Source organism: Clostridium sp. MSTE9 (genome assembly GCF_000277625.1).
GTDB lineage: Bacteria > Bacillota > Clostridia > Oscillospirales > Acutalibacteraceae > Faecalispora > Faecalispora jeddahensis.
The window spans coordinates 1-57671 of record NZ_AKFU01000026.1; the positions used below are offsets into that span (position 1 = coordinate 1).

Here is a 57671-nt window from a genome sequence, read left to right on the forward strand (position 1 = left end):
ATTCTCCATCACCCGCTTCTATTTTACCACCCCGCAGCCTACATAAAAAGACAAAGTACCTCTTTCCTGATACTTTGTCTTCACGCTGAGGCTTCTGCCAAATGCAGAAGCCTTTTGATCTTTGTACAAAGTTTTATAGAAGTCCTGCCAACAGCAGCTGCTGAGTGAGCAGTGCCGCGGCGGCCGCGCCGAGTGCGACCACCAGAAGTCCCTTGCCGCGAAACGCGAGCACCATCGCCACCAGAAGCCCGGCTGCCGAAGCCGCCGTGCCGCCCGCGGAATACAGAATCTGCGGGAAGGTCATGGCCGAAAGCACCGCGTACGGCACATATGCGAGAAAGGAGCGCACAAACCGACTTTCAAGCCGCCGCTGAAACACCGCCATCGGCAGCATGCGGATCACATACGTGACCCCGGCCATCAGCAGAACGCAGGACACCACATAAGCAGTATTCATCCGGCTTCCTCCGTTTCCGCACAGTTTACCGGGTAGCGACGCGCCGCGAACGTGCAGGCGATCAGCGTGCACAAAATCGTCGCCCAGCCGGAGGAAATGCCTTGAAACAGCGGCACATAGCGGAACACACAGCTCAGCGCGGCAGAAAGCACCACCACCGTGGCCACCGGCCGCGACTGACGCGCCGGCGGAATAATAATGGCGATAAACATGCCGTAAATCATAATTCCCAGCGCGGTGCGCAGGCTCTCGGGCAAAAAGCCCGTAGCCGCCGCGCCCAGAAAGGTACCAAACGACCAGCCGACCAGCGGCGTGGTGATCAGCCCGGCCAAGTAGCGCGCGCCGACCATTCCCGGCTGCTGAATCGCAACGGCAAAGATTTCGTCGGTAATGCCGAACGAAAGCACAAGCCGCTGCAGCGTCGTCATTCCCCTGTCCACCTTCTGGGACAGGGAAAGCGACATCAGAAAATACCGCAGATTGATCACAAGGGTAGTAATGGCGATTTCCAGATACTTCGCGCCGTGCAGAATCAAATCAAACCCCGCAAACTGCCCGGCGGAGGTGACATTGGTGACGGAAATAAAAAGCGCCACCCAAATGGGCATCCCGCTTTGGGCCACCGTCATCCCGAACGCGAACGACACCGAAAGATACCCCAAACAGATCGGCAGACCGTCCTTCAGCCCCCGCTGAAAGCTGAGATCCGGCAAATCCGGATTCTCCTCCCCAAGGCCCGCCGGATTCTCACAGCAGTCCGCAGACAAGCGTTCCCATCTCCTCGCAGCCGACGGTTTTCAGGCCCTCTTCTTTCAAATCGGGCGTGCGCGCCTTCCGCAGGGCGGCGTCCACCGCCGCTTCAATGGCAGAGGCGGCCTGCGGCTGATTCAGGGAGTACCTCAGCATTATCGCCACCGAAAGAATCGTCGCCAGAGGATTCGCGATTCCCTGCCCGGCAATATCCGGCGCGGAACCGTGGATCGGCTCGTACATGCCCGGATTTTCCGCTCCCAGGCTGGCGGAGGCCAGCATCCCGATGGAGCCGCTGATCATGGAAGCTTCGTCCGACAGAATGTCGCCGAACAGGTTGGAGGTGACGATCACGTCGAACTGGCCGGGATTGCGCACCAGCTGCATCGCGCAGTTATCCACGTACATATGGCTGAGCGCGACATCGGGGTATTCCGTTTCCCCGATGCGGGTCACCGTTTTGCGCCACAGGCGGGAGGAATCGAGCACGTTGGCCTTGTCGACACTGCACAGGCGGCCGTTTCTCTTGCGGGCCATGTCGAAGCCCACGCGGGCAATGCGCTCGATTTCGGGCACGCTGTACATTTCCGTGTCGTAGGCGGCCTCGGCCCCGTCCACCTGCCTGGTGCCGCGCTCGCCGAAATAGATGCCGCCGGTCAGCTCGCGCACGACCATCAGATCGAGCGAGGAGCCGATGATGTCGGGGCGGATGGGCGAAGCGCCGCGCAGCGGCTCAAAAATGACGGCGGGGCGCAGGTTCGCGAACAGCCCGAGCGCCTTGCGGATGCCCAAAAGCCCTGTTTCGGGCCGCTGGTTGCCGGGCAGCACATCCCACTTGGGGCCGCCCACCGCGCCCAACAGAACCGCATCCGATGCCTTGCAGATGTCTATAGTCTCCTGCGGCAGGGCGGTGCCCGCCGCATCGATCGCGCAGCCGCCCAGCAGCGCGGGAGTGTATTCCACGGCAAAGCCGAATTTTTCCGCGGCGCGGCTGAGCACCCGCTGTGCCTGCTCTACGATTTCCGGCCCGATCCCGTCCCCTTTGAGTACGGCAATCCGATAATTCTGCATCTGTGTTCCTCCTTAAAGCTTCCATTGTTTTTATGACCTTGAGAAAGAAAAGCGATTGTTTCCCCGCTTTCGGCAGGGAAACAATGAAACATCGCTCTCAGAAATTATTGCCCGCGGTGGAAAGCTGTGCGCGGTTGATGGCGCACACGATTCCCTTGATGGACGCGAGGCTGATGTTATTGTCAAGCCCTACGCCGAACACGGTTTTGTAATCCGGGGTGGTCAGCTGAATATACGACAGAGCCTTCGAGTCCGCACCCTTCGATACCGCATGCTCGTGGTACGATACAAAGCGGTAATCCTTGATTCCTACGCCGCCCAGCGCCTTGAAGAACGCATCGATCGGGCCGTTTCCGACTCCGCTGATCTGGTGATCCTCATGGTGGAAGCGCAGAACGCCTTCAAAGTGAACAGTGGTTTCGCCGTCGTCCTCGTTCTCCTCATACAGCTTGTAGCTTTTGAGGTTGTAGGGATAGCGGATCTGGAGATATTCCTTCTGGAACAGGTCGAAAATCTCCTGCGGCTGCAGCTCGCGGCCCAGATTGTCGCAGGCAGTCTGCACCACCATACCGAACTCGGGGTACATTTCCTTCGGCAGGTTGTAGCCGAACATCTGCTGCATGATGAACGCAGCGCCGCCCTTGCCGGACTGGCTGTTGATGCGGATGATCGGCTCGTACTCGCGGCCGACGTCCGCGGGGTCGATGGGCAGATACGGAACCTGCCATACCGGCGAGCGGCTCTTCTGCATGTAGTCCACGCCCTTTTTGATCGCATCCTGATGCGAACCGGAGAACGCGGTGAACACCAGCTCGCCCGCGTAGGGGTGCCGCTCGTGAACCTTCATCTTGGTACAGGATTCATATATCTTGCGGATTTTGTTCATCTCGGTGAAATCGAGCCCGGGGTCAACCCCTTGCGTGTACATGTTCATCGCGACGACCATCACGTCGGCGTTGCCGGTACGCTCGCCGTTGCCGAAGATGGTGCCCTCCACGCGCTCCGCGCCGGCCATCATGCCCAGCTCGGTGGCCGCCACGGCGCAGCCGCGGTCGTTATGGGGATGAATGCTGATGATCGCGCGGTCACGGCCCTTTAAATTCCGGCAGAAATACTCGATCTGATCTGCGTAGCAGTTGGGTGTGCTGCCCTCCACCGTACTGGGCAAATTCAGGATCACCGGTTTCTCCGGCGTGGCGCCCAGCTCGTCGAGCACATGCTCGCAGATGCGAACGGCGTTATCCATCTCGGTGCCGGTAAAGCTTTCGGGCGAATATTCGTAGCGGATGTTCGCGCCGCTCTTTTTGACCTCTTCCTCGGTCAGCTCGCGGATCAGCTTCGCGCCCTTGACGGCGATGTCGATGATGCCGTTCATGTCGGTGTTGAACACGACCTTGCGCTGCAGCGTGGAGGTGGAATTATAGAAATGAACGATGACATTCTTCGCGCCGGAAATTGCCTCGAACGTTTTGTGGATCAGATGCGGGCGGGCCTGCACCAGCACCTGAACAGTCACGTCGTCGGGAATCAGATTCTGATCGATTAGGGTGCGCAGCATCTCATATTCCGTTTCGGAGGCGGACGGGAAGCCCACCTCAATCTCTTTGAAGCCGATGTCTACCAGAGTCTGGAAGAACAAAAGCTTTTCATCCAGATTCATCGGGTTGACGAGTGCCTGATTGCCGTCGCGCAGGTCTACGCTGCACCAGACGGGCGCTTTGTCAATGGCCCGCTCGGGCCACTGGCGATCGGGCAGCCGAACCGGCTGAAATGGAATGTACTTTTGATAGCCTGTTACCATAATCGATCTCTCCTTTATAACATGAATCGTGCCACTTGGAAGAAACTGCCGTTTTCACAGGAAGTCACTTTTTCAGTGAACGGATGGAAAAACAAAAAAAGCCCCTGACTCAGCGATAAGCTGAGTCAGGGGCGAATTTGTGTAAGACAAACCCGCGGTACCACCCTGATTCGGAAATCCGCTCGCGCGGAAAACCCTTCAAAAGCCTCTAACAAGGCTCCGGCTGATAACGCTGCCTGCTGCGTTCGGTCTTACTGCAGTTCTTCAGACCGACGACTCCGGGATGAGCTATTCACAAAAGGCTACGCACCGGCTCGCACCAACCGCCGGCTCTCTGACTGCTTTGCCAAATGTCTTTTTCCCTTCGATGTCTTTGGGGGACCAAATGGTCTATGAAATTGCTTTTATTATATGAGGCAGTTTTCGTTTTGTCAACCCCTATTTTTCGGAGGAGTTCTCTTTTCCATAGGCGCGGTTTGCCGCCTCGCGCGCCAGATCGACCACCGTATGCTCGCGCAAAGTGCCCTGATCGCCGTGCGGAATGGTCGCGATCACCTCCGCTACCATCGAGCGCATCCACAGCCCCGGAGTGACGCGCAGCGTATATCCGCAGCCCGGTTCCGTCATCCATTCATAGGCCGAAGCACGCGGCAGACCGTAGGAAGCAAGCAGGGCCATCATGACTCCGCCGTGCGTCACCACGGCCGCGCTGGTCGTGCCGGAGCGCAGCAGCTCTTCCACCAGCTGTTCGAACGCGGAGCACACCCGGTACAAAAACGCGCGGCTGTCTTCCCCGTTCGGCGGCGCGGCCTGCTGTCCGCTCTCCATCCAGCGCAGGAACGCGGGGTCGCTCTCCAGCTCTTTGGCGGTTTTGCCCTCCCAGTCGCCGAAATCACACTCGCGCAGGCCGTCCAGCAGCACCGGCTTTGCGTCCGGATACAGAATCTGCATCGTCTGCACGCAGCGGGTCAGGGGGCTACTGTAATACACCTGTGCCGACGGGTATTCCTGCTTCTGTTTGATTTGCAGTAATTGCTCGATTCCCTGCTCGCAAAGGGGGGAATCGGTGCTGCCGATATACTGACCGAGCACGTTTCCCTCGGCCACTCCGTGGCGGATCAAATGGATGAGATAAGATTTCATAAGATATTGCTCCTTTTTTACTTCTTCCTACGATATCTAGCGGTTTACAATCCGTTGTATTTGTTATATACTTTACAATACGTTAAAGTGCTACAAATTTCGACGGGGGTTTTCCGGCATGAACAGTAATTTTTCCAGAATTATGACATTACTGCGGAAAGAACAGGGATATAGTCAAAAAAAGGTGGCGGAAGAGCTGGGCGTGTCTCAGGCTTTGCTGTCGCACTACGAAAAGGGAATCCGCGAATGCGGGCTGGATTTTGTCGTGCGCGCCGCGGATTTTTACAATGTTTCCTGCGATTATCTGCTGGGGCGTACCCCCGACCGCAGCGGAGCGACCCTGACTGTGGAAGACATTCCCGAGCCGGACACCGTTGGAAAAGAAAATGTGATGAAGGGCAGCCTGCTGCCCGTGCTGAATAAAAAGCTGCTCGCAAACTCGCTGAACATCATTTTCAGCCTGCTGCAAAAATGCGGCAACAAGGCGCTCACCACCGAGATTTCCGCCTGTCTGACGCTCGCGGTTTACAAAGCGTTCCGGATTTTGTATTCGGCGAACCCGAAAAATCCGCAGGGCATGTTCGCCGCGCCGCCCGGCCTTGACAAGGGTCTTTCCGACGCCGCGCTCTCGATTGCCCAGGCCAATGCAGAATACGTGGCCAGCGGCGAGGACCTGGAGCAGGAAAAGGGACTGAAAAAGGACCAGGCGCCCGCGCTTTCCCCAGAACTGATTCAGGAGCAGTACCCGCTGTTCGCCGGCTCGCTGTTCCACCTGGTGCAAAGCGCGGAGTCGCGCATGGGCCTGAAAAAGCAGGAAAAATGATTCCGTCTGCCGGTTTTGCCCGTCGGGAACTTAGTTCCTGCGAAGATTCTGGCTGCTCCAAAGCTCCAGCAGTGCGGAAAGCAGATTCCCGCCGATAATCAGATCAAAGCGGGGGCCGTTTTCATTGCGGTCAATCCGCAGCGCCTGCAGGGCTGCCACTCTGCGCCGGGATTCCGGCTGAAGCCTGAGCCGGTATTCCGCTGTTCCAACGTTCAGGCTGACCGTATAGCTTGCGGACTGCGGCTCCGGATAGGCGCTTTCGGCAAGAGCTTTACAAAGCTGCTCATACTGATCGGGTTTAAACTGTCGAATAATCATTGCGTCGCTTCCTTTCTGAATCAGGGCAGAAGCCTTGAAAGAAAGAACGGCGTATGCTATACTATTTACGCTGTCATTTGCCTTCGGGCATCTGCCGGTTGTGGGGGAAGTGGCGTTACTTGCTAGGGTAGGCGCCGCTTCTCTTATTTTTTGAGGTCGTCATACACCTTATGGACACCACGTCTAACCACCTCGGCTCTGGATATCTTCATCTCTTCACTGCATTTTTCCATCTTTTCAAAAGAATCCTGATCGAATCTGATTTTCATTGTGATGTCTTTCGGGTTATCAGTAGGACGGCCCATTTTTTTAGCGGCCATGATCTCCCCCTCCTTTTGCAGGTCGCTAATATTAATATAGATTATAGACCTGCAAAAGTCAAGCTTTATTTTTTATATCATTTTTCTGATATGTATACAGACGCGGTCTATCTGCTGACACGGGCTTGTCCCTCGGGCAGGGGCCGTTCTTTTTTATATTTTAAAAAAAGAACGCCTTTTGTGCGGCTTCGCCGTATTTTCTAGCGCAAGCTGACTGCGGGTGCCCCCGCGTGGGGTTTCTGCTGGCGCAGGCTTGCCCCTCGTGCCGGGGCGGGCACTTACTTTCGTGAAAGGACGAAAGTAAGCAAAGGCCTTCCAAAGGACACCTTTGGAATCCGTTTGGGGAACGGCTCCTGACTGTGCAAACGAAAGCTATCCGTAAAGCGCTCCAATGAAAATGCCCACTCTCCGAGCTTACTCAGGAAATGGGCCTTGCAACCCCGTCTGTCGGCGGTCATTTTCAGAGCGCTCTCGCTGGCTCCGTGTTTTTTGGGGTGCGGCTTCGCCGCATTTTCTAGCGCAAGCTGGCTGCGGATGCCCCCGCGTGGGGTTTCTGCTGGCGCAGGCTTGCCCCTCGTGCCGGGGCGGGCACTTACTTTCGTGAAAGGACGGCGTTAAGCAAAGGCCTTCCAAAGGACACCTTTGGAATCCGTTTTGGGAACGGCTCCTGACTGTGCAAACGAAAGCTATCCGTAAGGCGCTCCAATGAAAATGCCCACTCTCCGAGCTTACTCAGGAAATGAGCCTTGCTATCCCGACTGTCGGCGGGCATTTTCAGAGCGCTCTCGTCGACTCGGTGTTTTTTTAGGTGCGGCTTCGCCGCATTTTTTGTTGGTACAGCTTACCTGCGGATGCTATTTGTAAGTTTCTGCTGGCGCAGGCTTGCCCCTCGTGCCGGGGCGGGCACCTACTTTCGTGAAAGGACGGCGTTAAGCAAAGGCCTTCCAAAGGACACCTTTGGAATCCGTTTGGGGAACAAGCCCTGATTGTGCAAACGAAAGCTGTCCGTAAGGCGCTCCAATGAAAATGCCCACTCTCCGAGCTTACTCAGGAAATGAGCCTTGCAACCCCCGTCTGTCGGCGGGCATTTTCAGAGCGCTCTCGTTAGCTCGGTGTTTTTTAGGTGCGGCTTCGCCGCATTTTTTGTTGGATTACAGAGCGTTCTTTGTACCATTTTAGACGTGAAAGCTTCCCTTACGCACTTGCTTCACGCGCAGGCTGTGCCTGTGCGTGAACAAGCAGCAGAGCGGGAGCTTCTCCCGGTTTCCAAAGGCAGAGCCTTTGGTCGTTGAGAGGGAGTTCCAAGGGGGAGAGAATCGAAACTCTCCCCTTTGGCGAGCCTTTGCTTACTTTCGTCTCGTCACGAAAGTAAGTGCCCGCCCCGGCATGAGGGGCAAGCCCTGCGCCAGCAGAAACCCCGCGGTGAAGCCGCACAGAAAAAACTACTCACTCTTTCAATGCCAACTACAGAAACAATCGCCCCACCCTAAGATGAAGGGCATACCCTACATAAAGAATCGGACAATAATAACTTTTCAGAAGAACCCTGCGTTCATTTAGACCGTTTTCTCATAAAATGATAAACCGCCGCGGAAGCCTTCCCACGGCGGTTTGTTATTATACAGTTAGTATATTATTATATTCATTCGACAAATAGTACGAAAAGTATATTCTTTTCCTGAAATTCCGGTGTTTTTCCGTGCATAACCGAAAGCCATACTTTGCAAATAATCCTCTGCAGTGCAGCCGGTTATGTCCGATTCTCCGGCTCCTCTGTCTTTTGGAACAGAACATTCTTTTCTTTTAAAGAAATTTTCTCAACCTGATAACCATACTCTTTTGCTTCCTTTTTATAATTCAAAAAGGAATGGTCGATCTCAAAGCCGAGAACCTGCCTGATTTCTTCAAAAGACAGCCTAAGCGGGCTGCGGCCATCCTCTTTCAGATGCTTCCACAGAGGATCATATTTACTCATCTGTACACGCTCTTTCCCTTTGCGGCACGCACGGAATGCCCAACATTCCGTCTGCCGGAATATTAAACACAAAACGGCCGGTTTTAAAAATACAAGCGGGCATTTTTCAGCTCATAATACCCATTGTATACTTCCAGGCCAGAATCCGCAGTACGCTTTCGTCCAGCCGCTCCTGCGAAATGGAACCGTCCTGCACGGCGGCGTACAGGGCATCGAAATCCCCCGAAATATCGGTGGAAAGCATCAGGTCGTTCCCTGCCAAAAATGCGGCGGGCGCGGCGGAGCTCTCCCCGGCCTTGTCGCGCAGTCCCTGCATCGAAAGGTCGTCCGTCATCACGACACCGGTAAAGCCAAGCTCCTCGCGCAGAATGCGGTGCACCTCCGGCGACAAAGACGCCGGGTTCTCCGTGTCCATCGCCGTCACGATATTGTGCGAAACCAGCACGCACTGTACACCGGCCTCAATGCCTGACTGAAACGGCAGGAAATCGCTGTCGCGGAAGCTTTCCATATTCCGGTTATCCGTCGCGATACCGGTGTGCGTATCTGAATTGCCGCCGTACCCCGGAAAATGCTTGAGCGTGCTGGAAAGGTTTTTGCTGTTTGCGGCCTCCACTACTGTTTTGACAAACTCCGCCGTACGCGTTCCATTTCTGCCAAATGCGCGCGGAAACATATAGGTATTCCGGTCAAAGGTCACGTCCGCCACGGGGGCGAGATTCACGTTCAGACCATAGGAAAGCAGAAAATCGGCCTTATCGAGCGCATCCTGACGGATGCCGTCCATACCGCCGTTCGCGTAAACCACCTGCGGAGAAGCGAATTTTTTCGGTGAAAGAGCGGGGAACTGGCTGACCCGCGTAACGGTGCCGCCCTCTTCATCCACGGCCAGGGCCATTTTGACTTTGTTGGCCTCCTGGTAGCCCTGCACCATCGCGCGCACCTGCTCCGGCGTTTTGTCTTTGAAGCTGTCCGCCCCAAAGAAAAAACCGCCCGGCTGGTATTCGGTTACTGTCTGCACATCCCCTTCCGTCGGGGCGCGGAACAGAAAGACCTGCCCCACCTTTTCTTTCAGAGACATACCTGCCAGCGTCTGCGCGGCCTTGGGATAAGCGTCCTTAAAAATCCCTGTCCCCTCCACCACCGGCACGGAGGATGCCTGAGAAGCAGCCTCTGACGACTGCGGCTGCTCCGCCTGAGAGGAGCTTGTCTGAGGGGTGCTTGGCACCGGATTTTTGACCGCAAACGGTGAAAATGGTCCAAGCAGGGCAAACGCCCCCGCCCCTGCCAGCAGGATGCCTGCCAGCACGAGCATGGGGACGATACTTCTTCTTTGTCTGGTATATTGAGGTCTGTAATGCTTTCTACTCACTGTTTCAGCAGCTCCCTGTAAAGTCGGATGTATTCATTGGCCGAACGGCCCCAGCTGTTGTCGCATGCCATAGCACGGCGTACCAGAATCTCCCAGCCCTCCTTGTTGGCGTAGCCCTCCAGTGTGCGGTACAAGGCATACAGCATATCACCGCTGTTGTAGGTCTGGAACGTAAAGCCGTTGCCCTCGCCGTCGCCGCTGTCCTGAATGGAATCCTTCAGGCCGCCGGTCTCGCGCACAACCGGAATGGCGCCGTAGCGCAGGGCGATCATCTGCGAAAGTCCGCAGGGCTCGCTCTTCGAAGGCATCAGGAAAATGTCGCAGCCGGCGTATACACGGCGCGAAACCTCCGGCACAAAGCCGATATATGCGCATACGCGGCCGGGGTAGCGGCTCTGCATCTCGCGAAAAAAGCTCTCGTACTCGTAATCGCCGGAACCGAGCAGCACAAACTGCGCGTTTGTTTCCGTCATGATCCGCTCAAACGAGTCGCGCACCAAATCAAGGCCCTTCTGCGCGACCAGCCGGGTCACCATGCCGATCAGCGGAGTATCCGCCTCTTGCTCAAGACCAAGCTGTTCCTGAAGCGCGCGCTTATTCTCGGCCTTGCCGGTCAAATCCTCCGCGCTGAACGGCGCGGGCAGCGTGGCGTCGTTCTCCGGGTCGTAATGAACGTTGTCGATGCCGTTCAGAATCCCCGAGAGCTTCCAGGAGCGTGAATTCAGAATCCCCTCCAGTCCATAGGCGAACCAGGAATTCAGAATCTCTTTCGCATAAGTAGGGCTGACCGTCGTTACCCAGTTGGCGCACTCGACAGCGCCCTTGAGCATATTGACGCAGGTGTCGTATTCCAGAAGCTGCGAGGCGGAATCCGGAATGCCGAGAACATCGCGCACCAGCTCCATACCGTATTTGCCCTGATACTGGATATTATGGATCGTCAAGACCGTTTTGATTCCCTGATACCAGGGGTTATTGGCATAAAACAACCGGAAATACACCGGAACCATAGCGGTCTGCCAGTCGTTGCTATGGATGATGTCTGGCTTAAAATCGATGGCGGGCAGCATTTCGAGCGCCGCGCGCGACAGGAACGCGAACCGCTCCGCATCGTCGTAGTGGCCGTACAGGCCGGGACGCTTGAAGTAATACTGGTTGTCGATCAGGTAGTAGATCACTCCGCCCGCTTTCGCTTCAAACACGCCGCAGTATTGTCTGCGCCACGCCACCGGCACCGAAAGACTGGTGACAAAGTGCATTTGATCGCGCAGCTCCTGCGGGATATCGTCGTAAAGCGGCATCACAACCCGGCAGCCGATCAGGCGGCGGCGCAGAGCCTGCGGCAAAGAGCCGGCCACATCGCCCAGCCCGCCGGTAGCGGCAAAGGGCAAGGCTTCACTGGTGCAATATAATACTTTCATCACAACGCCTCCTGTCAGTTACACCAATCGTCCATTCAACAGCAAAAAGAAAAGTTCGGTCCCTCCCCCGCCACAGGCGAGGGAGAAACGTCTGTTTTGCCTGTTTTATGAAAGATCGGTATTATACAATGCTTCCCTTGCTGATAAAGACCGGATAAGATTGGAATCCCATCAGAGAGCGCTCTTCCTTGATTTCCACATCTTTATCGATGACCACGTAATTCAGGCGGCTGCCGCGCCCGATGATGCTGTCCTGCATGATGACGCAGTTTTCAAGTCTTGCGCCCTTTGCCACCTTGACGCCGCGGAACAGCACGCAGTTATGAACCTCGCCGTCCACCTGGCAGCCGTCTGCGACGAGTGAATTGGTCACGTGGCAGCCAAGGCCGTAGCGCGCGGGCATATCGTCGCGCACCTTGGTGTAAATCGGGCGGTCCGGGCAGAAGAGCTGGGCACGCACCTGGGGCAGCATGAGGGCCATATTGGCCTCAAAATATGCGTTCATCGAGTTGATGACCTGCATAAAGCCCGTAAATTCATGCGCGTACACGCGGTAATGCGGAATGTTGCGCTGCAGCAGATCGCGCGGGAAATCGTACAGATTGCGGCTGATGCAGTCTTCCACCAGCTTCATCAGCAGCTGGCGGCCGATGAGGATGATATTCATGCTGAAATTGCATTCCCCCTCCATGTGGGGGTCGATCAGCATATCGCGCACGCGGAATTCGGGATCGAGCTGCAGAACGCCGATGTTCGACACCTTCGGCGGAATCTTGCCGTACCGGTACACGATCGTAATATCCGCCTGCTTTTCCATATGGGCGGCAATCACTTTTTTCAGGTCGATGTTCGCGACGATGTCGCAGTCGCTGAGCAGCACATATTCCTCTTTCGAGCTGGAGAGGAACCGGAACGCGGCGGAAAGCGAATCGATGCGGCTGTTGGAAATCGAGCTTTGCGGGCCAAAAGGCGGCAGCATGTACAGACCCTCGCGTTTGCGGGACAGATCCCACGCTTTGCCGGAGCCAAGATGATCCATCAGCGACTGATAGTTGCTCTTAGTCAGCACACCGACCTTATTGATGCCGCAGTTGACCATGTTGGAAAGGGGAAAATCGATCAGGCGGTAACGCCCGCCGAACGGCACGGAGGCCATTGCGCGTTTTTCTGTCAGTTCGCGCACTCTTTCTTCGTGAACATTAGAGAACAATAACCCTACCACATTATTTCCACGCATTATTTCGCCACCTCCTCCGCGTCGATCATCGCCTTCGCCGGCACTACGGCGCCGGGTGCGATCACGCAATTTTCGCCTACCACGGCGACGCCCCATTTTGATTTATCGTCCATTTCTTCGGGCCGTGCGCCAACGACGGCGCCTTTCCCGATGACAGCGTTTTCAGAAACAATCGCATACTGAACTACGGCGCCCTCTTCCACCCGGCTGCCCGGCATGATGATCGAGTCGCGCACCACAGCGCCCGGCGCAATATAAGTGCCGGCAAACAGCACTGTAAAATCCACCTCGCCATATACATTGCAGCCCTCGGCGATCAGCGAGTTCTGCACCATGGCCTCCGGCGCAAGATAGTGCGGCGGCATCACCGGGTTGCGGGAATAAATCTTCCACGAGGGCTCGCCCAGATCGAGCTCGGTGTGCGGGTCGAGAAGATCCATGTTCGACTCCCACAGGCTCTCGATGGTTCCCACGTCCTTCCAGTAGCCGTTGAACTCATAGGCGAACATCCTTTCGCCTGCCTCCAGCATCGCAGGGAGCAAATCCTTGCCAAAATCGTTGGAAGATTTGGAATCGGCCTCATCCTGCTCCAGGTATTTGCGCAGCTTGCTCCACGAGAATACGTAAATGCCCATCGATGCTTTGTTGCTCTTCGGCTTTTTGGGCTTTTCGTCAAACTCATAGATCGAACCGTCCTCACGCGTATTCAGGATTCCGAAGCGCGGCGCCTCTTCCCACGGCACCTCAATCTGAGCGATGGTGCAGTCCGCCTCTTTCTCCTTATGGTATGCGATCATTTTGGAATAATCCATTTTATAAATATGATCGCCCGAAAGGATCACCACATAGTCCGGGTGATACCGTTCAATAAAGGGAATATTCTGATAAATCGCGTTTGCCGTACCCTTGTACCAATCGGCCTTGCGCCCGCGCTGATACGGCGCCAGCATATGAACACCAGCGTCCATGCTGTCAAGGTCCCAGGGCTGGCCGCTGCCTATGTAATCATTCAGTACCAGAGGCTGGTACTGAGTAAGCACTCCAACTGTTTCAATTCCCGAATTGACACAGTTGGAGAGCGGGAAATCGATGATACGGTATTTTCCGCCATAAGGCACCGCAGGCTTTGCCAGATTTTTGGTCAGCACCCCCAGCCGGCTGCCCTGCCCGCCGGCCAGCAGCATGGCGACAACTTCTTGTTTTGGCAACATCGTAACTACCTCCTTGGCTTGTGTTTTGAAAAGCGCCGCTGTTTATGATGGCTGTTTTGCCTGTTTTTGCAGCTTTCCGCCGCTCTTTTTCGGACGGCGGCGCTTGCATTTTAAATAAAAGACGGACATGGGAGGCAGCGTGAGGCTGACGCTCTGTTCATACCCGTGCATCGGAATCGGGTGTGAGGAGATGGAATCCCCGTTGGTGATGCCGGTACCGCCGAACTCTGCCTGATCGGACGAGAAGACCTCTTCATAGACGCCGTCCCACGGCACACCGATACAGTAGTTTTCCCTTTGAATCGGCTGAAAATTACATACGATAACGAGTTCTTTCTCCGCTTGATCGATCCGCCGGAACGAAATGACGCTCTGGGTGTAGTCGTCGTTCGAAATCCAGGAAAAACCCTCCCACGAGAAATCGATCTGCCACAAGGCGGGATTCTCCAAATAGAAATGGTTCAGCGCCTTGAAAAAGCACTGGGCCTGCTGATGCAGCGGATATTCCAGCAGGAACCATTCGAGCTGCTTCTCGTTGTTCCACTCCACAAACTGGCAGAATTCCGTGCCCATAAAGATCAGCTTTTTCCCCGGATGCGCCATCATATAGCTCATAAACGCACGCACACCGGCGAGCTTTTCATCATTATCACCGGGCATTTTGTTAATCAGCGAGCATTTGCCGTGCACCACTTCGTCATGCGAGATGGGCAGAATAAAATTCTCAGAAAAGGCGTACATAAACGAGAACGTAAGGTTGTCATGATTATATTTGCGGTAAATGGGGTCAAGCGACATATACCGGAGCATATCGTTCATCCAGCCCATATTCCACTTGTAATTAAAGCCAAGACCGCCGCAGTAGGTTGGGCGGGAAACCAGCGGCCACGCGGTGGATTCCTCCGCGATCATCATCACATGGGGCGACACCTCAAACACTGCTTCATTGAGCTTCTGAAGGAACGTGACAGCCTCAAGATTCTCCCGGCCGCCCTGCTCATTCGGGATCCACTCCCCCGTCTTGCGGCTATAATCGAGGTACAGCATCGACGCAACCGCGTCTACCCGGATTCCATCAATATGGTACTGCTCCAGCCAGAACACCGCGCTGGAAATCAAAAAGCTGATCACCTCGCTGCGGCCGTAATCGAACACAAGCGTTCCCCAATCCTTATGCTCTCCCTTTTTGGGGTCCGCATATTCATAGCAGGGGGTGCCGTCGAAGCGGGCCAGGCCGTTTTCATCCTTGGGGAAATGTGCGGGAACCCAGTCGAGAATCACGCCGATTCCCGCCTGGTGGCACTGATCCACAAAATACATAAAATCCTTCGGCGTGCCGTAACGGGAGGTCGGGGCGAAATAGCCCGTCACCTGATACCCCCAGGAACCGTCGAACGGATATTCCGTAAGGGGCATCAGCTCAATATGCGTATACCCCATCTCTTTCACATACGGCAGCAACTCTTCGGCCAGCTGGCGATAGGAGTAGATGCTGCCGTCGGAATTCCTGCGCCAGGAGCCTGCGTGCAGCTCGTAAATATTGACCGGCTGATTGTAGTGGGGCTTCTGCGCCTGCCGGCGCTTCCATGCCGTATCCTTCCAAGAAAAGCCGTCCAGCGAATAATATTTGGATGCGTTGCCGAAGCCATCTTCAAAATGAAATGCATAGGGGTCGCTTTTAAACACCTTGGTACCGTCTGTCTGCTCAATGCAGAACTTATAAGACATATACTCCGGCAGAACAAAAGGCAGATACCCCTCCCAAACGCCCTGGCTGATCTTCTCCATCGGATACTCGTCGGCATCCCAGTCGTTGAACTCGCCCGCAACAGAAACAGAGAGGGCGTTTGGCGCCCAAACCCGGCACACCATGCAGGGGGACCCGTCCTGTTCCGTTTCGTGCATGCCCATATACTCATAGGCCCTGCAGTTCGTCCCCTGATGGAACAGGAAAAGCGGCATACTGGAGCCCTGCGTTTTTGATGACATGTGAATCCACTCCCTTCCAGAGCTTTCTAGTTCCATCATACCATAAATCTCTAAAAATTCAATAGTTTTTAGTAGTTTTCTTAAAACAATTCGATTTGGCGCATCAGTAATTTGTATATATATCACAAATAATTGCCAAGCTGATTAGGTAATGGACAATAGAATTCAAACAGAAAAAGAAACCAGAAATGAAATGATGCGTTTTTAAGCCGCATTACTGTATCTTACCGGATGATCGGTGTCACATTTTAGAAAAAAAGAGGACGCGCTGTATTTTTAACACTTTATGCCTTGAAAACGGCAATTCGATATAAAAAAACGGTGCATGTGTTTTTTATGCACATACACCGTTACCAGGCTCCGGCCAGCCGGAGCTTATTGATTATTTATGATCGACACTGAACATGTGCTTGATCAAATCCAGCACCTTGTTGCTGTAGCCCCACTCGTTGTCGTACCAGGAAACCAGCTTGACAAAGTTGGGATTGAGCATGATGCCCGCTTCCGCATCGAAAATGGAGGTACGAGGATCGCCCAGGAAATCGGAGGAAACAACCGCGTCTTCCGTATAGCCCAGAATGCCTTTCATCTCGTTTTCCCCCATAAAAAAGCCTAAATTCTTAATACTACAAAAGGACTTCCTAAAAGGTCAATTGTCGTTATAGGTGGTTATCGTTATCGCAACAGAGTGAACCGTTGTTCCACCTAATTTATGAATAAATTATAGCACGAATTGAGAAAGAAGACAAGGGAAATTACTCTTTACAAGAGTATAGTTAACTAACTTGAAAGACGTTCCAGATGGCTTCATCAAACGACCCAAAGACATGCAAAACTTCGCGCAGCTTACGTTTTAGCCAAGCCCACTTTTTTTCTATGGGATTTAAGTCGGGTGAATACGGCGGCAAAAATAAAACTTCGCAATTACAGCTTTTTGCCAAGCTTGCCAAAACAGATTTTTTGTGGAATGACGCATTATCGAGAATGATGGTTGAGCCTGCACCGACTTCTTTTAACAGGCAGTTTTCGAACCAAAACTCAAACAAAATACTGTCCGTGGTTTTCGTGTATTCCAGCGGAGCAACCCATTTCCCTTGGCATATACCGGCAACAATATTCGTGCGTTTGAATTTTCTTCCACTGATTTTTGCCACGACCTTTTGTTCCTGCGGCGCTCTTGCGTACTCTCGATAAAGACAGCGGTCAATTCCGGTCTCGTCAACATACACAATGTTTTCCTGTGCTATCTCTTTTAACTTTTCCACATACTCTTGTCGAAAATCTTCGCTAATCTCCTTGTAAAGGGTAGTTTTTTTTACGCGATATCTTCAATCGTCGAAGTGCCTTGAATACTGCAACATCTGAACAGCCAAACTCTTCTGCTATTTCTTTCAAATAAGCATCCGGATTCTGCTCCAGATATTTTAGGAGCTTTGCAGGCTCAATTTTGCGCCAAGTTTCCCTGCGCTTTTTAGGTCCTAATTTGCCGGTTTCTTTCAGCTGTGATTTCCACGCCTGCAGTGTGGATGCGCTTACTTTGAACACTTCGGCGGTTGCCCTTTTGCTGTGTCCCTCGTTCCAATAATCGATTGCTCGACGGCGGTATTTAATATCATAACTCATTCTTCTATTTTATCACATCTTGAGCCGGTTCTCAATTTAAATGACTATAAAACTGTGAATGAATTTTTTAATGTATTTTTATAGAAGTGTGTATTCTCTCTATAAAATCAGGTCTGAGTTTTGCTATGCTACGACATGATTCTATTCGGTTTAAACATAATTGCAATTTAGCGTTGCATGAGGGTAGTAACAAGATTTTCGAGTTCGTTGATATATGAAACAATATTAATATTTCTACCATTTCCACTGCGCAATGACTCTTCCCACTTAAACAAAAAATCTTCAATCTCATGAAAATCGGCTCTTTCCCACAATGGCGCAAGTGCAATTAAAGCGGCATCGAACGGTGCTGATTCAAAGTGGTCAGCATCAATATATCCACCCATACCAGCACGGTCACATGAAAAAACCTTTCTAACAATACTTTCCAATTCAATTGCATCACCATGATCGATTCTCATACTTATAAATCCTCCTATTTTTATTCGGAATCAACATCGATTTTCAATTGCTTTGTTTCCTTAAGTGCCTGTTCAACAATACTTTCTTGTCCTAATGCGTCATAATGCTCTTTCAGTCGATCTCTAAGCCTAAACAATTTTCTGCTTGCAGTATCAACTAATTGGCCATAAGTAACGGTATGGATTCTTCCACTTGATGTAATTTTTTCGGTATCTATATCTCCAAGTTTTGCGCCGACAACATATGCATCGATGGTCGCTGAGCTATGCAATACAGCAGACTTTCGGATTTGTCGAACATAATATTCCACTTGGTTTACTTCTTCATCAGAGATTTCAAATCCACCGCGCTTCACTTCTACAATCAAAATTTGGTCGGGTTTCATTATCTCGCCAGCATCCGGGTCTATTCTATCAGTGCATACTGCTTTTAACGAATATTGTTTAAGACAGATAATATCTGGTCTACGTTTTGGATTGCTTATTGCATCCAAGTCGTAATCTTCGTCTTTAAACAAGCCTTTAACAACGGTAGTTAATGTCGAATTTGATACAAACATTGGAGAATCAAACTGTGCACCAAACAACCATCTTGCATTAAGTATTAGTGGATGAAGTGTGTGTAGTTCTTCTGTTGTCTTGTCGTTATATATGCGCTGAATAGCCTCAATAACTACAATACGCTTATCAATTTCACCAATTACTGTCGCGATGTCATCGACATCCCATGTGCTTAATATGTCTGTTAGCTTATCAATTTGGTCTGGAGTCATTTGTCCTAATTGGCTAAGGAGCAATTCTCCCTTTTTGGCTTTTTCAATAGAAATCATTGCTTCTACAGCGCTGTGAAGGTAGTCTGGTGTAATTATCGGGTTCTCATCAGTTATTTTTTCAATAAATGCTGATATATTTCGCTGACCAGAAACATTCAAAGTTTCCAATTCATCCCTTACATCCCGTATGACATCCAGACGAACTTCGCTAAGATGGTCTTTCATCACTGTCTTGATAAATTCATCAACCTCAGATTTTATACAGCGATAAACACTTTCCATATTGGTTGAATTAACAAACCCACTCCAATCAGGGAGAACATCATCAATCAAATCATCAGATTTTATAATGATAGTATATCGTTTTGCTTCTTTTAACCTGCCGTCAAGAAAAGTTGTTTTCCCATATGTCCATGAAGGCTGTCCAACTAAACGACCAGAAATCCAAAATGCTATACCGTGTTGCTGTGATTTTGAAGCTGTTTTCTCCGAATCAATAACAGTCATTAATAGAGTTGCTTTCGTTGGTGTCGCGAATTCTTTTGAAAAAACAATACCTTTGTGTTGGGATAGATCAATGAATTCGCCATTAATTTTTATAACAAATTTTGGATCATATAAAAATCGTGCAGATAATATATCTGTCATTGCAATTGCATCTGGTAGGCGCCTGCTCACAAAGGCACTTATTTTTGTTCCATGTCCAAGTCTATCATTTGTAGTATGTTTAATTATTTTGAAAGGGGCATCACCTTGGGCTACAACTATATCGTATGTATTACATTTCCCACCTTTCCAAGTCTCAACAGTATAACTGTCTGAAAAACAGAGCATACCGTGACGTCCTATCCCATTTCGGCCATATGCAATTCTTTTTGAACTTTTAACATCCGCAGGAAAATCCACTTCTTTTCCTTGACGTTTCTGACGATCATAATTCAAAGTCATCCATCTATTATGGAACTCTTCATCCGTCATTCCTGTTCCATCATCCTCAACGACTATTTTTTCATGCTCTTCATATGGGATAGTGATATCAACATTGTGGGCACCTGCGTCCCAAGCATTGGCAACAAACTCTGTTAGCGCAATATCGCTATTGGAGGTAATAGATCTGTTGTTTCGAAAAATATAATTTTCTTCAAAAGAAACAATGCTGTTGTCCATTCTTTACCCCCTAAGCATAACTATGCGTACTATGACCCATTACTTAATTATTTTGAATTAATATGTCACATGCCATTCTATATTATGATAAAAAAGAAAAGGCATTTATTCTACCATTGCCTAATTGTACCAAATAATATCTTATTATTCAATAATAAACGTTCTAAATAACACTTTCTTATTGCTTTTCACTTTATTTTATAGGTACATATGGTTATCATAACAAAGTGAATCGCTATTTCATCTAATTTACAAATAAATCATAGCATGATTTGAGAAACAAGACAGGAGGGGTATATCGCATATCGTTGAAAAATTATTTATATGCAGATGCCCACCAGCTATAGGACGTAATCCATAAAACATGAATTGGTATTTTGTAAAAGCCCCGCATTTTTTCTTTCAGCTTAAGTTGACATAATTTATCGACAGATTTACAAACCTGTAGTTTGTTAAAATGTTTCCAAAATCAAGATAAAGCCGTAAAAGAAAATTGATTTGCTTTTCTTTGCATCGTAAAATTTTCCTACACTTTTCATGACTATAGGCACGATGAGTGACCATAGGAATCACTATCATTTTAAATAGGATTTTAATCACCGTCAATTCTGTTGCATATTAAGGAACTTCTTCACATTTTCATTATTACAGGATCAATACAACCTTACCAAATGGGCATGATTAATCTTCATATAGGTTTATAATTACGAAACTGTTCATTTCCAAAGAAATGTTAGGCGGCTTCGCCTTTCTTTCTTCGAAAGGTTAATCCGTAAATACAAAGACAAATCAATATATAATTTTCTTTATGGTTTCTCACGAAGTGAGCAAAAACATTTTTTTATAGACGAGACACTCCTGTGAGATAGACAATTTTCAATTTCATGTCAAGTCTTGGCGCACAATTATACCTATAAACTAAATATGTTTTTCCTTCTCCAAAGCTCATCCTTTGTATTATAAAGAGGAGCATCTAAAAATTAATTTTCAGAAATAAAACACTTATATATTTGTGCGCCACCGTGTGATCAAATTTTACTCGATCAACCAATATCTCATATCTCTATTCCCATTATCAGCGCTTTCTCTGCCGCTCACAATATGGAAGGGAATAGAATTAACAGATAAATAGGTATTTAATTGCTCTAAATCATTTATTAACCTATCGTCTTTTCGAATGTTGAATATTTTTACCAATTCTTCCTTCTCTTGTGAAAAAAGCCTTTTTCCCTTACGGTCTGATAAATATTCTTTTAAGACCTCATTTGGTGTCGCGGCATGAATTTTTACGATTTTCTTTTTAGGCATTTTAAGCATTTTTCTGATTTCATCCCAAAAGTATATTTCTTTACTTGCAATTTCTTTCAGGAAATTGAATCTGTCTAAAAAATGTACAAGTGCAGGTCTAATAATTTCATATCCATTTTCTAAGAAATAAGGCAATGACTTTGCTCGATTATATTTATCAGCAAAATCTTTGCGAGAAAAATTACCATGATCCAAATATACTTCATAATCTTTCTTCTGATCTTGATATTTTGACTGTTCAATATGTGCTGTATAGTTGTAGAAATACAATGTGATTTTGTCATTTTCATCACAAATTCTTTTTCTCCCAAGACACTGAACAAACTCTATTAAATCATCCATTTCTATAAATATATGCTTTAGACTTGTATCTTTAATATTCACTCCATTATCTAACACCTTAGTACAAAATAGAAACTTCTTGTCAAATTTTTCATTCTTAACAATTTGCTGAACAGGTGTAGATAATTCCCTCGTACTTTTATTTGAGAACTTAGTTTCTGAATCAACAAAATAAGAACAAGTCGAATATTTCTCATTCAAATTTTTAAGTCTTTCCTTATTGTTAGCAAAGACAATGGCTTTTTCACCATCTGGAATTTTATTCAATAACCAAATATGAATAATCAGATTTAATTATATATTCCTTTTTTATCCTATTTTCATAATCTTTTTTGATTAAATGTGGTGTAGCTGACAACATGACAATAACAGCTTTGCAATCCTCTAAAGCCTTTTGAATAACATCAGTATATCTGTTAAATGGACTATCTGAATAAATATAATGCGCTTCGTCCAAAACGACATAATCATATTCGTTTAACACGGGAACTATATCACCTTTTAACTCATATTGTAAATTATGCCGTCTATTATGATACTCCAATTTTTGATACATCAATGTATCAATCTTTTTCTCATTTATGGCTTCATCAACCTGTTCTTTCAATATTGTTCTATTGCAAATCAAAAGAATTTTCTTATTATTTTCTTCTGCATGCTGATAGAGTTGATTCGTTACAAAATAACTTTTGCCTTGTCCTGTTCCAGCATTTATCAAATAGATATTGCGGGGCTTCCATTTTTTATACTCATTCCCTATCTTATCTGCTACAGTCATTCAAATTACCCCTTTTGAATTAAGTTCATTTTCCGTATGCTTACTGTGTAAGCTCTACTATGTGTGCCTATTAAATTAATTTCTTTTATTTTTGGATTTTATGAATTAAAAACACATCTCTTCATAAACGATAAGATGTGTTCTGTATGACTTATTTGATGTTGTGCGCTTATTATATCACCAAAGCCCCAATTTGTCAAGTTCAACAAAAAAATATTATTATTTTATGAATTATTCATATTATAATATGAATATCATCTTTAATTTCGCCTTGTGAGCCGCTCCAGCGGCATAGAATGGTCACTATAATCTTTCCTCTCTACACCTCATTGATAGCTTGCAGGTGCTTGTAGGCAATACAGGGCCATAGGGCGCAAAGGGTTCAAAGGGTGTAAACCTAAAAAAGAAGAATTAGAATTGAAACAGCCTATTGTCATACAGAGCTATGCCGTAACGCCAAATGAGCCTTTTGACACGCTTTGTTTTTCTTTTATGGCAAAAAATTATACCGACTATAATTATAGTCGGTATAATTTCGAATAATTCATAATGCTTAACTCAAAAAATCATACATCAGTTTATCATCTACAAAACCAAGATACTTCGTATTGCTACCTTTTTCTACGGTCAGAAGTACAGAGTGATCTACATTTGCTAATTTAGACATTATTGCTATACCTTTATTTATTTCGGATACAGTAGAGATGGTATTGTCCCAATTTGATGCTTTTCGTATTAATTGTTTTTTGCTACTACTCCAATTTTCAACATTGTCAAAATATCCATTGTCATTTAATACGGTAGTAACCGTAACAACTAAAATCCTTTTACCATCTTGTTCTCTTACTTCGGTTACACAGTCCAAATCAGTTTTTGAAAACATAGCTTCAACGGTATCACACAATTCCTCATCAGTCATAACACTAACTTGACTAACAGAAGAACTTGCAATATTGCTGAAAACCGCACTGACATTTTCCTGAACTTGTTCACCACAGGCCGTAAAAGAGAATGCTGTTGAAATTACAAGTAGAATTGCCAAAAGAGCTTTTTTCATTTTTCATACCCCGCTTCGCTTCATATAAGATTTTGAACAGTCAGTTCAAAACAGTTAAGCCTTTTCCTCTTCTACGGCTGAAAGTCCTCCCGCTAAGGCTACCTCTGAATCGTCATCTTTAGGGCATATAATGAGCCACACAGAGATCAGCATGATTGCCCCAAGCGCCGCAGAGGAACCAAGAACCATAAAGCCAGTGAAATAAGTTCCGTTGATTATGTAGTTGTAAGCATCCCCTCCAACATACGCATATTTGTCCAAAGAAGAATAATGCTCGCTTTGATAATAGTTGTTCTTGTAATCAAAGCCTTTCCAGAAGCAGACAGCCGACGCCAACAACAAAATGCAAGAGAATGCCACAATCCCTTTTCTAATACCTTCCAATTACTTATCCTCCTCAATCGTTTCCTCTTTGATTTCTAAATTATTCAGCGCATATTCTATACACATTGAAATAATTTCGTTTCTTGAATGGCCAGATTTGCACGCAATGACTTCAAGCTTATCTATAATCAAATCTGACAGACGCAATGAAATCACTGACGATTGACTGGATATTGGGATTTTGGGATGAATGATAAATTTACCTTCCATTTGTATCACCATTTATACCATAGCACTACTGTTGTAACAATTACAGACTACGATTTGTAGTTTTACGACACTACAAATTCATAATAGTGCTGGTGTTTTTTGCAGTATCAAGAATATCTCTATCTCGAATCCCTTCCAAATATCGTTGTGTAATGGATATCGATTCATGCCCCATAATGCGGGACAGACTGTAAATATCAAGACCATTCTTCAATTGTTGTTGGCAAAATGTATGCCGTAATGTGTGGGGCGATATGCGAATATCACTTCTTACCTCTGCGTATTTACCTGCGTCCTTGACGATCTTTTCAACGATGCTCTTAGATAACTGATGCTTATAGCGGGATACAAAAACACTTTCAAACACATCTGATTCAAAGTAGTGGTTTCTGACTCGGCGGTATTTTTCCAGCCATTTTGACACAACCGCACTTTTCGGCACAATCCGTTCTTTATCTCCTTTGCCATGAATCAAAAGATAGTCGCTGTGAATATCGCTGTCTTTAAGCTGTATCAGTTCATTCAAGCGGATTCCCGTATCAAAGAACAGTATTAAAATTGTTATGTTACGGATGCTTTGAAAATCATTGCCATGATAACATCCCAGCATGCGACGAATCTCCTGTTTGTCAAAGGTACGAATCACTGTTTTAGGATGCTTCATGTTCTTGACTTTTTCAGTTACTAAAATTTTGGTATAGCCCTCATCCACGGCATACCTGAAAAACACCTTAAACGCCTTTAATAAGTCGTTAATATACCCGGGCTTGCATCCCGCTTCATACTTTAACATCATGAATGCCTTAATTTGATTTGTTTTTACGGCTTCTAATTCCGTCACCTGATACTCTTGTTTGAGGAATTCAATCAGATAGCAAATTTGTTTCTCGTAATTCTCGACTGTCTTTGCCGATAGCCTCCTGCACTCACAATTGAACCGAAACTCCTTTAATAACTCTTCTAACAACATAAAAAACCGCTCCTTTCAGATTAGACAACTAACCTAAAAAGGAACGGTTCTATTTTTGTATCGTTGTTTCAATTCAGCGGATTTTATCGCACCAGAAGAAACAAAACACAATCACCGATATTCTGTTGTAGTATCAGAATTTGGCTTAGCCATGCGGTTTTTATTTATGATCAACACTGAACATGTGGGAAATCAAATCCAGCACCTTGTTGCTGTAGCCCCACTCGTTGTCGTACCAGGAAACCAGCTTGACAAAGTTCGGGTTGAGCATGATGCCCGCTTCCGCATCGAAAATGGAGGTACGGGGATCGCCCAAGAAATCGGAGGAAACAACTGCATCCTCGGTATAGCCCAGAATGCCCTTCATCTCGTTTTCGGAGGCTTCCTTGATCGCCGTGCAGATCTCTTCGTATGTGGCGGATTTCTCCAAACGGCAGGTCAGGTCAACCACAGACACATCGAGGGTGGGAACGCGGAAGGACATACCGGTCAGGCGGCCCTTCAGCTCAGGGATCACCAGAGTCGCAGCCTTCGCCGCGCCCGTGGAAGAAGGAATGATATTTCCGGAAGCCGCTCTGCCGCCTCTCCAGTCTTTCGCGGAGGGACCGTCTACGGTCTTCTGGGTTGCTGTAGTGGAGTGAACCGTCGTCATCAGGCCCTCTGCAACGCCGAACTTATCGTTGATGACCTTCACCAGCGGAGCCAGGCAGTTGGTAGTGCAGGACGCGTTGGAAACAACCGTCATATCGGAGGTATAGACATCGAGGTTGACGCCGCACACAAAAGTGGGGGTATCATCTTTGGCAGGGGCGGAAATAACAACTTTCTTTGCGCCTGCAGCAATATGTGCCGAAGCCTTTTCTTTCGTCGCGAACACACCGGTGGATTCCACCACATACTCTGCGCCGTCAGCACCCCACGGAATATTTGCAGGGTCTTTCTCCGCGTGAACGTTGATCGCTTTGCCGTTTACCAGCAGCTTGCCATCCTGGGTACCGATTTCGCCCTCGAATCTGCCGTGCATCGTGTCATACTTTACCATATACACCATGTAATTCAGGTCGATAAAGGGATCGTTGATCCCGACGATCTCGAATACATCCGGCTGGGCAACCGCCGCACGGAAGACCAGACGGCCAATGCGGCCAAATCCGTTGATGCCAATTTTAATAGACATAGTACAACCTCCTAAAATCGATTTAAAGCTTTCCTTGTCTTTCCATTATTTTATATGATTTCTGGGAATATTACAAGACTTTGGGAAAAATTTAACTAATTAAAACTCTTTTTTTCATATCTGGCATCAGCATTCCCCGCACATGCCAATTTTACACTCAGCGCGAGCAAAAACAGTGCGACCACCAAATACAAAACGCTGCTCTCCATACTCATGGAGCAGAACGCTCCCCGACCCATAGCGTACATCAAAAGATTGGGCACCGTAACGGTCAGTGCCAGCAGACCATAGCACATACCGGCAGAAATCATCAGTCTGCGGCTGCGCAGGTCATCCACGCCCGCCCAAAATCGAGACTGGGCAAACAGGCATAGGAGCAAAAAGATCACCATAAACATGGAATACAGGCTCTCGATCGTGTTGACCACTTCGGTGTACCTGACAAACATCACCGTTAAATCGAGGCAGGACCACAGCGGCACGATCAGCGCGCTGGCCGGCAATGCGGTATAGGGATTTTTTCCCACGGCCAGGCCCCAGGTAAGCACCAGAAAATTGATGGCTGCCAGTGCCCCGAGCAGTGCCAGCGCCCCATAAAGACCCGGGTGCTGCACCCAGATCGGCAGCTGCTCCAGCGTGTCATCGTACCAGGTGTCGCGCCCGGCGGCAACCAGCATCAATTGGTGCAGCGAATAAATCAGCAGAGCGGCGCCGCTGAGTCCGCCGAAAATCACAGCCGGAAATCCGGACAAATCCCCAAAGGTAAATGAAATGGACTTTTCGCGGTGCGACAGCAGCAGAATCGCCGCACAGCCCAAAATCAGCGCAGCAGATACAATCCCCGCTGTTACGTTCCCATCCGTAAAAAATCCCGTTTTACTGTCTACAAAGTTCATCAGCTGATACAGGCGAACCGGTATCGCCAAAATACATGCGACCGCAAATACGATCCACATTCTCTTCATCATGCTTTCTGGCCCTTTCTCATCTTGTTCGGCGGTCGCGCAGCGATGTCCCCCGTTTTGGCAGTCTTTTAAACCTATGACCCATTTTATATCACGCATCCCGCAAAGTCAATACAAGTGACTGCTTTGCGGGGAAAGGAGCCCGTATGAAAGGAAAAACCGCATGGTGTATGATTTTATTCTTACTGCTGCTGCTGATCCCCCTAATCGCGCTGGGCGCAAAGATACCGGACAAAGAGTCCGGGCCTCCCGCGTCTTCTGCGGCGGAAAGCAGCCAGTCCGCACCGCAGTCTGCGACCGGCCCGCCACAAAGCACACAGACAGCCGCCGTTTTTAAGATACTGGATGAGCCTACCGGTGAGGTGCTGACCGTTGACGACAAAGAATTCCTTTACGGGGCTGTCGTAACAGAGATGTCTCCCGAGAGCCCGATCGAAGCCCTAAAGGCGCAGGCGGTAAGCGCCTACACCTATTATAGCCGCCTAAGAGCGCAGCAAAGAGAGAAACCGGACGCCTCTTTGAAAGGCGCAGATTTTTCGGCGGACATTTCCGGCTGGAAGCTCTACACCACTAAAGCAGAAATGCAGAAGCGCTGGGGCAGCAAATTCGATACCTACTACCAGACACTTGGAAAGGTCGCGGACGCGGTTTACGGGCAGACGTTGCAAGACGATGGTCAATTGATCTGCGCGACGTATTACGCCATCTCTTCCGGCAATACGGAAGCTGCCAAAGATATCTGGGGCGGCGATTACAGCTATCTGGTGCCGGTTGCAAGCCCCGGTGATCTATACGCGAGTGGTTACAGTACCACCGTCACGTTAGCCCCTCAGCAGGTGCAGCAGGCATCGCAGAAGCAATGGGGCATCTCTTTGAACGGCGACCCTTCCAAATGGTTTGGCAAGGCGGAACGAACAGCATCCGGCTCTGTAACGAATCAAACGCTTGGCGGCAAAACCGTGAAGGGCGGCGAGGTTCGCACGGCATTCGGCCTGCGCTCCGCGAATTACACAATCACTTATGCTAACGATAAATTTACTTTTTCTGTCAAAGGCTACGGCCATGGAGTGGGCATGAGCCAGGCCGGGGCGGAATATATGGCCCAGCATGGCTCCAACTACAAGCAAATCTTAGAATGGTATTATCCCGGCGCCAAGTTAGTTTCTGTCTGATAAACTCGATGAAACCTTACAAAACATAGATTGAAATACAATCCGCAAACAAAAAGGAAAGGGACACGGCAGTTGCCGTGTCCCTCATTTTGTCACGTTTCGCGCAGATACGCACAAAGCGGCGGTCTGGAAGATGAAGTCCAAACCGCCGCCACGCAAATACAGCTAACAGAAATTATTCAGTTCGTTATGAACCCTTAATTACTTCAGGGTGGAAACGTTGTTGCCCTTTACACCGACAGAAGCTGCGCCATTGGCGACAACAAACTTAACGGATACATGGGTGTTACCAACAGTAGCCACTACAAAAGCAGTGCCGGGGTTCTGAGCTGTTACTCTGTATACGCCGTTGCCACGGGGAGCGATGGAAACAACCTTACCATTTACGGTAACAACCGGAACAGCAGTTGTGCCGGTGGTGGAGAATTTCACATCGTACACTTTGCCAGGAGCAAAGGTGTAAGTGGTGGTATCAGCCTTCAGAGTGCCATTTACCTTAACTACGTTCACAGTCAGAGTAGCAGTAGCGCCGTTAGCATCAGTTGTGGTGATGGTAGCGGTACCCTCAGCAACACCCTTAACCTGGAACTTGTAGCCGCGGGGATCAGCAGCGTTGAACAGCTCAACAGTTGCGATCTGAGTATCGGAAGAAGCAGCGCTCATAACCGCGCCAGTGGAGGACTTCGCGATATACTGGTACACAGCGTTGGTTCCAACAGTAACCGGCTTAGTGGTATCCAGAGTTACAACGGAAGCAGGAACAGCAACAGCAGTTACATTGATGGAAGCGGTGAGAAGCTCTTCAACCTCATAGCCATCAGCATCAACAACAGTAGCTGTAATTTTGCCCTGGTTATCAACCGCACGGTCAGTGCTGTAGTCAACAGCCTTTACAGTAGCTACATTACCTTCGGTGGTTACGGTGATGTAATCATCATTTACGTCTACGTCCCACTCAATGGAGTAGCCAGCCGGCAGAGCGGTGCCGGTGGGATAGTTTGCAACAGTCAGGGTATCGGAATAGCCCTTTGCAATGGTCAGATCAGTCTTATCGAACTGTACACCAGCAAACTGGATAGACTTAATCACGTGCTTTTCGGTTGTGCTGGAAGCAGATTTTGTCTCCAAAGTATAACCGAGGGTGTTCAGGTCGGAACCATCGACCGCATCCTCATAAGAGGTGAAAGCAGTTGCGCCAACTACCAGACCATCAGTGATCACGAGAATTGTATCGCTGTCAATGCCGTCTTCAACAAACAGTTTGCCAGCCGGGAAGGCAAAGGTTCCTTCGCCGCTGATGCTCTCAACGTTAGCCTGGGCAACCGTAATCTTGGAATCCTCTTCCACATCAACGGTATTCGCAGTCAAAACGCCGCTGGTCAAAACAACTACGGATTCCTCTGACAGATTGACATCGTCATTCGTGTTAACCAAAGATTTAATGGTGCCTGTAAAATCTTCAAAGCTGATGTCATTGCTGTAATCACCATCAACTGTATTCAGCGTTACATTCTCGCCAGAAATCAGAATGGTGCTTTCGCCCTTGCTTGTTACTGCGCCCTTAATGGTAACAGTAGCATCGCTGCTCGCATCAATCGTAAGTGCATCAGCATCATCAGAATCAGCAGTTACCTTTCCACCGATTACGGTGTTGATATCATCATCATCCGCATCGATAGAAACCTTGTTACCAAATACATTGCCGGTGATCTCACCGCCAGTAATGGTAACCGTGGAAGGAGTGCTGTCACTGTCTTTCGCAGCGATTTCGGAAACCTTACCGCCGGAAATATTAACAGTAGTGGCCTTGTCTTTAATCAGACCAGTAGTACCGCCTTCTACTTCAACGATCGGAGCCTTCAGAGTGCCGGTGGTACCACCTTCTACACTGATGCTGGCTTTGGATTCGAGATTGCCCACAGAACCGCCCAAAACACTAATTTCTTTGTCAGCAACGATTGTATCATAGCTACCGACTACATTAATGTTGTTGTCGTCCTTATGCTCATTCCAGTCGTCCTTATCGTCCCAGTCAAGATTTGTGCTCTTAGGAGCAATATAGGTCTTACCAGAACGCTTGTTAATCTCCCATGCCTGAGTGGTGGCTGCCTTTTCACCTGTGGTAAGATCAATATCAGCGTTCCACTTCTTATCGACAGAAACGGTGACATCCTTCTTCTTCTCATTGGGAAGATCATTTTTATCGCCGAGCTTGATCTTCAAAACAGCCTTACCGGTATCCGCCAGATCAACATCATCCTTATCAGCGTCTCCTACAAAGCTTGTTTTCAGCTTAATAATGTTCGAAGTCGTCGCATCAACGGCAATAGAGTCTTTCTTAAAGATCTTATCCTTTTCCAAGCTGATCATGCCTTCAACGGCACTGCCAGCACTGAAATACCCTAATGTGTTAAGGTCGGCCTCCTCATAGTTCGCCAAAAGGTTATCCGCAGTAGCATCTGCAGCATATACCTTTTTGGTGGAATCCGCCTGAATGGCATTGTAGACACCAATATTGAGGTACTGCTCATTCACAGCAGCAGTTTTGACGTCGCCAGGCTTTTCAGCGCCAGTTCCTGTCAAACTGCTAGCACCTGCTTCACCAAGGAACAATTCATCGATTACATTCGTGTAAATGGTGATGTCCTTGTCAGCCTTTACGGTAACATCTTTGTCGTCACGCTCGCCGTCCGCTTCCCAGCGTACATTGATGACTTCTTTACCGGAAACATCAGATTTCACGGAAATGGTTTCATCATCAAACTTCAGCAGCTTATCGCCAGAAACGTGAGTAATTTTGACAACCTCTGCGCCACTGGTAGATTCCTTATCATAGGTTTCAACCGTGCCGGTACCAATGAAGTCTTCAATGTCAATGTACTTACTCGCTTTGTCCGGATCGCTGACCAGATAAATCTCATCGTCCCCGGAAATGGTAACAATACCGGTTTCGGTTCTGGTAGCAGCGGATGCAAAGTTCAGGGAAGAAAAGCTCGACACGATCATGGCGGAAGCCAGGATCAGTGACAAAACTTTGCTTTTGGTTTTGTTCATCCTTTTTAGTCCTCCTTAAAAATTTGTTTTGTTTGTGCGTATTTGCGTTGTGCTTATGAAACGTAAACATACATGGCAGCCCCAGGTTTCGCCCCCCGGGACAAGCGGAAATAACAAGGTTTCGTAAGAAACACACAGCCATACCGCTTATATGTTTAGTTGAATTATAAGGGATGCGGGACAGATTGTCAAGGACATTTTTGCCTTTTTTTGAAATTTTAACAACCCGCGAAGCCTTGGTACGCCTGGATTTCTCAGGATTTTCCTTGGTAAAATCAGTTATGTCCAATTCATAGACGAAATGTTAACAATTTATGAATTATTACATTTTTCTGTCTTTTTTCTTTCCATCGCTTTCTTGGGATTTTTCTGGTGAAAGCACACGCGCGGGCAGGCCGTCTTCATAATAGACCCCCGAAATAGGTTCGCCGTTTTGCCACCTGCCGGTAAACTCTATTTGCATTTGCCCGTTGGGCAGATAAGAGGTGCCAATTCCGTGGCGCGCTCCGTTTTGCCATTGGCCGGTATAGCAAATGCGGCCCTCGGCGTCAAACAGCGTGACGTCGCCGCTGGGAGTGCCGTTTTGCCACCGGGCGACCAGCAGGGTGCCGTCTTTGGTGCGGAAGCTGGCCCCCACGCCGTGGCGCCGGCCGTTTTCAATCGAACCCGCGTAGCAAACAGAGCCGTCCGGGCCAATCACCGCACCGGAACCGCTGGGGCGATCGTTCCGCCATGTGCCCGCGTAAAGGCTGCTGCCATCCGGTCGAAAGCCGACTCCGACTCCCTCCCGGCGATCGTTTCGCCATGCGCCCGCATAGCACAGCCGGCCTGTTTTATAATAGTAAGCGCCCAGGCCGTCACGCCGGCCGCGGGAATAGGTGCCCTCGTACGCGGTTTTGCCGTCTGGCATTTCCGTGCGGCCCCGGCCGTGGCGCAGACCATCCAGCAGCTCGCCGAAATAGCGGTAGCGCTCCGTCTGGCTGATGACGATCGACTGTACCGCGCGCGGGATTTCCTCAGCGGCTTCCGGCAGTACAGGATGCGTACCGGAATAAAAGCCCGGCGCGCGGATGGCGCCGTCTGCCCCACGCTTTGCCACCGTATAGCGGACAGGAGCGCACTCCTCGGGCTGTTCCGAAAACGGTTCGCAAACCGGTTCAGGAACATCCGGCTGGGTGGATTCTTTTTTTGGAAAATTCTGCATTTTTTCCGATTCGGCGCATAGATGCCCCCGGATCACACACAGATTCTCTTCCATTTTCTGAATCTGCTCCATTAAATCAGGAACCGTGATCTCCTGCGGCTGCGGTAAAATCAGAGGAGACTCTTCTTCCTCCACGCGCTCTTCTTTCTGTGCGGCCATCGGTTCGGGTGAAGGCTTGTCCGGTACAAACACGGGAATGGATGGAATCACGCCGCTGCTCAGACGATCCTGCAGCTCCGTACGCTGACGGTATTCCTCCTCCGTGCAATAGCAGAAATCGCCGTCCAGCCGCGCTGCGAGAATCTGCGGCTCGCCTGCTTCGGAATCGATCATCGCTTGCTCTGCTGTGCCCATTTGAATCGGGCAGGCACGCAGAACGGTTTTGATTTGCTCTCCGTTTTCTTGCCTGTGCGTCCACATCAGCTCGTCGGAATGCTCCGCTATCATGGAAAGAGACTCCTGCACTTCACTGTCGGGTGCATAATACTCCACACGCTGCAGGTGATGCTCCTTGTCGTATTCCATGCGGCTGCGCACGCCACCGTTTTCATTATAAAAAGAAAGGGCCCAGCCGCCCGGTATGGAACTTGCCTGTTCTGTCAGGCGGTGATCGCTGTGCTTCTCCCAGACAAAGCCGCCCGGAGAGACCGCATAGCGCACCTGCACCTGCATTCCGTCCTCATGGTCTGAAATACGCCCTTTCACCTTATGTACTTTGCCCTGGAAAAAATCGCGGCGCGCCTGAAACAACGCCCCATGCAGCGAAGTAAGGGCGCTGTATCCTTTCTTATAAATCGTCAGTATCTCCTGCTCCGAAACTCGCATGGCTCGAAATCCTCCCAAGGCTGGGCCGCCTGATCTGATATAAATCTGCGTTCTTTCTCCCACCCACGGCGGGAGCATCTTCTATTCAGTAGTTTATCTGATTCAAAAGTCTTTGGCAAGGGAATCGTGCCGGTTTTTTGCAGATTTTCCCTAAAACGAAAGCTGCCGTAAAACGGTGCGAAATTTCACATCCGTTTTACGGCAGCCGTGCCTGGGCCATGTTTATTTGAACATATACTCCATGTTGTCCAGCACACCATTCACTTTGCGCATCGCCTTGCCAGCGGTACGCTTGAGCTGACGGTTGCTTTTCATCGCTTTGCTGCTGACGCTGGCTACCGCCAGGCCGGCTACCAGCCCCGCACTTATGCCCTTTACAAATCCCTTTGTTTCGTTATACATATCGCATACCCTCCATATGGTGTAGATCATTTTCAGACCCGACATTATTTATTCCCTCCAGATTCCATAGATAATCAGAAAGATTATGGCAAAACCAATTTTCATACTTTATCTTTTCCGAATGATTTACAATTTATTGATCGGTTTTCTGCCCTGCTGTAAATCATTCGTTATCTCTCCGGCCCGCGGCAGAAGCGACACGGCTTTTCATTTTTTAACTGCAGATTTGCAATTTATAGATGGACTTTTTGCCCCGCTTGGATTATGATTGGTATGATAAACGACAATTATTCCCAAACTAAACTCGAAAGGATACCCCGAATCATGGCGACCCTGAACATTGTTATGGTAGAACCGGAAATTCCCCAGAATACAGGCAACGTGGCGCGCACCTGCGCCGCAACCGGAGCTACCCTGCATTTAGTGGGGCCGATGGGTTTTACCATCGACGATAAAAAACTCAAACGCGCCGGGCTGGATTACTGGCATTTGCTCGATATTCGTTACTATGCTACTTTGTCCGATTTTTTCAAACAAAATACCGGGGATTTTTTCTATTTTTCAACAAAGGCGCCGCGCACCCACACACAGGTTTCTTACCCGGACAACAGCTACCTGGTGTTTGGCAAAGAGACCGCCGGACTGCCGGAGGAACTGCTGCAGAAAAACCCTGATTCCGTCGTGCGTATCCCCATGCTGGAAGAGGCGCGCAGCCTGAACCTTTCCAACGCGGTGGCGATCGGCGTATACGAGGCGCTGCGTCAATGGGATTACCCCCGTTTGACCCGCATTGGTCACCCGCGCAGCTTTACATGGTAATTTTTTTCGCAAATCGAATTTATATCGATTCGCGCACTTGAAAAGACGGCAAAAATAGGATAAAATGGGATCGGATAATTAATAATTTAACAATATTGATTGGCAAATTCCATACAGCCGAATCAGAATCATTATAATAGCCAAGTTGCTTTGAAAGGACTCTATTAAAAACAACGATTTCTTCTCCCGCCCGCGGCGGGGAAAGAAATCAGCAATCTGCTGAAAAGCAAATCCATATATCATAACAATAAGGAGTGCAGCTTATGAACTATCTGAACAAAAAGAGTGTGGAAGATATTGATGTTGCGGGCAAACGCGTTTTGGTCCGCTGCGACTTTAACGTTCCTTTTGACGGTGAGGGAAACATTTCAGACCCCAAGCGCATCGATGAAGCGCTCAAAACCATCCGCTACCTGATCGATCATCACGCAAAGGTCATCCTCTGCTCTCACCTGGGCCGCCCGAAGGGTGAATTCAACCCCAAATACTCTTTGGCTCCCGTGGCGGAATACCTTTCGAAGGTGCTCGGCCAGCCCGTGCAGATGGCGAAGGACGTGATCGGCGACAGCGCCAAAGCGATTTGTGCCTCTTTAAAGGAAGGCGAAGTCGCTCTTCTGGAAAACGTGCGCTTCCATAAAGAAGAAGAAAAAAATGATCCGGAATTCTCGAAGGCGCTGGCCTCTCTGGCAGAGATCTACGTCAACGACGCGTTCGGTACCGCGCACCGCGCACACGCTTCCACCGCAGGCGTGGCAGCTTACCTGCCTGCCGTATGCGGCTATTTGATTCAGAAGGAAATCACCGTCATGGGCAACGCTCTGGCGAACCCGAAGCGCCCCTTTATTGCGATTCTGGGCGGCGCGAAGGTTTCGGATAAAATCGGCGTGATCAGCAACCTGCTGGACAAGGTGGATACACTGATCATCGGCGGCGGCATGGCCTACACCTTCATGAAAGCACTGGGTTATTCCATCGGCACCTCCATCTGCGAGGACGACAAGCTGGACCTTGCACAGGAAATGATGGCAAAGGCCAAGGAAAAGAATGTAAAATTCCTGATTCCGCTGGATAACGTGGTTGCCGACAAATACGACGAAAACGCGAACCATCATGTCGCCGATTCCGACCAGATTCCGGACGGCTGGATGGGCCTTGACATTGGGCCGAAAACGCAGGAGCTGTTCACCTCTGCCCTGAAGGGTGCGGGAACGGTTGTATGGAACGGGCCGATGGGCGTCAGCGAATGGAAAAACTTTGCGGCCGGTACAGTGGCGGTGGCGAAAGCCGTTGCCGAAAGCGGCGCGGTTTCCATCATCGGCGGCGGCGATTCCGCAGCGGCCGTGGAGCAGCTTGGCTTTGCGGATAAAATGACTCATATCTCCACCGGCGGCGGCGCGTCTCTGGAATTTCTGGAGGGCCTGGAACTGCCCGGCATTGCCTGCCTGAACGATAAAAACTGAGGATGTGAAAGGGCAGGCGGAAGTCTGCCCTTTTTTTGACCGGGGCTTCCCCATCTTTCCATTTCTGGGGATCGTCCCAGTACCGATAGAAAGGAAGAAAATCCTATGAATAAAGAATTGAGAAAAGCTGTTATTGCCGGCAACTGGAAGATGAATAAAAATCCCGAGGAAACCAAAGCGCTGCTGGCTGAGGTTGCCCCGCTGGTCAAGGACGCAGCGTGCGAGGTCGTCGCCTGCGTTCCGTTTATCGATCTTCCCGCGGCAGTCGAAGCCGCGAAAGGCACAAACATCAAAATCGGTGCGCAGAACTGCCACTGGGAAGAAAGCGGCGCCTTTACCGGAGAGATCGCAGCGAACATGCTTACCTTCATCGGCGTTTCTTATGTCATCATCGGGCACAGCGAGCGCCGCACCTATTTCGGCGAAACCGACCAGACCGTCAATCAAAGAATCCGCGCCGCGCTTGATGCCGGACTTTCTGTGATCCTGTGCGTCGGCGAAACACTTGAGCAGCGCGAGCAGGGCATCACGGAGGAATTGGTCGCACTCCAGACAAAAATCGCTTTGCTGGGCGTAACGAAGGAAGAGCTCACCCGCGTCATCATTGCTTACGAACCCATCTGGGCCATCGGCACAGGCCGTACCGCTACCTCCGCGCAGGCGGGAGAGGTCTGTAGGGCCATCCGCAGCGTGATCGCCGCGCTCTACGACAAACAGACAGCCGACGCCTTCACCATTCAGTACGGCGGTTCCATGAACGCCAAAAACGCCGCGGAGCTGCTGGCGCAGGGCGACGTGGACGGCGGCCTGATCGGCGGCGCTTCGCTGAAAGCCGCGGACTTTGCGGAAATTGTCCGCGCGGCTTCTGAGGGCTGACCCCAACTGTATCGCAAAGGAGAACTGTTATGAAAAAACCTCTGATCTTAATGATTTTGGACGGCTTTGGCATCGCTCCCGAATATGGCAACGCCATCATGGCCGCCAAAAAACCGAATCTGGACCGTCTCTTCCGCGAAAATCCCCTCACCCAGATCGGCGCCTCGGGCCTGAATGTCGGCCTGCCAAACGGGCAGATGGGTAATTCCGAGGTTGGCCATACCAACATCGGCGCGGGACGCATCGTTTATCAGGAACTGACCCGCATCACAAAGGAAATCGAGGACGGCGATTTTTATAAGAATCCTGCTCTCATCAAGGCAGTGGCGGCCGCGAAAGCCAAGGGTACGGCGCTGCACCTGATCGGCCTGCTCTCTGACGGCGGCGTGCACAGCCACAATGGCCATCTGTACGCGCTTCTCGAAATGGCAAAGCAGAATGGTCTTTCCAAAGTATACGTTCACGCGCTGCTGGACGGCCGCGATGTTCCCCCTTCCTCCGGCAAAGGATTTGTGGAGGATTGCCTTGCGAAAATGCGGGAAATCGGCGTGGGCGAAATCGCAACAGTGGCCGGGCGCTACTATGCGATGGACCGCGACAACCGCTGGGAGCGTGTCTCCAAAGCGTACAACGCGATGGTGCTGGGCGAAGGCGTGCAGAATCCCGATCCTGTGGCCGCTGTTGCGAAGTCGTATGAGGATGGCGTGACCGACGAATTTGTCGTGCCGGTCGTCTGCGGGCCTGAAGGCCGGATTTCCGCCGACGATTCCGTGATTTTCTTCAATTTCCGCCCCGACCGTGCCAGAGAACTGACCCGCGCGTTTGTCGACCCCGATTTTACCGGCTTTGAGCGCGCCAAGAGCTTCTTCCCGCTGACCTACGTCTGCATGACGCAATATGATGCGACCATGCCGAACGTGGACGTCGCGTTCCATCCTCAGAGCCTGAAGAACACGCTGGGGGAATACCTTTCGAATCTGGGCATGACCCAGCTGCGCATTGCCGAAACAGAAAAATACGCGCATGTAACCTTCTTCTTTAACGGCGGCGTAGAAACAGTATATCCTGGCGAGGACCGTGTACTGATTCATTCCCCGAAGGTTGCCACCTATGATCTGCAGCCTGAAATGAGCGCATACGCCGTGACCGACGCTCTGGTAGAGAAAATCGACAGCGGCATGTACGATGTGATTATTCTCAACTACGCCAACTGCGACATGGTAGGACATACCGGAATATTCGATGCAGCCAAAGCCGCGGTAGAGGCCGTTGATACCTGCGTCGGCCGCGTGATCGACGCGATCGAGCGCATGCACGGTACCGCGATCATCACCGCGGACCACGGCAACGCTGAAAAGATGTACGAAGAGGACAGTTCACCCTTTACCGCTCACACCACAAATCCTGTTCCGTTCTGCATTGTCGGCTATCCGTGCAAGCTGCGCGAAAACGGCAAGCTCGCCGATATTGCTCCCACTATGCTCAAAATTCTCGGCCTGCCGCAGCCGGCCGAAATGACGGGTGAAAGCATTATTGTGGACTAACCTAATATTCCGAATAAAAATCAGGGAGGATGCCGATCGGCATCCTCCCCTTCCTGTTATTCCATATTGTTTTGCCAGATCAAGTTGTAATTTTCTAATCCATCCAGCCGCTGACTCTGCATGATGCAATTGCGTTTTCGCCGAGAAAACGATACAATAAAAAGGAATGAAAAACAGGAGGAAGATCCATTGAGGAAAATTCTATACTGTGCATCTACTTTATCTCATATTCAAAATTTTCACTTACCCTATCTGAAAGCATTTCACGACCAGGGCTACGAAGTCTGGGTCGCAGCCAATGAAGAGGGTTCCATTCCTTATGCTGATCACGTTGTTGCCTTACCGTTTGCCAAAAGCCTACTCAGTCTTCAAAATGTAGAAGCGATCTTCCTGGCAAGAAAGCTTTTAAAGGAACAACACTTTGAGTTTGTCAGCACCCATACAGCACTCGCCAGCGCTGTGGTACGGGCAGCAATTTCACTGCTGCGAAATCGGTCAAAGGTTTTCTGTACGATACATGGCTACTTATTCAATGAAAATGACGGACTCAAAAAATGGGTCTATCTTTTACCGGAAAAAATCTGTGCACATGTCACCGATGTCCTTATGGTAATGAATCAAGAGGATTATGAAATCGCGCAGAACCATCACCTCTATAAAGAATATCTTCATTTTATTCATGGCATTGGATTTGATTCCTCCCGATTTCAGCCCATGTCTATCGAAAAAAGAATTGCAGGGCGCCAAGCACTCGGATTTGGTGAAAAGGACTTTCTATTCATCTACGCCGCTGAATTTTCTAAACGAAAAAATCAAGAGTGTCTAATCCGTGCTTTTGCGAAAGCCGTTCCTTATGCTCCTAATGCACATTTACTATTAGCAGGTACTGGCACACTGCTTAAGCAATGTATTGAACTGACTAAGGAACTCTATATGGAAGATCGAATTCATTTTCTTGGTCACGTACAGAACATGGAGAATCTTTATCCGTTGTGTGATGCTGCCGTTTCTTCCAGTAAAATAGAAGGTTTACCTTTCAATGTTATGGAAGCAATGGCTTGTGGACTGCCAGTACTTATTAGCGATATCAAAGGTCACAGGGATTTGGTTGAAAACAAAAAAGAGTTTCTATTTCGCACTGAACAGGAACTCACCGAAAAAATTATTCATTATACTTTAGATTCTGAAGCCTTGCATTTCTGGAAATATGCTCCCCAAAAATACAATTTAAATTCCGTCAAAAAACAAATTATTGAAATTTATAATAGTTAGAACCAGTACTCAATAAATGCCCAAAACTTCCGATATAATCAACAGGAATATATCGGAGGTGCAAGATGGGGTATCCAAGTGACTTAACAGACAGCCAACGGGAAAAAATCCGTAGCTTCTTTGAAGGTGAAAACCGAGGGAAACATCTGTGTAAGCACAGTAAACGCGAGTTGATGAATGGCGTTTTATATGTGGTGAAAACCGGATGTCAATGGCGGCAACTTCCTCACGATTTTCCTCCATACACGACCGTCTGGAATTTTTACCGACGTGCCCGCATTAAGGGCTTATGGGATGAAATACTGGCCGAATAAAAGCATCTCGTGTTTCTGCCAGCCGGAGCGAAACGCCAGGCTACGCCTTGATTGATTCTCAAAGCATGAAAACGACCGGGGCCGCCGATGAACGTGGCATTGACGGAGGAAAAAAACGAAAGGGCGAAAGCGGCACATCGTAACGGATATTATGGGACATTTGCTTGCCGTGGTTGTTCATGCCGCCAATGTTCATGACACTGTTGCGGGAGGCAAGGTGCTAAGGAAGGCTCTTGAAAGCCATCCGACCCTTAAAGGTGTATGCGCCGATGCGGGATACCGCAAAACGTTCGTTGCCGCGGTGTCTGAGTTTGGCCTGAAGATCGATATTTCTGACCGAATCAAGCCGAATGAGTGGCAGATCCTTCCGAAACGTTGGCGGGTTGAACGTACTTTCGGTTGGATGAGCCATTCCCGCAGGCTCTCAAAAGATTACGAAATACGAACTCTTTCCGCTGCCGCTATAGTCATCCTTTCTCATATTTCTATTTTATTGAAACGCTTTTGAGTACGGGTTCTTAGAACGTGCGGTCGATGTGCCGCTTCCCCTTGCGCCTCCCACATGGACGGACAGCAAGCAACGCCAGCGGGAAGCGCTGAAAAAGCTCGCACAGGGCACAGGCTACAGAGCGAGCAGGAGCAGGAATATGTGCCGCATTTGTGGTAAAGTGGCATATGCTGCGCAACTATTCGGAAGAGTCTGGATGAAAGGGTGCGAGCTTATTGAAAATTGAGATTGACCGTCAGAATAAAATCGTTGAAATATGGCTGACAAATCAGAAGCAGCAGAACGCGGCGGTTATGGAAAGCATTACCGATTACTACCGTCAATATCAGGCTAAAAATAAATACAAGGTGGCTGTTTCTTTCAGGTAAGCCGAAACTGAGATGCCTGACTGGGGAGCTGCTGCTACACAACAGAAGGGTAGCGACTAAAGCGGAGCTTGCGCGGAAGGAAAATCAGAAAAGCGGCATGACAATGAGTGCTCCCGGATACATAGAGAATGAATGAATTTACTATTTGGTGGTTCGCCATAACAGCCTACTTTTGCTATTGTATATTTTAAATAATAGGGGAAATAGGCTACGCTTTTTAAGGTGTACGAAAAATTGCTTCAAACGAATATCCGGATGTGGTCGAAAGGTTTTTCACAATTTTAAATTCCCATCTAAAAAGCTTTGATAACGGTCACAGATGGGGGTGGTTTCCCCAAAGGCAATTTGTTTTCCCTTATGCAACCACAATACTTTATTGCACAGTTCTTGAACCTGTTGTAGCGAATGCGAAACCAAAATGGTTGTCGCACCACCACCAATAATCTCCCTCATCTTTGCTTCACTCTTTTTGCGAAAAGCACCGTCTCCAACCGAAAGCACCTCATCCAGAATAAGAATATCTGGCTTCACCATTGAAGCAATAGAAAACGCTAAACGAGATTTCATGCCAGAGGATAGCTGCTTAAAGGGACGATCCTCATATTCCTCAAGTTCTGAAAACGCGAGAATGTCCCTATAGGTTTCATCCATAAACTTGCGGGTATAGCCGAGCATTGCGCCACGCAGATAGGCGTTTTCTTTAACGGTCAGGTCCCCATCAAAACCGCTGGCCAGCTCAAGTAGCGCGGCAATAGTGCCCTCGCGCCTAACTCTACCCTGTGTCGGCTCCATAATTCCGGAAATTGCCTTAAGCAATGTGGATTTACCCGCGCCGTTTGTCCCAATGATGCCCAGCATATCGCCACGCTCAATAGAAAAGCTTACGCCATCCACCGCCCAAAATTCCTTAACGGTATAATTGTGTTTAAGCTTGCGCATGACAAATTCTTTAAGGCCGATTTCTTTAAAATCGCCGGTAATATACCGAATGGCGACATCGTTTAATTCTAAAATCATACGGTGCCTCCTCAGACATAGTACAAAAATTTGTGGTTGTACTTTTTGTACATCCAGCAGCCGATACCCAGCATCAACAGTGCATAAAAGGCGCAAAGTAGATGAAAACTCACTTCAGGAATATCATTTTCAATAACAATTTTACGAAAATAGCGAATATAGACATAAACCGGATTGGCGTAAAAAAGATACTGAACCTTGAGCGTGTACGCTTCTATATTGTAGAAAATAGCCGAAAGATACATCAGCAACATAGTGAAGACGCTATAAAGATATTCAATGTCACGAAAAAAAACATAAAACGCAGATAAGACCATGCCGACACCGATATTAAAGAGTGTCAGACAGACAATCGGGTAAATCAGCAACAAAAAGGACCACCGGAACGGCAGTCCCGGATCAAAGGCAACAAACAGTAAAAACACAACTAATGTCAACAAAAAATTAATAAAGGCCTGTACGTTTCTTGAAAGCAGGAACATATATTTAGGTACGTCTACCTTTGTAAAAATAACGGCATTGGCCATCAAAGAGCGCATGCCGCCAGTCGTAGCATCATTAAAGTAAGAATATATCAGATTCCCGCAAAAAACATAAATTACATAATGTGGGGTACTACGCCCGAAAAACTGCGTAAAAACTGCAGCTATTACCGCGAGCGTCAACAGTGGTGAAATGATGCTCCACAACATGCCGAGTACCGTCCGTTTATATTTCTTTTTAAAATCGCGTTTGACCAGTTCTTCAAATAAGAAATGGTGTCTAATTAACTTTTGTATCATTGATTATCCTCGCATTTTCGCTATTATCGATACATTTTTTCATAATAGCCCAAATAATCGCCCGAGGTTACATGAGCCATCCAATCGACATGACTGAAATACCAGTCAATTGTTTGAGCAATTCCAGTATCAAAGGTGTAACTTGGCGACCAACCTAATTCGGTCGTAATTTTGGTATTGTCAATAGCATAACGCCGGTCATGGCCTGGCCGATCCTGAACATGTTCAATCAGCGATTCTTCCTTACCCATGCTCGCTAGAATGAGACGAACAATCTCAATGTTGGCTCGCTCATTGTTTCCCCCGACATTATATACCTCGCCTATATTCCCTTTACGTAACACCGTATCGATAGCACTGCAATGATCTTTGACGTACAACCAGTCACGTATCTGCATACCGTCGCCGTAAACCGGTAGGGCTCGATTTTGGGTACAATTATGAATCATCAGCGGAATCAGTTTTTCAGGAAACTGATAAGGGCCATAGTTATTCGAGCAGCGGGTGATATTCACCGGCATGCCATAGGTTTCGTGGTAGGCCCGTACAATCATATCGGCCGACGCCTTAGACGCCGAATAAGGACTGTTGGGCGCCAGCGGCGTCGTCTCGGCAAAAAAACCCGTCTTGCCCAGCGTACCGTAGACCTCATCGGTTGAAACCTGTAAAAAGCGTACACCCTGCCGGTATGTGCGGCAATATTTGTTATTGGGCTCATCACTCCAACAGTGCTTAGCAGCATCAAGCAGCGTTTGAGTACCGATAATATTAGTGGTCAAAAACAGCTCCGGCTCGGTGATGCTGCGGTCAACATGGCTTTCAGCCGCAAAGTTAACAACCGTATCAAACCCATATTCCGCAAAAAGCTTGTCCACCAGCACCCGGTCACGGACATCGCCTTTGACGAAGGTATAGCGGGTATTCCCCGCAACTGAGGCTAAGTTCTCAAGATTACCCGCATAGGTCAGCGCGTCGAGGTTGACCAAGCGAACATGTTGATGCTTATCCAGCATGTAGTGAATAAAGTTGGAACCTATAAACCCGGCTCCGCCGGTAATAAGGACAGACTTCAATTTTCAGCCCCCCAAAAAAATAGATCTACTGCCGGTAATCCAGCAAAGCTTCCACCGCGTCCACACCCAATGTCACCATTCCGTGCGCCTCTTGCATCTGCTTCCTTTCGGCGAAAGAATCGTCGATAAACAAAGCTCTTTTACCGGGCCGGATAAAATCACACTTACGTTGTGCACGGTCTGTATGAATGATCTCATCAAACAGTTCAGGCGCAATTTTATAACGCTTGAGCGTTATGTTAATGTCATAATCATGCTTGGTCAACAGCTTGACAGGGATATTTTTATTGACGCATTGATAAAGGTAGCGCATCAGATTTAAATTAACCTTATCATGCACAATGACCGTATCGTCAAAATCAAGATAAACCTCGTCAAACTCTATTGGAAGGTGGTAGGCATTATACAGCGCACGATCCACCTCTACCGTATCAAGCTGAGGTGTGACCGCCACATCATAATTCATCATGTCAAACACACTCAATAAAGGCAGATTTACGCCAACCGCCCGTTGGATACACATGGTTCCCGCAACGCGCGTCGCAACTTCAAGGAGCTTGCAATTGCCGTCTTCATCGCGTTTAAGCTGAAAAAACCACGCGCCCCGCATCGGGATACGCGCCGATATCTGCTGGGCAATTTCACCAATCTTTTCATCAGGTGGCTGCAGACGGGAATTAACGCTAATGCCGTTGCGGATGCGGTTACGGTTTCGGCAGCTCGTATATTGTAGCACACCATGCCGATTTGTAAAGCAATCAACAGTATATTCCTCACCTTGAAGATATTCGCAAATTACATTCGCCGTTTTGCTCTCGGCCAATTGCTGGCGTAACGCCTCGAGAGTCTGTAAAATGTAAAATCCTTTGGAACCGTAGCTCTCCTCCGGCTTTATGATCACAGGAAAACGGGTTACCTGATCGGGACTGTTATAGACTTTAGGAACAAAGTCAAGGCCATTGAGGTGTGCATAAGTTCTGGCCTTGCTGCGGCAGATATGTACAGTCTCATGGCAGGGTGCGATAAGCGGTGTGGCAAGCTGTTCACGGTTAGCCGACAGTACATCCAGCACTTCGTCCATGGCAGGGTAAATGAAGTCTATATGCTGCGCTTTGAGCAGCGCATTAAAGCGCTCTAAAAAGTCAGGCGCCTGCACAAAAGGCAATCCCCCGCAATAATGCTCAAACACATATTGGCCGTGGTCGGGTACGCTGGAAGCGCCGATTAGCGTAATAAAAGAAATATCCTTTAACGCTTGATGCAGTTCCAGACCCACCTCGGAGCCGCAAGGAAAAATTAAGATTCTTACCTGTTTCATCTCTATTGTTCTCAGCTTTCTGTGTTGGAAAAAGTTTTAACCATTCTAAGATACATTTCCGGCAAATTAACCATGGGCCGCCACCCCAGCGCTTTTAGTTTTTCAACATTTAAATTTAAATATCCTTCAGGGCGATAAAGTCCCTGATTGTCTCCGCCAACATTGGTGCAGACCTTTGCCGATGGTGCGCCTAATGTATCCAATACTGTTCGCGCCATATCTTTAATCGAACAATAGGTGCTCTCGTTAGCCGCATTATAGGCGTCGCCTCGGGTGCCCCTCAGCAAAAGCAGCAATATAGCTGATACTGCATCCATGGTATACAGATACATATTTTCTTTTAACCCGCTGGTTTTCAAGTGAATATCCTGACAGGCAAGAGCGCACCGAGCCATATAAGCAAACACACGGCTGTCCGTACTCTTGACGCCCGGCCCAAAGGTTTGCGCAAGACGGACGATTGTCACTGGCACGTCATATTGGTGCGCATAGGCGCAGCATAAATTTTCAGCCATACGCTTTCCCTCGGAATAGCTGCTGCGCACCGACAAGGGATTAATATAGCCTAAGTCCTGTTCCCCCAGTTTTTCTCGGCATTTTATCTGGCCATAAACCTCCATGCTTGATAAATATACCATTCCCGATGCTTTTTTGTCTCTTGCAAGCGCCAAAACGTTACGGGTTCCAATGAAAATACTGCATATGGTTTCGGTTGGATTCGTCGTAAAAAAAGCGCTGTCTGTCGGACACGCACAATGGATGATATAATCGACGGGAGAAGGAACAGATGGCATTTTCTCCAAGCTTCCTTCTATAAATCGGCAATTGCAGCCATCATTCATCTGACCTTTAAACAGCCGCCGCGCCCGCTCTTCGTCACGTACGAGCAGCAAAACGTCAATCCGACAACCGCTACGTAAAGCATAAAACATAAATGCGCTCGCTGCAGTATACCCAATAAGCCCGGTCGCGCCGGTGATGAAAACTGTTTTACCTGCAAACTCTGCCCAAGGGAGATATGCTGAATCACAGATTCTCTCAAGATCTTCTCTAAACGTGTCATTTTCAATCCACATAGTCTACTCCTTACCCAACGGTCTGCCTCTTTGTTGATCGAACCATTTCAGATGCCCAAGACATCCTGGCTTTCCCGCAAATCATAAATAGCCTTAAATATATAGTAATCTTCGGGCGTTGTAATTTTAATATTACACCGATCACAGGGAACAAAATGCAGTTGCTTCCCTAATGTCGTCATAATGGTGCACGTATCGATCGTCGTTAAATCGGGCATGTCCACGGCAGCTTCATGCGCAGCAAGCACATCACAGTAATAAAAGCTTTGTGGCGCCTTGGCAATATAAAGCCTCTGTCGCTCGATCGTGGTTTCTACTGTTTTACCGTCGCTGCTTATAATACCTGTTTCAGTAAAAGGATCTACGGTAATGGCACTGCCAAAAGTTTTGACGCTGGTAATGTTATCGCTGATAACTTGTGGCGTAATTAGTGGGCGAACCGCGTCATGCATAAGAATGATATCACGGTCAGAACAAATATCCTTTAACGTACGCAGGGCAGAAAGCTTGGACTCCTGAGAAGTCTTGCCTCCAGGTACAATTTTTAATAGCTTGGTAATGCCAAATTTTCGGGCCATATCACGCAAGTGGTCATGCCACCCATCCACACACGGCACGATGATTGCATCAATGTCAGGATGTGATTGAAATATTTCTAATGTATAAATGATGATAGGCTTGCCATACAGCTCTAAAAATTGTTTTGGGCGGGCCGTATTCCTCATGCGTTGACCGGTACCACCGGCAAAAACAATGGCGACATTCAATTTAAAAGTCCCCCTATATTATATCATACCCAATCGTCTTTTCAATTCCTCTACAATTCTCCTAGAGTTATCCTGATCATTTACCGTCATATCATAAAATTCATCCCGCACCCGGCAGCGCCACTCGCTATCCTTTTCAGGATTTGCAATATACGCCTCAATGGCGGCTAGTGTCTGCTCCCAAGATTTTGTCTGAGCTCCTGGAGAATAGCTGTCATACTCATAATTAAGGGTACATTCTTTTTCTATAAAATCCTCAAAATCATAATTGAAGAAAACAACAGGGCGATTCAACAAGATAAAATCATACGCAATAGACGAATAGTCTGAGATAAGGATCCGATATTTTCCCAATGTCTGATAAATATCCGCATCGTTATCCGAAAAAATTCTGTCATAACGCTGCGACAAATCATTAAGCTGCACATTATAATTACGCCATGTATGCGGATGCAGGCGAATGGTTAAAGAACCGTTCACCTTCTCCATACACGTTTGAATAACATCAGCGGAATCTATTATTTTCTGTACTAGCTGCTGTTCCTTAATCGCGTTCCAACGATAGGTCGGCGCATATAAGATATGTACAGCATCTGTGGCGGGCAATATTTGATGCAAAAACACATTGCGCGGATGGCCAGACATAAAACAATTTTCAAGCGGAATATGCAGCGGTTTTGCCACCTGCTCAATCCGTTCAGGGCCAGGGCAAGCCAACATAAAATAGTGCTCAAAAAGTTCTCTATAATACGCATGACGAAAATATTTAATTTTTTTATAAATTATTTTCAAAATATTATCCGCAGCCGATGGCAATATGTCGTTACTCAACATTACACCGGCTATATTTGTATTTTTCAAATCACCAATAGCCTTAAGTCCCACACCATGCCACAGCTGTACAATCTTAGTTCTGTCATTGAGCCCGGAAAAGGCGTCATAGTCTGACATCCTATAATGGTCGGTAAAGGCAAGCTTTGCATGGGAAAGAATTTTTCGGCATTCCGGCGTCCTCATCATAACAACTGGCTTGTTTTCCGATTGCAGTTGTTTATAAACCCCTTTGTCCAGTGTCATCCAGACTGCCTGTATTTCCGGATGATGCGCTAATACGTATTCATATAAATATTTGACATTATCCATATACCCACGCTTAGAAAATGCGGAGAAGGCCCATACGTTTTTCTTTTTCGGGGTAATTGTGTATCTCCAATAATACCAAAAGGACAATATGTTTTTTAGCTTGCCCTTCAGAAAGTCCTTCTTCTTTTTAATCCTCAAAGCCATGCGCACCAGCGGTTTTACCACACGCCGAAAATATCGGTTGCGCACCGCCATTCGATAACCATCCCAACCGTAAACAGACGTCAGTGCCCGACTGTCTCGATAAAAAGAAAGATAAGCATTTAATGAAATTTTAGCAGACTCAGGAAACAACTGGAAAAATTCTGCAATAAGATCCGTTCTATCTAGTTTAATCAATGTTTGAAGATAGTTAGCGCTTTCTAGTTTGATACGGTTTTCTATAGAAGTTTTGCAATAACCATTATAATTCGTTACAAAAAAAAGTTTTAAATCCTCCAGCACATTAATCCAATTAATTCTTGTTCTAAAAAAATGATCATCTTTGTTTTTAAACATGGTAACGCCAGCTTCACTGCGCCGATAAGCTGACATTACATCAAATAAAAATCCAATTGTACCCTTACCCATTTGCATCATCATAATGGAATGATCTCCAGAATCCCGGATATAATAGGTCTCTGGAATCGGCAAGTCATAATTCCATCTAAACAGCATGGAGGATGTGTGTGCAGGTCCCCACATAATATAAGAATTCGCATTCCAAGATACTCTGTTTCTATCCATATTAGGTATCCCATGCGGAATTAATTTGCGACCTTCCTTATCACTAATATAATAACTATTTAAATACCAAGTTTCATCTGCTACAATTTCAGTATTGCAAAAACACGCTCGATGTTGTTTATGTTCCTCCATATAATCGATCTGTTTTTGCAGCTTATATTCATCGGTCCAATAGTCGTCGCCCTCGCAAAAGGCAATATAAGGACTGGTGGCGCGCTGGCACATGTCAATCAGGTTACGCTGGGCCCCCATATTTTCTTCCCGAATAAAGGGTACGATAATATCGGGGTATTTCGCTGCGTATTCCTTGACAATATCCGCTGTCCGGTCGGGTCCGCAGTCCTCGCCGACAAACACCTTGAATTTAAAATCAGTCTTTTGCATGAGAAAGCTGTCCAGTGCCTGTGCAATGTATTCCTCATGCTTATAGGTAATGCATACGACGGTCACCATTGTGTCGTCGTTGTCAAGAATTTTCTGTTCGGTTAAGGTCGGCTTGTCGTCGTCTTCCTCAAAGTTTCGTGCTGCCTCCACCGCATAGCTGGTATCTGGTACCTTTCGTCGTACATCCGTGGTAGGATCACTCATTTCACAACCTGCTCCCGTATATTTAGTCTTTCAGTGAAAGTAAATACTGCCCATAATCGGTCATATGCAACGCTTCTCCCAGTCGATGCAGCTGCTCTGTCGTAATAAAACCGCGCCGCCATGCAATTTCTTCAATACAAGAAATATAGAATCCTTGCCGCGCCTGCACTGCTTCGACATATTCGGCCGCCTGCAGCATACCTTCGGGCGTACCGGTATCCAGCCAAGCTATGCCGCGACCCAGCAATACAACTTGGAGTTCGCCCCGCTGCAAGTAGACATCGTTTACCGCCGTAATCTCAAGCTCACCGCGGGTGGAAGGCGCAATACTCTTCGCTATTTCCACCACGCTATTATCATAAAAATACAGTCCCGGAACCGCAAAATGCGACTTTGGCTTCTTCGGTTTTTCTTCAATGGACTGCACATTAAAATTCGCGTCAAAAGCCACCACGCCAAAATTAGTCGGATTTTTGACCGGATAGCCGAATATAGTCGCGCCGGACAGCTCCGTTTGAGCGCGTCTGAGCATCGCTGTAAAATCCTGCCCATAAAAAACATTATCCCCCAAAATCAGGCAGACCTGATCTCCCGCAATGAATTCCTCACCGAGAATAAACGCCTCCGCCAACCCACGGGGCTGCTCCTGCACCTTATATTCAATCGAGACCCCGATTCGGGCGCCATCCCCCAAAAGGCGTTGATAATTATGAATGTCCTCCGGTGTGGAAATAAGCAAAATTTCCCGGATACCCGCCAGCAGCAGCACCGAAAGCGGATAGTAGATCAGTGGTTTGTCGTAAATCGGCAACAGCTGTTTGGAAACCGCAAGTGTCATCGGGTAAAGACGCGTGCCTCTTCCGCCGGCCAAAATAATGCCCTTCATCTCTTTCCCTCCAAAATTGCGCCGCAAATATATTCCGCGTCATCCGTCGTCATGTCCGAATAAAGTGGGAGCGTCAGAACCCTTTCGGTCATCATCTCTGCCACTGGCGTGCTTTGCAGGGGAAACCTGCCTTGATAGCAGCGGAAGTGGCTTGTAAGCGGGTAAAAATATTTTCTTGGAAAAATGTTTTTACTCTGTAAACGTTCACATAAAGCGTCCCTGTCCTCTCCAAAGGCCACAGGGTCGATGGTCATCGGGAAATAAGCGCAATTTGACTTGACATCCGGTCGTTCGGGGCAAAGGTAAATTCCGGATACACCGCCAAGCATCTCACGGTAACGCGCGACAACCTGCGCACGCCTTGCAATCTGCGCCTCAACATACCGCAGATTGCACAATCCCATCGCCGCCTGAAATTCGTTCATCTTAGCGTTGCCACCAACCTCTCCTACATCCTCGGCCGTATACTGTCCAAAGTTTTTTAGGGCCGAAATCTTTTTCATGGCCACTTCATCGTGGCAGACCAGACCGCCACCCTCAATGGTATGAAACACTTTGGTAGCATGAAAGCTGAACATTGACAAATCGCCAAAGCACCCAATACCCGTTCCGTCCAGCTCCTCACCAAAGGCATGGGCCGCATCATAAATCACCTTTAAACCGTGCCTCTGCGCAATGTCTTCAATTTCCTTGACCGCACATGGATTACCATATACGTGCACCGGCAAAATCGCCGAGGTTTTCGGCGTAATAAGCGCCTCTATTTTGGCGGCATCCATGGTAAAATCCTGCGAAGAAATATCGCAGAACACCGGTGTCAGTCCGTTTTGAACAATTGCCTGCGTGGTGGAGGCAAAGGTGAACGGCGTCGTGATCACTTCTCCTGTCAACTCCATAGAAGCCAGAGCCACCTCAAGCGCCAGATGCCCGTTTGTAAAAAGCGCCATATAAGGCACCTTTAAAAATTCGCACAGCGACCGCTCCAGTTGTTGATGGCAGCTGCCCATGTTGGTTAGCCAGCGGCTCTCCCACACAGGCGCAATCGCCTTGATATATTCCTCCATGGGTGGCATAGAGGAACGGGTAACCGGTATTGGTTCATGCATATAATCAACTCCCTTGCTTATGTTTTTCTCTTAATTTATGAAGCGCGCCGGCCGGCAGCGCAAAAAGGTAATCAAACGGCTGACCCTCTCGCAAAATTTGAGCTGCTATCTGAAAGCTCTCCGTGTTCGGATGCTTGAATGCCGCCCAAACAGCGCTGACAAAAAGTGACTTCTTATGCGCTGAAAAACCACCGTCCACTCCCAACATCTGGAAAGCATAGGCCTCCAGTTTTTTCGTGTAGTCATAATCTTCACGAATCCGGTTGGTATTATGTGTATAAGCGACCGCCGTTGCATTTCTCCCTTCTGCTGTATGCGAGAAGCGATAGCAACTCATTATATCGGATAGTTGGTAAACCGCGCCTTGAGAGGCGAGCAACAAGCTCAGGGAACGGTCACCGATAAGCGGATGCATCGTTATAATCGCTTCGTAAGCACCGTCGGAATTCAAAAAAATATTGCGGTGCATCAATGTGCTCGCATGCCCCGGTAACACAAAGCCATGGAAATCCTCAAGTGTGTACCGCTCCTTTTGGGATATCCAGCTCAGATACTGACTTTTATGCGGTTCCCCCAGTTCGTCCACCATTCTGCACCTGTGAGTGCAGCCAATGTAGTTGGGATGTGCCATGAGAAAATCCACCTGTTTTTGTAGTTTGTGCGTGTCGCACCAGTAATCGTCACCTTCAAGATAAGCAAGGTATGCGCCGCGTGCCCGCATTTGTAAGTTATATAGATTTCTGGTGGCCCCTATATTCCGTGGCCTTAAAACGGGGTGAAGCTGAGGCTCATTTTGAGCCGTATCAGAAATAATCTGTGCCGTGCCGTCCTGAGAAGCGTCGTCACCCACCAAGATTTCAAACTGAAAGTCAGTCTGTTGCGTCAGAATGCTGTTAAGCGCCTGACGGATATAGTGCGCATGGTTATACGAAAGCATCAACACGCTGACTGTAATAGATTCCTGCTCCATGAAATTTTTACGAAGCGCCTAACCGCTTGGCTCCTATTCTTTTAAGCTTTTTGTATTGTGCAAGCCCAACCCTAAACCGGTTCAGTATAGCCAGACAGTATGCTTTTTTACGTACCGCCAGCCAATACGCGGGCGCTTGAGTTTGCAAATAAGTCCGCCAAAGCGCGGCAAGCCGGCATCCTTCATTCCGGTCTTCCACATACATATACAAGGTTGTAAAATGATCTCCCGCGCCTCTTTTAATACGCTCAAAACAGTAATCCAACGCATTTTGGTCCGCGCCATCCTGTTGTGCCTTATAATAAGCTGGTATCAGGCGGCGCAGCACCCGCTCGCGATGATCATGATATTTTGCTCTGTTTTGGGGCGATGTGCTCTGCGCCGGATTTGCCACCTGATATCGATAAATATCAAAATCGTAATAAACTACACTTTTAGCCTGCAAGTAAGGCAGAACAACATATTCCTCATCAACAAAAAACATCTTGTCTTGCATGTAAAAACCCGAGGAACGAAGCAGCCCGGTTCGATAAGACGTGTTGTGAATACTCGGTAGCGTTTTTAACGGGCCGCTAAAGGATTCAGTGACCACATTATAAGCAACACCCTGCTGTAAAGCCCGTACAGGCATCATTTCACCGTTTTGCATATTGACAATCTGGTAGTCGGTCAGAACAACATCAGCCTCGCAGCCTTCAAGCACATCTAAAAAATCGATCAGTGCAGACGTGTTTACCCAGTCGTCGGCATCAACAATACGAAAGTACCGCCCTTGCGCCTGCGCCAGAGCCTGATTGATAGAAGATCCATAGCCACGGCTATCCCGATCGATCAGCCGAAAAATTCTTGGGTATTTTGACACATAGCTTTCTATAACCTGTCTGGAGGAATCCTCGGAGGCATTGTTAAGGCAAAGAACCTCTAAGCGGTCAAACAGTCTCTCATCACAATAGGTGGTCAAATTCTTATCCAACCACTGTGCCATATTAAATGTCGGCACCGCAATTGTCAAAATAGTAGCAGCTGTCACAAAAGATCCCTCCTTTTTCGAGCCTCCCTTTTTTGTCGCAGATAATTGAGCAACGACAACGGCAGCAGTCCAACGGCCAACGGCTTGACGACATAGGGCAAGGCCTGCGGCAACATGCCCAAGCGCCTAAACCAAATAAACCGAACCGTTGCCTCGTTGATACGAAAACGATAGTTCCTGCGCTTTTCTTCCACCCCGACCATGGAGTAATCAAACAAAAGCGCCTGCAAATTTGATCCCTTAAAGCCCAGATGATAAAGGCGTAGAAGCAGATCATAATCCTCGCAAAGCAGACAATGCTTTTTCTCAGAATAGCCGCCTGCCGCTTCCAACACCTCACGGCGAAAAAGTAATGTTGGATGAATATACGGCATTACAAAAAGAAAATCTTGCGGCTGCGGAAACTCCGGGAAAATAGCCGGTATAATCGTATCCGTATTAAAAATCCGGTTAACGTTGCAACCTACAAAGGAAATTTCAGGATGCCTTACCAAATACTCATACTGTCTCTCCAATCGCTGCGGATGCGAAAAATCGTCATCGTCCATCCGGGCGATAAAGCGCCCCGTGGCATGGCTCAGACATAAATTGAGCTTTTGCGGCAACGTAATAGCATCTTCCTGCCGCACAAGCTTAATTCGCGCGTCAGTTTCAGCCATGCGATCAAGCAGTTCTTTAGCCGACGCATCGGAACCGTCATCACAAATAAGCAGATCAAAGTCGCTAAGGCTCTGATCTAAAACAGAACGTACTGCACGCTCTAATGGTGCCGCTTCGGACTTGTTAAAATAGACCCCCATTATAACTGAAATAAGCGGCATAGTGCCTCTCCCATCCTATAGCTCAGGCTCAACCGCTACCCTGTTAAGTGCCGCTTCGATGACCTGATCCATATTATAATAACGGTATTGCGCCAATCTCCCACAGAATACAACGCTTTTTTCGCGCTCGGCCAGTTGGGAATAGCATTCGTAAATCCGTTGGTTTTTTGAATCGTTTACCGGGTAATAAGGCTCCTGCCCCGGCTTCCATGCCAGAGAATATTCCCGCGTGACAATGGTATGGGGCTGCTCCCCAAACTGAAAATGCTTGTGCTCAATGCTGCGGGTATACGGCGCTTCGCGGTCTGTAAAGTTCATAACGGCAACACCTTGATAGTTTGGCGAATCGTAGCAACTGCTTTCAAACCGCAAGCTACGATAGGTAAGCTGCCCAAATTCATAATCGAAATAGCGGTCGATCGCGCCTGTGTAAATAACGCGTTTGGCTATTTTATTGAAGGTCAACCGATCCTGAAAATAATCGGTATGCAGATGCACCTCACTATTTTGCAGCATTTTTTCTACAAGAGCTGTATATCCCGTAACAGGGACGCCCTGATAAGGATCATTAAAATAATTGTTGTCATAGGTAAAACGCAACGGAAGTCGTCTGATAATAAAAGCGGGTAACTTATTGCAAGCCTGTCCCCATTGCTTTTCAGTGTAACCTTTGATCAGCTTTTCGTAAATGTCGGAACCCACAAGGGAAAGCGCCTGCTCCTCAAGGTTCCGGGGTGCATGCGGATACACCATGCGCTCACCTTCAAGACGTTGCATGGCTTGCTCAGGCGTGACCGTTCCCCACAATTGATAAAATGTATTCATATTAAAAGGCAGATTGTAAAGCTTTCCCCTGTAATTAGCAATCGGATTGTTAACAAAATGATTAAACGCACCAAATTGATTAATATATCTCCAAATCTCTTTCTTGGATGTGTGAAAAATATGCGGCCCATAGCGATGGACAAGAATGCCGTCCTGATTTTCATCATAAATATTGCCCGCAATATGCCCACGCTTTTCAATCACTAAACAGCGCTTGCCTTCATTAGAAAGCTCATGAGCAAATACCGCGCCTGTAATACCACTGCCAACAATTAAATAGTCGTATTGCGGCACAAAAAGCCCTCCTGTTCTAATCGAATAAAAGCCAGAAACATATTTATTATATTACACACAATTCGGAAATTTGTAAAGTAGACTGAATATTTGAGAATTTGCCTATGCGCACCACATGACGCTGAAATAAAACGGTCTACAACGGCCTTTTATACTGTTATTTAATCAAAACGCGTATAATTATTCGCTCCTTAGATTATAAACCATTGATGCCATTTAGCTATATAGATCATTGTGCTTCACAGCCCCCTGTGCAAGCTATTTTTTATTTAACATTCATCCTCAACCCTACTTGCTCATCACCCTCTTTAGTAGCTCTTCTCCGCTAATCTTCACAGCTTTATATGCCCGTCGGGCTTTTGATGCCTTAGCTGTCCGCGCTTTAAGTTCCTTTTCGATCCATCTTATTCGTCCGTCGTTCTCTGTCCCACGCATACATGTGGTAATAGCGCGAGTACATACGATTCCTCTGAATCAAATTTTCTATTTACCATCGGCTCCACCCCATACATTAACTGCAATATAACTGTGTGAAATACAGTTATATTGCACAGTATTACAGCTTGTCGAAGAATCCGTTCTTCGCTTAATGCGTCGGACGGGTTCTTCCCATAATTTGCAGGAAGAAAAGGAAGTGTCAAGAATTATGCGCAAAAAGGTTCGCAGTCTCTGAGGGAATGGAGCTACCCGGCAATGGAAGCGTCGTCGAGGACGGCCTCCAGGTGCTTCATGTTCATGTACTTCTTGTTACCCCACTGGGTGCCGGCAACATGACGGAGCCTAGCACAGACCAGCATGAGGGCCGAGTTTCCGTCCGGGAAGCAGCCCACCACGCGGGTGCGCCGGCGGATCTCCCGGTTAAGTCGCTCAATGACATTGTTGGTGCGGATGCGAGTCCAATGCTCCGAGGGAAAACCCGCATAGGTCAGCGTTTCTTCCACACCGCCTTCAATTTTCTTGGCGGCCTCCTTCAGTTTCATGGCGCGGAGTTCTGCAACCACCGTCTTGGCCTTTTCTCTGGACGCTTTCTTGCTCTCCTGGGCTTGGATCGCCTTGAGCATCTTAGCCACCAGCTTGACTTTGGACCTGGGAACAACCGAAAAGATATTGCGGTAGAAGTGGACCACGCAGCGCTGATACTTTGCCTCCGGAAACACTTCACCAACAGCCTCCAGCATCCCTTGGCATTTGTCACCGACGATGAGCTTCACGCCATCCAGTCCGCGGCCTCTGAGCCATTGCAAAAAGTTGACCCAACTGGCTTTATCCTCTTTCATCCCCTCGGCGGCACCGAGAACCTCGCGATATCCGTCCTCATTGACCGCAATCACCACCAGAATGGCCACATTCTCGTATTCTCCACCCCAATTGCGGCGCAGATAGATTCCGTCCACATAGACGTACGGATAGCATCCGCCCTGTAACGGCCGGTTGCGCCAGTCCTCGATATGGACGTATGCTTTCTTGTTCAGCTCGCTGATCGTAGCCGGTGAAACTTTGCTGCCCCAGAGCGCCTCCGTGATGTCCTCCACTTGGCGTACAGAAACGCCGGCGAGATACATCTCGATGAGCGCTTCCTCCACGCTGCTTTCCCGCCGGCGATATCGCTCAATGATGACTGTCTCGAAAGAAATACCCTTGAGCCGGGGGACATTGAGCGTGACGTCGCCCGACATCGTGGTGAGATTTCGGCTGTAATGGCCGCTCCGATAGCCTTGCCGTTCCTCGCTGCGCTCGTATTTTGCGGCTTGGGTCAGCTTCTCTGCTTCGGCCTCCAGAAGGCCATTGAGCGTTTCTTCCACGCTGCCGCGGACCAATTCCTTGATTTGCCCCTTGATTACTTCCTCATTTAACTGTACAATTTTCTCAGACATGGTTTGTTGTCTCTTTTCAGAATGGTGTGTCGTGACTTCATTCTAACGGAGACTGCAAACCTTGTCTTTTTTTATCCCTTTTTCATTTTGCGCAACTTATTCTACCTTATCGAAGAAAAATAGATAATGTAAAATCGGTGCGAAAGGGGCTGTTGCGAAACAACCCTGAAAAAAAGTCGGAGCAGCAATCCCAAAAGGGTTGGCCGCTCCGACTTTTTGCTTTAGAATTAAGTTGTGAAACAAACTCAAAAGCTTTTAAAGGATAACAGATTTGAGCGGAAATATCAACAGCTGACGTTTCCGATAAATATTGAAATTACAATACCGCAGGATAATCGGGTACGGCTTCTAAGCGCCCAGCTTGAGGAACTGGATTACAGAAAACTGTATTGCGCCTATTCTTCGCAGAGAAGAAAATCGGTGGTCGAACCTCGAATCATTTTTGAAGTATTGG

50 protein-coding genes and 3 pseudogenes are annotated in these 57671 nt (G+C 48.3%); 10 read left to right on the forward strand and 43 right to left on the reverse strand.

Features of this window, described 5'->3' with window-relative positions; all coding sequences use genetic code 11:
* Positions 1-133: 133 nt before the first annotated feature.
* From HMPREF1141_RS05700 to HMPREF1141_RS05720, 5 genes are all read right to left on the reverse strand, one after another.
* Positions 134-457 carry an AzlD domain-containing protein gene (locus tag HMPREF1141_RS05700; protein WP_009062111.1) on the reverse strand — a complete coding sequence of 108 codons (324 nt, stop codon included), beginning with the start codon at positions 455-457 and terminating at the stop codon, positions 134-136.
* Entirely contained in the window at positions 454-1224 is a 771-nt protein-coding gene (locus tag HMPREF1141_RS05705; RefSeq protein ID WP_009062074.1) for an AzlC family ABC transporter permease, read from the reverse strand. The genes HMPREF1141_RS05700 and HMPREF1141_RS05705 overlap by 4 nt, the downstream gene beginning before the upstream one ends.
* Complete coding sequence (leuB, locus tag HMPREF1141_RS05710) at positions 1205-2278, reverse strand: 3-isopropylmalate dehydrogenase (RefSeq protein WP_009062067.1); 1074 nt, start codon at positions 2276-2278, stop codon at positions 1205-1207. The genes HMPREF1141_RS05705 and leuB overlap by 20 nt, the downstream gene beginning before the upstream one ends.
* 97 nt (positions 2279-2375) lie before the next feature.
* On the reverse strand, positions 2376-4079 hold the full coding sequence (leuA, locus tag HMPREF1141_RS05715; RefSeq protein ID WP_009062032.1) for a 2-isopropylmalate synthase: 1704 nt from the start codon (positions 4077-4079) through the stop codon (positions 2376-2378).
* Positions 4080-4517: 438 nt separating this feature from the next.
* Entirely contained in the window at positions 4518-5222 is a 705-nt protein-coding gene (locus HMPREF1141_RS05720) for a histidine phosphatase family protein (RefSeq protein ID WP_009062034.1), read from the reverse strand.
* 118 nt (positions 5223-5340) lie between these two features.
* Between HMPREF1141_RS05720 and HMPREF1141_RS05725 the strand changes: the two genes are divergently transcribed.
* On the forward strand, positions 5341-6045 hold the full coding sequence (locus tag HMPREF1141_RS05725) for a helix-turn-helix transcriptional regulator (RefSeq protein ID WP_009062056.1): 705 nt from the start codon (positions 5341-5343) through the stop codon (positions 6043-6045).
* A 30-nt stretch (positions 6046-6075) separates the two neighbouring features.
* On the opposite strand, the gene HMPREF1141_RS05730 is transcribed toward HMPREF1141_RS05725, so the two are convergent.
* From HMPREF1141_RS05730 to HMPREF1141_RS05835, 21 genes and pseudogenes are all read right to left on the reverse strand, one after another.
* Positions 6076-6363, reverse strand: coding sequence for a hypothetical protein (locus HMPREF1141_RS05730; RefSeq protein ID WP_009062012.1), 288 nt, complete (start codon positions 6361-6363; stop codon positions 6076-6078).
* Positions 6364-6506: 143 nt separating this feature from the next.
* The gene (locus HMPREF1141_RS05735; RefSeq protein WP_009062089.1) at positions 6507-6683 is read right to left on the reverse strand and encodes a hypothetical protein; all 177 of its coding nucleotides are present in this window, start codon (positions 6681-6683) and stop codon (positions 6507-6509) included.
* 1750 nt (positions 6684-8433) lie between these two features.
* Complete coding sequence (locus tag HMPREF1141_RS05745; protein ID WP_009062110.1) at positions 8434-8658, reverse strand: hypothetical protein; 225 nt, start codon at positions 8656-8658, stop codon at positions 8434-8436.
* A gap of 106 nt (positions 8659-8764) precedes the next feature.
* Positions 8765-10030 carry a glycoside hydrolase family 3 N-terminal domain-containing protein gene (locus HMPREF1141_RS05750; protein ID WP_242824564.1) on the reverse strand — a complete coding sequence of 422 codons (1266 nt, stop codon included), beginning with the start codon at positions 10028-10030 and terminating at the stop codon, positions 8765-8767.
* The gene (gene glgA / locus HMPREF1141_RS05755; RefSeq protein ID WP_009062047.1) at positions 10027-11451 is read right to left on the reverse strand and encodes a glycogen synthase GlgA; all 1425 of its coding nucleotides are present in this window, start codon (positions 11449-11451) and stop codon (positions 10027-10029) included. Before glgA ends, HMPREF1141_RS05750 begins: the two co-directional genes overlap by 4 nt.
* Positions 11452-11572: 121 nt before the next feature.
* Positions 11573-12688, reverse strand: coding sequence for a glucose-1-phosphate adenylyltransferase subunit GlgD (gene glgD, locus HMPREF1141_RS05760; protein ID WP_009062099.1), 1116 nt, complete (start codon positions 12686-12688; stop codon positions 11573-11575).
* A complete protein-coding gene (locus tag HMPREF1141_RS05765) occupies positions 12688-13899 on the reverse strand; it encodes a glucose-1-phosphate adenylyltransferase (RefSeq protein WP_009062084.1) in 1212 nt (403 codons plus the stop codon). Before HMPREF1141_RS05765 ends, glgD begins: the two co-directional genes overlap by 1 nt.
* A gap of 42 nt (positions 13900-13941) precedes the next feature.
* A complete protein-coding gene (gene glgB, locus HMPREF1141_RS05770) occupies positions 13942-15888 on the reverse strand; it encodes a 1,4-alpha-glucan branching protein GlgB (RefSeq protein WP_009062086.1) in 1947 nt (648 codons plus the stop codon).
* A gap of 382 nt (positions 15889-16270) precedes the next feature.
* Positions 16271-16486 (reverse strand): annotated as a pseudogene (locus tag HMPREF1141_RS05775) (type I glyceraldehyde-3-phosphate dehydrogenase); the annotation flags it as partial.
* Positions 16487-16664: 178 nt separating this feature from the next.
* Positions 16665-17153 carry an IS630 family transposase gene (locus HMPREF1141_RS05780; protein WP_051044275.1) on the reverse strand — a complete coding sequence of 163 codons (489 nt, stop codon included), beginning with the start codon at positions 17151-17153 and terminating at the stop codon, positions 16665-16667.
* A 22-nt stretch (positions 17154-17175) separates the two neighbouring features.
* Positions 17176-17511 (reverse strand): IS630 transposase-related protein, encoded by a 336-nt coding sequence (locus HMPREF1141_RS05785; protein WP_009062107.1) that lies wholly within the window; start codon positions 17509-17511, stop codon positions 17176-17178.
* 167 nt (positions 17512-17678) lie between these two features.
* The gene (locus HMPREF1141_RS05790; protein ID WP_035316613.1) at positions 17679-17972 is read right to left on the reverse strand and encodes a hypothetical protein; all 294 of its coding nucleotides are present in this window, start codon (positions 17970-17972) and stop codon (positions 17679-17681) included.
* A 20-nt stretch (positions 17973-17992) separates the two neighbouring features.
* Positions 17993-19912, reverse strand: a complete 1920-nt coding sequence (locus HMPREF1141_RS05795; RefSeq protein ID WP_009062072.1) for an ATP-binding protein — start codon at positions 19910-19912, stop codon at positions 17993-17995.
* Between the two features lie 1035 nt (positions 19913-20947).
* Positions 20948-21829, reverse strand: a complete 882-nt coding sequence (locus tag HMPREF1141_RS05800; RefSeq protein WP_035316614.1) for a helicase-related protein — start codon at positions 21827-21829, stop codon at positions 20948-20950.
* The gene (locus HMPREF1141_RS05805) at positions 21822-22340 is read right to left on the reverse strand and encodes a DEAD/DEAH box helicase family protein (RefSeq protein ID WP_035316615.1); all 519 of its coding nucleotides are present in this window, start codon (positions 22338-22340) and stop codon (positions 21822-21824) included. The genes HMPREF1141_RS05800 and HMPREF1141_RS05805 overlap by 8 nt, the downstream gene beginning before the upstream one ends.
* Positions 22341-22893: 553 nt before the next feature.
* Complete coding sequence (locus HMPREF1141_RS05810; protein ID WP_035316616.1) at positions 22894-23397, reverse strand: hypothetical protein; 504 nt, start codon at positions 23395-23397, stop codon at positions 22894-22896.
* Between the two features lie 54 nt (positions 23398-23451).
* Positions 23452-23781 (reverse strand): hypothetical protein, encoded by a 330-nt coding sequence (locus HMPREF1141_RS05815; RefSeq protein ID WP_009062065.1) that lies wholly within the window; start codon positions 23779-23781, stop codon positions 23452-23454.
* A complete protein-coding gene (locus HMPREF1141_RS05820) occupies positions 23782-23991 on the reverse strand; it encodes a hypothetical protein (RefSeq protein WP_035316617.1) in 210 nt (69 codons plus the stop codon).
* A 70-nt stretch (positions 23992-24061) separates the two neighbouring features.
* Entirely contained in the window at positions 24062-24961 is a 900-nt protein-coding gene (locus HMPREF1141_RS05825) for a tyrosine-type recombinase/integrase (RefSeq protein WP_009062071.1), read from the reverse strand.
* A 160-nt stretch (positions 24962-25121) separates the two neighbouring features.
* Entirely contained in the window at positions 25122-26138 is a 1017-nt protein-coding gene (gene gap, locus HMPREF1141_RS05830; protein WP_009062061.1) for a type I glyceraldehyde-3-phosphate dehydrogenase, read from the reverse strand.
* Positions 26139-26233: 95 nt separating this feature from the next.
* On the reverse strand, positions 26234-27106 hold the full coding sequence (locus HMPREF1141_RS05835; protein WP_009062028.1) for a hypothetical protein: 873 nt from the start codon (positions 27104-27106) through the stop codon (positions 26234-26236).
* 143 nt (positions 27107-27249) lie between these two features.
* Between HMPREF1141_RS05835 and spoIID the strand changes: the two genes are divergently transcribed.
* Complete coding sequence (gene spoIID / locus HMPREF1141_RS05840) at positions 27250-28275, forward strand: stage II sporulation protein D (RefSeq protein WP_009062091.1); 1026 nt, start codon at positions 27250-27252, stop codon at positions 28273-28275.
* 201 nt (positions 28276-28476) lie between these two features.
* On the opposite strand, the gene HMPREF1141_RS05845 is transcribed toward spoIID, so the two are convergent.
* From HMPREF1141_RS05845 to HMPREF1141_RS05855, 3 genes are all read right to left on the reverse strand, one after another.
* Positions 28477-31329, reverse strand: coding sequence for a cell motility protein (locus tag HMPREF1141_RS05845; protein WP_009062037.1), 2853 nt, complete (start codon positions 31327-31329; stop codon positions 28477-28479).
* A gap of 322 nt (positions 31330-31651) precedes the next feature.
* Positions 31652-33358, reverse strand: coding sequence for an MORN repeat protein (locus HMPREF1141_RS05850; RefSeq protein ID WP_009062042.1), 1707 nt, complete (start codon positions 33356-33358; stop codon positions 31652-31654).
* Positions 33359-33580: 222 nt separating this feature from the next.
* Positions 33581-33760, reverse strand: a complete 180-nt coding sequence (locus HMPREF1141_RS05855; protein WP_009062021.1) for a hypothetical protein — start codon at positions 33758-33760, stop codon at positions 33581-33583.
* Between the two features lie 324 nt (positions 33761-34084).
* On the opposite strand from HMPREF1141_RS05855, the gene trmL reads away from it, so the two are divergent.
* From trmL to HMPREF1141_RS17305, 8 genes and pseudogenes are all read left to right on the forward strand, one after another.
* Positions 34085-34579 (forward strand): tRNA (uridine(34)/cytosine(34)/5-carboxymethylaminomethyluridine(34)-2'-O)-methyltransferase TrmL, encoded by a 495-nt coding sequence (gene trmL / locus HMPREF1141_RS05860; RefSeq protein ID WP_009062112.1) that lies wholly within the window; start codon positions 34085-34087, stop codon positions 34577-34579.
* Between the two features lie 263 nt (positions 34580-34842).
* Positions 34843-36039, forward strand: a complete 1197-nt coding sequence (gene pgk / locus HMPREF1141_RS05865) for a phosphoglycerate kinase (protein WP_009062109.1) — start codon at positions 34843-34845, stop codon at positions 36037-36039.
* 105 nt (positions 36040-36144) lie between these two features.
* The gene (tpiA, locus tag HMPREF1141_RS05870) at positions 36145-36915 is read left to right on the forward strand and encodes a triose-phosphate isomerase (RefSeq protein ID WP_009062049.1); all 771 of its coding nucleotides are present in this window, start codon (positions 36145-36147) and stop codon (positions 36913-36915) included.
* 29 nt (positions 36916-36944) lie between these two features.
* Entirely contained in the window at positions 36945-38459 is a 1515-nt protein-coding gene (gene gpmI, locus HMPREF1141_RS05875) for a 2,3-bisphosphoglycerate-independent phosphoglycerate mutase (RefSeq protein WP_009062026.1), read from the forward strand.
* Between the two features lie 189 nt (positions 38460-38648).
* Positions 38649-39731 carry a glycosyltransferase gene (locus HMPREF1141_RS05880; RefSeq protein WP_009062023.1) on the forward strand — a complete coding sequence of 361 codons (1083 nt, stop codon included), beginning with the start codon at positions 38649-38651 and terminating at the stop codon, positions 39729-39731.
* A 65-nt stretch (positions 39732-39796) separates the two neighbouring features.
* The gene (locus HMPREF1141_RS05885) at positions 39797-40045 is read left to right on the forward strand and encodes a transposase (RefSeq protein ID WP_035316620.1); all 249 of its coding nucleotides are present in this window, start codon (positions 39797-39799) and stop codon (positions 40043-40045) included.
* Between the two features lie 118 nt (positions 40046-40163).
* Positions 40164-40553: pseudogene (locus tag HMPREF1141_RS05890) on the forward strand (transposase); the annotation flags it as partial.
* A gap of 215 nt (positions 40554-40768) precedes the next feature.
* On the forward strand, positions 40769-40921 hold the full coding sequence (locus HMPREF1141_RS17305) for a hypothetical protein (RefSeq protein WP_009062097.1): 153 nt from the start codon (positions 40769-40771) through the stop codon (positions 40919-40921).
* Between the two features lie 273 nt (positions 40922-41194).
* On the opposite strand, the gene HMPREF1141_RS05895 is transcribed toward HMPREF1141_RS17305, so the two are convergent.
* The 14 genes and pseudogenes from HMPREF1141_RS05895 to HMPREF1141_RS05960 form a co-directional block, all read right to left on the reverse strand.
* Positions 41195-41938, reverse strand: coding sequence for an ABC transporter ATP-binding protein (locus HMPREF1141_RS05895; RefSeq protein WP_009062033.1), 744 nt, complete (start codon positions 41936-41938; stop codon positions 41195-41197).
* An 11-nt stretch (positions 41939-41949) separates the two neighbouring features.
* On the reverse strand, positions 41950-42720 hold the full coding sequence (locus tag HMPREF1141_RS05900; protein WP_035316622.1) for an ABC transporter permease: 771 nt from the start codon (positions 42718-42720) through the stop codon (positions 41950-41952).
* A gap of 23 nt (positions 42721-42743) precedes the next feature.
* Positions 42744-43793 (reverse strand): dTDP-glucose 4,6-dehydratase, encoded by a 1050-nt coding sequence (rfbB, locus tag HMPREF1141_RS05905; RefSeq protein ID WP_009062045.1) that lies wholly within the window; start codon positions 43791-43793, stop codon positions 42744-42746.
* A 25-nt stretch (positions 43794-43818) separates the two neighbouring features.
* Entirely contained in the window at positions 43819-45111 is a 1293-nt protein-coding gene (locus HMPREF1141_RS05910) for an ATP-grasp domain-containing protein (RefSeq protein ID WP_035316623.1), read from the reverse strand.
* 11 nt (positions 45112-45122) lie between these two features.
* Positions 45123-46187, reverse strand: coding sequence for an NAD(P)-dependent oxidoreductase (locus tag HMPREF1141_RS05915; protein WP_009062041.1), 1065 nt, complete (start codon positions 46185-46187; stop codon positions 45123-45125).
* Between the two features lie 47 nt (positions 46188-46234).
* Positions 46235-46954: an IspD/TarI family cytidylyltransferase gene (locus HMPREF1141_RS05920; RefSeq protein WP_009062015.1), complete on the reverse strand. Its 720-nt coding sequence runs from the start codon at positions 46952-46954 to the stop codon at positions 46235-46237.
* A gap of 18 nt (positions 46955-46972) precedes the next feature.
* Positions 46973-49411: a CDP-glycerol glycerophosphotransferase family protein gene (locus HMPREF1141_RS16845; RefSeq protein WP_009062078.1), complete on the reverse strand. Its 2439-nt coding sequence runs from the start codon at positions 49409-49411 to the stop codon at positions 46973-46975.
* Between the two features lie 22 nt (positions 49412-49433).
* On the reverse strand, positions 49434-50297 hold the full coding sequence (gene rfbA, locus HMPREF1141_RS05930) for a glucose-1-phosphate thymidylyltransferase RfbA (RefSeq protein WP_009062060.1): 864 nt from the start codon (positions 50295-50297) through the stop codon (positions 49434-49436).
* Positions 50294-51403, reverse strand: coding sequence for a DegT/DnrJ/EryC1/StrS family aminotransferase (locus HMPREF1141_RS05935; RefSeq protein ID WP_009062076.1), 1110 nt, complete (start codon positions 51401-51403; stop codon positions 50294-50296). The genes rfbA and HMPREF1141_RS05935 overlap by 4 nt, the downstream gene beginning before the upstream one ends.
* 4 nt (positions 51404-51407) lie before the next feature.
* Positions 51408-52373, reverse strand: coding sequence for a glycosyltransferase (locus HMPREF1141_RS16850; RefSeq protein WP_009062054.1), 966 nt, complete (start codon positions 52371-52373; stop codon positions 51408-51410).
* Positions 52374-52380: 7 nt separating this feature from the next.
* A complete protein-coding gene (locus HMPREF1141_RS05945) occupies positions 52381-53403 on the reverse strand; it encodes a glycosyltransferase family 2 protein (protein WP_009062095.1) in 1023 nt (340 codons plus the stop codon).
* Positions 53400-54224 carry a glycosyltransferase gene (locus HMPREF1141_RS05950; RefSeq protein WP_035316624.1) on the reverse strand — a complete coding sequence of 275 codons (825 nt, stop codon included), beginning with the start codon at positions 54222-54224 and terminating at the stop codon, positions 53400-53402. The genes HMPREF1141_RS05945 and HMPREF1141_RS05950 overlap by 4 nt, the downstream gene beginning before the upstream one ends.
* Positions 54225-54239: 15 nt before the next feature.
* On the reverse strand, positions 54240-55343 hold the full coding sequence (gene glf, locus HMPREF1141_RS05955; protein WP_009062053.1) for a UDP-galactopyranose mutase: 1104 nt from the start codon (positions 55341-55343) through the stop codon (positions 54240-54242).
* 683 nt (positions 55344-56026) lie between these two features.
* A pseudogene (locus tag HMPREF1141_RS05960) lies at positions 56027-57226 on the reverse strand (IS256 family transposase); the annotation flags it as partial.
* Between the last annotated feature and the right edge of the window lie 445 nt (positions 57227-57671).

Excerpts from the sequence above, each read along its gene's own strand:
- HMPREF1141_RS05855 (WP_009062021.1), bottom strand. The coding sequence starts at position 33,760 with ATGTATAACGAAACAAAGGGATTTGTAAAGGGCATAAGTGCGGGGCTG.
- tpiA (WP_009062049.1), top strand. The coding sequence starts at position 36,145 with ATGAATAAAGAATTGAGAAAAGCTGTTATTGCCGGCAACTGGAAGATG.
- HMPREF1141_RS05745 (WP_009062110.1), bottom strand. The coding sequence starts at position 8,658 with ATGAGTAAATATGATCCTCTGTGGAAGCATCTGAAAGAGGATGGCCGC.
- gpmI (WP_009062026.1), top strand. The coding sequence starts at position 36,945 with ATGAAAAAACCTCTGATCTTAATGATTTTGGACGGCTTTGGCATCGCT.
- HMPREF1141_RS05820 (WP_035316617.1), bottom strand. The coding sequence starts at position 23,991 with ATGGAAGGTAAATTTATCATTCATCCCAAAATCCCAATATCCAGTCAA.
- HMPREF1141_RS05730 (WP_009062012.1), bottom strand. The coding sequence starts at position 6,363 with ATGATTATTCGACAGTTTAAACCCGATCAGTATGAGCAGCTTTGTAAA.
- HMPREF1141_RS05825 (WP_009062071.1), bottom strand. The coding sequence starts at position 24,961 with ATGTTGTTAGAAGAGTTATTAAAGGAGTTTCGGTTCAATTGTGAGTGC.
- HMPREF1141_RS05885 (WP_035316620.1), top strand. The coding sequence starts at position 39,797 with ATGGGGTATCCAAGTGACTTAACAGACAGCCAACGGGAAAAAATCCGT.
- glgA (WP_009062047.1), bottom strand. The coding sequence starts at position 11,451 with ATGAAAGTATTATATTGCACCAGTGAAGCCTTGCCCTTTGCCGCTACC.
- HMPREF1141_RS16850 (WP_009062054.1), bottom strand. The coding sequence starts at position 52,373 with ATGGAGCAGGAATCTATTACAGTCAGCGTGTTGATGCTTTCGTATAAC.
- trmL (WP_009062112.1), top strand. The coding sequence starts at position 34,085 with ATGGCGACCCTGAACATTGTTATGGTAGAACCGGAAATTCCCCAGAAT.
- HMPREF1141_RS05720 (WP_009062034.1), bottom strand. The coding sequence starts at position 5,222 with ATGAAATCTTATCTCATCCATTTGATCCGCCACGGAGTGGCCGAGGGA.
- HMPREF1141_RS05725 (WP_009062056.1), top strand. The coding sequence starts at position 5,341 with ATGAACAGTAATTTTTCCAGAATTATGACATTACTGCGGAAAGAACAG.
- pgk (WP_009062109.1), top strand. The coding sequence starts at position 34,843 with ATGAACTATCTGAACAAAAAGAGTGTGGAAGATATTGATGTTGCGGGC.
- HMPREF1141_RS05950 (WP_035316624.1), bottom strand. The coding sequence starts at position 54,224 with ATGCCGCTTATTTCAGTTATAATGGGGGTCTATTTTAACAAGTCCGAA.
- HMPREF1141_RS05915 (WP_009062041.1), bottom strand. The coding sequence starts at position 46,187 with ATGTGGATTGAAAATGACACGTTTAGAGAAGATCTTGAGAGAATCTGT.
- HMPREF1141_RS05810 (WP_035316616.1), bottom strand. The coding sequence starts at position 23,397 with ATGAAAAAAGCTCTTTTGGCAATTCTACTTGTAATTTCAACAGCATTC.
- glgD (WP_009062099.1), bottom strand. The coding sequence starts at position 12,688 with ATGCGTGGAAATAATGTGGTAGGGTTATTGTTCTCTAATGTTCACGAA.
- HMPREF1141_RS05910 (WP_035316623.1), bottom strand. The coding sequence starts at position 45,111 with ATGAAACAGGTAAGAATCTTAATTTTTCCTTGCGGCTCCGAGGTGGGT.
- leuA (WP_009062032.1), bottom strand. The coding sequence starts at position 4,079 with ATGGTAACAGGCTATCAAAAGTACATTCCATTTCAGCCGGTTCGGCTG.
- HMPREF1141_RS05790 (WP_035316613.1), bottom strand. The coding sequence starts at position 17,972 with ATGAGAATCGATCATGGTGATGCAATTGAATTGGAAAGTATTGTTAGA.
- glgB (WP_009062086.1), bottom strand. The coding sequence starts at position 15,888 with ATGTCATCAAAAACGCAGGGCTCCAGTATGCCGCTTTTCCTGTTCCAT.
- HMPREF1141_RS05765 (WP_009062084.1), bottom strand. The coding sequence starts at position 13,899 with ATGTTGCCAAAACAAGAAGTTGTCGCCATGCTGCTGGCCGGCGGGCAG.
- HMPREF1141_RS05835 (WP_009062028.1), bottom strand. The coding sequence starts at position 27,106 with ATGATGAAGAGAATGTGGATCGTATTTGCGGTCGCATGTATTTTGGCG.
- HMPREF1141_RS05850 (WP_009062042.1), bottom strand. The coding sequence starts at position 33,358 with ATGCGAGTTTCGGAGCAGGAGATACTGACGATTTATAAGAAAGGATAC.
- HMPREF1141_RS16845 (WP_009062078.1), bottom strand. The coding sequence starts at position 49,411 with ATGAGTGATCCTACCACGGATGTACGACGAAAGGTACCAGATACCAGC.
- HMPREF1141_RS05785 (WP_009062107.1), bottom strand. The coding sequence starts at position 17,511 with ATGAGTTATGATATTAAATACCGCCGTCGAGCAATCGATTATTGGAAC.
- gap (WP_009062061.1), bottom strand. The coding sequence starts at position 26,138 with ATGTCTATTAAAATTGGCATCAACGGATTTGGCCGCATTGGCCGTCTG.
- HMPREF1141_RS05805 (WP_035316615.1), bottom strand. The coding sequence starts at position 22,340 with ATGACTGTAGCAGATAAGATAGGGAATGAGTATAAAAAATGGAAGCCC.
- HMPREF1141_RS05845 (WP_009062037.1), bottom strand. The coding sequence starts at position 31,329 with ATGAACAAAACCAAAAGCAAAGTTTTGTCACTGATCCTGGCTTCCGCC.
- HMPREF1141_RS05935 (WP_009062076.1), bottom strand. The coding sequence starts at position 51,403 with ATGCATGAACCAATACCGGTTACCCGTTCCTCTATGCCACCCATGGAG.
- HMPREF1141_RS05700 (WP_009062111.1), bottom strand. The coding sequence starts at position 457 with ATGAATACTGCTTATGTGGTGTCCTGCGTTCTGCTGATGGCCGGGGTC.
- HMPREF1141_RS05795 (WP_009062072.1), bottom strand. The coding sequence starts at position 19,912 with ATGGACAACAGCATTGTTTCTTTTGAAGAAAATTATATTTTTCGAAAC.
- rfbA (WP_009062060.1), bottom strand. The coding sequence starts at position 50,297 with ATGAAGGGCATTATTTTGGCCGGCGGAAGAGGCACGCGTCTTTACCCG.
- HMPREF1141_RS05735 (WP_009062089.1), bottom strand. The coding sequence starts at position 6,683 with ATGGCCGCTAAAAAAATGGGCCGTCCTACTGATAACCCGAAAGACATC.
- HMPREF1141_RS05900 (WP_035316622.1), bottom strand. The coding sequence starts at position 42,720 with ATGATACAAAAGTTAATTAGACACCATTTCTTATTTGAAGAACTGGTC.
- leuB (WP_009062067.1), bottom strand. The coding sequence starts at position 2,278 with ATGCAGAATTATCGGATTGCCGTACTCAAAGGGGACGGGATCGGGCCG.
- HMPREF1141_RS05895 (WP_009062033.1), bottom strand. The coding sequence starts at position 41,938 with ATGATTTTAGAATTAAACGATGTCGCCATTCGGTATATTACCGGCGAT.
- spoIID (WP_009062091.1), top strand. The coding sequence starts at position 27,250 with ATGAAAGGAAAAACCGCATGGTGTATGATTTTATTCTTACTGCTGCTG.